Genomic DNA, 56,548 nt, shown 5'->3' on the forward strand with positions numbered 1-56,548 from the left:
CATTGTGCGCGGCCCGCGCGCGCCGCTCACTTCCGGGTGGCGGGAGCGGGTGTTCTCATGGGGTTTGGGAGGCTCCTACGCGCGGTAACCGGCTGCGATGACCCGGACGACGATGGGTGAACTTTCACCGACCGCTGTACCTACTGACCGGTCAGGCACTACGTTCCGCTCGCGGGCCGCACGTGCACCTGCCCCCCACGCGGCCGCATCACGCTAGGGACGGCCTGCCGTGTTCGCTCTCCGAAACCCCCGTCGGCCCCGCCGCAGGACCGCCGAGACCGAGCGGGAGGCCTTCGCCGCCCGGGTCTGCGCCGAGCTGGCCGACGACCTCCCCGACGAGGACCTCGCCCAGGACCTGGACGACTGCCTCGACCGCTACGAGCTCGGCAGCAAGCCGCGCTGCGAGGAGGTCGAGTACCTGGAGCTCGTCCAGGAGGCGATCGACAGGATCGAGCGGGGCTGCTGATCCGCCGCCGTCCGCGGTGACGGTTGTGCCGTTGCCGCCACGAGCGGGGCCGCCCGGGCCGTACCCTGCTCCGCATGTGCGGAATCGTTGGCTATGTGGGAGGGCAGTCCGCCCTCGACGTCGTATTGGCGGGGCTGCGGCGGCTGGAGTACCGCGGCTATGACTCGGCCGGGGTCGCGGTCCTGGCCGACGGCGGCCTCGCCGCCGCGAAGAAGGCGGGCAAGCTCGCCAACCTGGAGAAGGAGCTGGCCGGCCGGCCGCTGCCGTCCGGCCCGACCGGCATCGGCCACACGCGCTGGGCCACGCACGGCGCGCCCAACGACGCCAACGCCCACCCCCACCTCGACAACCCCGGACGCGTCGCCGTCGTCCACAACGGCATCATCGAGAACTTCGCCGCGCTCCGGGCCGAGCTGGCCGAGCGCGGCCACGCGCTGGAGTCGGAGACCGACACCGAGGTCGTCGCCCACCTGCTCTCCGAGTCCTTCTCCTCCTGCGGCGACCTCGCCGAGTCGATGCGCCAGGTCTGCCGCCGCCTGGAGGGCGCGTTCACGCTGGTCGCGGTGCACGCGGACGAGCCCGACGTGGTCGTCGGCGCGCGCCGCAACTCCCCGCTCGTCGTCGGCCTCGGCGACGGCGAGTCCTTCCTCGCCTCCGACGTCGCCGCCTTCATCGCCCACACCCGCGAGGCCGTCGAGCTGGGCCAGGACCAGGTCGTGGAGCTGCGCCGGGACGGCGTGACCGTCACCGGCTTCGACGGGGCGCCCGCGGAGGTCCGCCCGTACCACGTCGGCTGGGACGCCTCCGCCGCCGAGAAGGGCGGCTACGACTACTTCATGCTCAAGGAGATCGCCGAGCAGCCGAAGGCGGTCGCCGACACCCTCCTGGGCCGGATCGACGCCGCGGGGACGCTGTCGCTGGACGAGGTGCGGATCCCGGCGTCCGTGCTGCGCGAGGTCGACAAGGTCGTCATCGTGGCGTGCGGCACGGCGTACCACGCGGGGATGATCGCCAAGTACGCGATCGAGCACTGGACCCGCATCCCGTGCGAGACCGAGCTGGCCAGCGAGTTCCGCTACCGGGACCCGATCCTCGACCAGCGGACGCTGGTGATCGCGATCAGCCAGTCCGGCGAGACCATGGACACGCTGATGGCGCTGCGGCACGCCCGGGAGCAGGGCGCGAAGGTCCTCGCCATCTGCAACACGAACGGCTCGACGATCCCGCGCGAGTCGGACGCGGTGCTCTACACGCACGCCGGCCCGGAGGTCGCGGTCGCCTCGACGAAGGCGTTCCTGACGCAGCTGGTGGCCTGCTACCTCGTGGCGCTGTACCTGGGGCAGGTGCGGGGCACCAAGTGGGGCGACGAGATCGTCTCCGTGATCCGCGAGCTGTCGCAGATCGCGGGCGAGGTGGAGAAGGTCCTGGAGACCATGGAGCCCGTGCGCGAGCTCGCGCGCTCCCTGGCCGGCAAGAACACGGTGCTGTTCCTCGGCCGTCACGTGGGCTATCCGGTGGCCCTGGAGGGCGCGCTGAAGCTCAAGGAGCTCGCGTACATGCACGCGGAGGGCTTCGCGGCGGGCGAGCTCAAGCACGGGCCGATCGCGCTGATCGAGAAGGATCTGCCGGTGGTCGTCGTCGTGCCGTCGCCGCGCGGGCGTTCGGTGCTGCACGACAAGATCGTCTCCAACATCCAGGAGATCCGGGCCAGGGGCGCCCGCACGATCGTCATCGCCGAGCGCGGCGACGAGGCCGTGCGGCCGTACGCGGACCACCTGATCGAGATCCCGCAGACGCCGGTGCTGCTGCAGCCCCTCGTGGCCACGGTGCCCCTGCAGGTCTTCGCCTGCGAGCTGGCGACGGCCCGCGGCAACGAGGTCGACCAGCCGCGCAACCTGGCCAAGTCGGTGACCGTCGAATGATCGTGGGAGTCGGCATCGACGTCGCCGAGATCGACCGCTTCGACGCCGCGCTGCGGCGCACGCCGGCGCTGGCCACGCGGTTGTTCGTGGACCGGGAGCTGTTCCTGCCGAGCGGCGAGCGGCGCGGCATCGCCTCCCTCGCGGCCCGCTTCGCCGCCAAGGAAGCCGTGGCCAAGGCGTTGGGCGCGCCGGGCAATCTGCTGTGGACGGACGCCGAGGTCACGAGCGAGAGCAGCGGGCAGCCGCGGCTGGTGGTCCGCGGGACGGTCGCGGCGCGCGCGGAGGAGCTCGGCGTGACGTCCTGGCACGTCTCGCTGAGCCATGACGCGGGGGTCGCTTCCGCGGTGGTGATCGCGGAGAGGTAGGAGCGGGTCCGCGGCGCGGTGCGGCGCGGACGGTGCGGATGGTGCGAACGGTCCCCGGAGCGGGGGCCGTTCGCCGTTGCGGGGCTCGGCAGGCGGGGCCCGGAGCCGTACGGCCGCGAAGCGCCCCGGACCGCCCGCGGACAGCCTGCTCCTCCCGGAGCGGTCTGTCACGCACGGCGGCCCGATCCGGTACGGGCTGGGGGCAATGAGGGAGACGGTCACGGATGGCGCGCGTGAGTCAGCAATTCGGTACTGCGGCGCTGCGCGGCCGAATTCCGGGTTTTCCCTTGACGGCCGCCGGATGCGGTGCAAAGTTCCCCAGCATGCGCAGTCGGCGCTGCTTCCCGGATGCGGTAGGAGAAAGGAGGCGGAGCACAGGCATCGAAATGTCCGCGGGAGTGGCGGGGCCCGTCAGCCGGGCGTATGGTGTCCGGCTGCGCACCCGGACAAGAGGGGGATGGCGTGTCATCGGACCATGAGCTCGAACTCAAAGAGCGTGTCGAAAACTCTCTGCAGTTCATCGACAATCTGGAAATATCCATTCCGGAACTGCTCTACTCGCAGGGCGGGATGGCTCTGCAGGAGGGGGCCTCGGCCGCGGTCGACGCGGGAAGCGTCGTCGCCTTCACCGACACCCTGAACGGACAGCAGAAATCCGACGTCCTCAACTCGACGCTCCTGGCGCAACTGGCGGCGAACAAGAAGTTCGACCGTGAGCAGAACACGCTCAACTGGTACAAGTTCTACAGCTCGGTCCTGGAGCAGGTCGGCTGGGTCGTGCCGTCCTTCCAGTTCGCCAGGCTGCAGGCGGCAGGATCCCGCTTCACCGTCGACCGTGCGGCCATCACGCTGCTGCAGGCCATCGCGTCGCCGGCGGAGATCTCGGTCGTGCAAGCGGCCATCAACGCGCTCCGGGGCCTGCAGGACAAGGACCACCGTGTGGTGCTCTTCGAGAGCAGCTCGCACACCGAGACCCTGGGGAACTTCCAGATCGCGACGTGCGGCGTCTCCCAGAACGACACGGTCGTGATGAAGATCGGCGCCTTCTTCTTCTCCACCACGGAACGGGTCACCCGGGTGCTGTTCTTCAGCTTCCCGCGGTCCGGGACGACGCTGCAGCAGTCCCGGGAGACGCTGACGCTCAACGAGGACGTCTACCGGCAGGTCCGTGACTCCGTCATCAAGAAACTGGGCGACCGGGCGACCAAGTTCATCGACGACCTCGACATCTGAGGCCGGGGTCGTGCCTCCGCCGGACTCTCTCCCCGGTGGGGGGCGGGTTGAGCCGGGAGGAGCCGTGGTCGACAGTGGCAGCGTCATTTCCTTCACGTCTGCCATTTCGGCACAGCGCAGGGTGGACGTGGTCCACTCCTTCCTCCTGGCTCAGCTGGCGGCCGACCGGAAGTTCGGCCGCCATACGCAGCCCCTCGACTGGTACGCCGTCCACGCGCATTCGCTGGAAATAGTCGGATGGGTGGTCGAAGCGCATCAGGGTTTCGCGCCCTACCGGCCGAATGCCGCCTCTTTCACGGCGGTCCGGCCGGTCCTCGAAACACTCGGCTCCATATGTGACGCACGGGAACAGGAATCGGTGGCAGCGGCATTGGACATCCTGTCCCGGCTCGACGAGCGGGACCGGAGCGCTGCGCTGTTCGAGAAGGAGAGCCATATCGGAACGGCGGGAAACTTCCAGATCGTTGCGGCCGGCGAGGCGGAGGGCGACGCGGTCGCGAAGCTCGGACGGTTTCGCTTCACCACCGGCACCGAAGTGCACCGGCTGCTGCTGACCGAATTTTCCGGCGGCACCGAATTCCTGCGCGGCAGCGGAATCCTCCGGCTCGACAACGATGTGTACGGTCCGCTTCGTCACTCCGTGGCGGTCAAGCTCGGCCGGCGGGTGGAGGACGACATCGTGCCCCTGCCCGAAGCGCCCCCCTTGCCTCCCGGACCGGGAGGCTGACCCGCCCCCTCGCGGCGGTCGCGGAGACCGGAAGCCGGCCGGGGGCGGCGTGCCTCGGGGGCGGCGTGTCTCCGGGGGGCTAGTCGCTGACGCAGACGTTGCCGGCGGTCGAGTTCAGCAGTCCGATGATGTTGATGGGGAAGGAGCAGAGCGTCACGGGCACGCGGAGGGGGACCTGGATCGTGTTGCCCGTGATGACGCCGGCGGACTTGTCCGCGCCGCCTGCCGCGACGCTGTCGGCGGTGGCAGTGGCGGCGGCGCCCGCGGTGGCGAGGAGCGCGGCGGCCGCGGTGGCGGCGGCCTTGGTGGAGGGGGTCATGGGAACTCCCGGGGTGGGATGGGGATGTGCGGACCAAAGTCTGGCGTACACTTCGCCCTTTTTGTCGCATTTGATGCGTGTGCCGTCCCTCGGTCCCGCGCCTAGACTCGCCGCCCATGACGGCAGGAGACTCCCTGGCCACGGGCCAGCGATCGATGGGCGACCCGACCCTCACCCACCCGCTGTGGCCGCCGCTCACCCGCGGCTGCCCCCGCACGAGTACGGCCGAACTCGCCTACCCCGTCGAGGTGGACTACGCCTACGAGCAAGCCGACCCCGCTCTCTTCGCCCCCGTGGAGGGCGCCGCCCGCAGCGCCGGGCTCGACCGGTGGGCGCCGCTGCTGCCGCCCCTCGGCGCGCCCGGCCTCGGCGAGGGGCACACCCCCCTGATCCCGATCGGTGACGGCGTCTACGTCAAGGACGAGTCCCGCAACCCCACCTGGAGTCACAAGGACCGGCTCAACCGCTGCACGGTCTCCGCCGCCGTGGGCGTCGGCGCGCCCGGCGTCGTCGTCGCCTCCTCGGGCAACCACGGCGCGTCCGCCGCGGCCTACGCCGCCCGCGCGGGGCTGCGGTGCGTCGTGCTGGCCTCGGCGGGGATGCCGGCGGCGGTCGCCTCGTTCCTCCAGGCCTACGGAGCGGTCGTCCTGCCCGTGCCGCAGGAGGCGCGGTGGCCGCTGATGCGGCAGATCAGCGACCGGCTGGGACTCCACCCGGTCAGCAACCTCACCGTCACCCACACCGGCCACGCCTTCGGCCCCGAGGGCTACAAGACCATCGCCTACGAGATCTTCACCGACATCGGCGTCCCGGCCGCGGTGTTCGTCCCCACCGGCTACGGCGAGTGCCTCTTCGGCGTCTGGAAGGGCTTCGCCGAACTGCGCCGGCTCGGCCTGACCGGGACCGTACCGAGGATGTTCGCCTGCGAACCGGCGGCCGGCGGGCCGCTGGCCGCCGCCGTGCGGAAGGGGACGCCGGCGGCGCGCGTGAACTGCGGGCCCACCGACGCCTACTCGATCGACTGCGAGGTCGGGGGACACCGCGGGGTCCGGGCGGTCCGGGAGAGCGGCGGCGACGCGCTGCTCGTCACCGACCCGCAGCTGCGGGAAGCCCAGGAGGAGCTGGCCCGCCAGGGGATCTGGGCCGAACTGTCCGCCGCGGCCTCCCTCGCCGGCCTGCGCTCCCTGCCGCCGGACCCGGACGGAAGCGCTCCCGGCGGACCCGTCGTCTGCATCTCCACCTCCAGCGGCTTCAAGGACCGCGCGGTCGGCACCACGGCCCCCGAGATGATCGAACCGACGTGGGACGAGGCGTACCGTCAGCTGCGGGCGGCCGGACTGGGCGGCTAGCCCGCCCTCCGTCTCCGGGCGGGCCGCCGGAACCGGTGTTGACTCTCCAGCGACGGGAGACCTCAAGGTGGCGGACATGGACGACGACACCTCGTACGGCCCGGACTCGCCGGACCTCCCGGACTCGCCGGACCTCCCGGACTCGCCGGACTCCCTGTACTCCATCGGGGAGCTGGCCCGGCTGACCGGGCTGACGGTCAGGACGATCCGGTTCTGGTCCGACACGGGCGTGGTGCCGCCGACCGACCGCACACCCGCGGGCTACCGCCTCTACGGCCCTGCCGCGCTCGCGCGCCTCGGCCTCGTGCGGACGCTGCGCGACCTCGGCGTGGGTCTGGCCGTCATCCGGCAGGTGCTGGAGCGGGAGATCACCGTCGCCGAGGTCGCGGCCGTCCACGCCGAGGCCCTGGACGTGCAGATCCGCACTCTGCGGTTGCGCCAGGCCGTGCTGCGGGCGGTGGCCGGACGCGGGTCGACACCCGAGGAGACGGAACTCATGCACAAGCTCGCGACCCTGTCCGATCAGGAACGACGCCGGCTGATCAACGCGTTCATCGACAGCGCCTTCGAGGGCCTGGACGTCGACCCCGGCTTCCTCGCCTCGATGCGCAACGGCATGCCCGAACTGCCCGAGGATCCCTCGCAGGAGCAGCTCGACGCCTGGGTGGAGCTCGCCGAGCTCGTCCAGGACGAGGGGTTCCGGGCCGGGATCCGCCGGGCGGCCGAGGACCAGACGCGGGCCTGGAAGGAGTCCGGGCGGCCCGACGGGGAGCGGACGAAGCGGGCCGCACGGGTGATCAAGGAGCGTACGGAGGCGGCGCGCGAGGCCGGGATCGCGCCGGACGCACCCGCCGCCCGGCCGTTCCTCGACGAGATGGCCGCGGTCCTCGCGGAGGTGTCGCGCCGCGAGGACGGGCCGGAGTTCCGGGCCTGGCTGCTGGAGCGGCTGGAGGCCGGCAACGACCCCCGCTACGGGAAGTACTGGCGGCTCGTCGCCGTGATCAACGGCTGGGCGCTGCCGGACATGGACCCGGCGACGGAGTGGCTCAAGGCCGCGCTGCGGGCGTAGGCGCACGCGTAGGCCCGGCCGCCCGCACGGTCCCGGACCCGGATCGCAGGACCCCGGGCCCGGGACCGTGCGGGCGCCGCCCGTCAGCGCCTCGCCGCTGCGACTCCCTCGCGTCCGCATGCGCGTATCTGCGAACCACCTGACCGTCCAGCCCCGCTGACGTATCGTCGGTTCGCGTCAGGCGCGGTCGGAGGAGACAGTGGTGCACCCGGCGAAGGAACGCATTGCGGCGGTGTTCGGGCGAAGCCAGGGAAGCGGCTACCTCCTCGCCCCGAACCTGGTGCTGACGGCCGCCCACGTGATCGGGGACTGCACGCACCCCCGGGTGATCGTCCCCGGCGGCACCGGCCAGGTGCGCTGCAAAGTGGTCTGGGCGCGCGACGACAACCGGCGGTGCGACGTCGCCCTCCTCGCCGGGGAGCGCGACATCGTCCCCGAGGAGGCCGCCCTCTCCTTCGAACCGCTCGTGTGGGGCCGCGCGTACGACCTGAGGGTCTGGCCCGGCGCCCAGGCCGTCGGCTTCCCGCACGTCCAGCGGGACGCGGCCGGCGAACTCGACACCGAGCAGGTCGTCGGCTCGCTCAAGCCGGGCAGCAATCTGATCAGCGGACGGCACGTGCTCGACAGCGAGTACGGGGCCCCGCTCCCGCCGGACGACGGCGGCTCGCCGTGGGCCGGGATGTCCGGCGCCGCCGTCTTCGTGGACGGCCTCCTCGCGGGCGTGGTCTGTGCCGACCCGGCCGGCTGGCGGCACGGCCGCCTCACCGTCACCCCCTCCGCCACGCTCTGGCAGGACTTCGCCTTCCTCAGCGCGTGCCTGCTCGCCGGGCACAAGCCCGAGTCCCGCTCCCTCGCCTCCCCGCGCCGGCTGGAGATCGAGGCGTTCGAACGCCGCCTGCGGGACTACGTGGTCGGGAAGTCCGGCGAACTGACGATCATCGGACTGACGCTCTCCGACGGCGAGGGCGAGACCTGGCCGCTGGACGCCGCGTACCTGAGCCTCGAACTGACCGGCGGCGGTACGGGCCCGGCCGGCGCCGGCCAGGGCCGCTACGAGCCGGGCGAGTGGCCCGCCGAGAACTCCACCCCCTCGCCCAAACGCGCCGAGGAGGCCCTCGCCGGCCACCGCCGCGTCCTCCTGCGCGGCGCCGCCGGCTCCGGCAAGACGACGCTGCTGCAGTGGCTCGCCACGATCACCGCCCGCGGCGACCTCCCGCCCGGCCTCGGCCACCTCAGCGGCTGCCTGCCGCTCACCCTCCCCCTCCGCACCCTCATCCGCCGCGGCGAACTCCCGCAGCCCGAGGAGTTCCTGGCCACGGCCGCCGGCCCGCTCGCCGGCCTGCCCGCCGCGCAGGGCTGGGTGACCCGCAGGCTCACCGAGGGCACGGCGCTCCTGCTCATCGACGGCGTCGACGAGGTCCCCGAAGCCGACCGCCGCCGCACCCTCACCTGGGTCAAGGACCTCCTCGCCGCCTACCCCGACGCCCGCTACGTCATCACCACCCGCCCCTCCGCCGTCCGCGAGGGCTGGCTCGCCGACACGGGCTTCACCGAGCTCGAACTGCTCCCCATGAGCCGCGGCGACGTCATCTCCTTCATCGACCGCTGGCACGACGCCGCGGGCGCCCGCCACCACGAGCCCCTGCGCGCCTTCCGCGACGCCCTCACCACCGCCGTCGTCACCAAGCGCGACCTCGGCATGCTCGCCACCAACCCCCTGATGTGCGCCCTGATCTGCGCCCTCAACCGCTCCCGCAAGGGCTACCTCCCGCACGGCCGCATGGAGCTCTACCGCGCCGCCCTGGAGCTCCTGCTCGTACGGCGCGACCGCGAGCGGGGCGTGGTGACCGGCGGCGACGGACCGGAGCTGGAGCACGCCCAGCAGGTCGCCCTGCTCCAGAAGATCGCCTACTGGCTGATCCGCAACGGCCGTTCCGTCATCGAGTGGCACAAGGCCGTCGAGATCCTCGACCGGGCCCTCCCCGCCATGCCGGCCGTGGCCGCCCGCGGCAGCGCCGAGGACATCCTGCGCCACCTCGTGCTCCGCAGCGGCCTGCTGCGCCGCCCCACGACCGAGACCCTCGACTTCATCCACCGCACCTTCCAGGACTACCTGGGCGCCCAGGCCGCCGTGGACGACTGGGACTTCGACGTCCTCGTCAACCACGCCCACGACAGCCAGTGGGAGGACGTCCTGAGGATGGCGGTCGGCCACGCCCCGCCGCGGGCACGGGCGGAGCTGCTGCGGATGCTGCTGGAGCGGGGCGACAAGGAGCCGGGTCACCGTGCCCGCCTCCACCTCCTCGCCGCCGCCTGCCTCGAACACGCCACGGAGGTCGACTGGGAGGTCCGCGCGCAGGTCGAGAAGGCGGCGGGGGAGCTCGTACCGCCGCGCGACCTGGAGGCGGCGAAGGAGCTCGCGGCGGCGGGGCAGGTGGTGCTGGACCTGCTGCCCGGCCCGGAGGGCCTCACGGACGAGGTCGCGCACGCGGTGGTGGTCGCGGCGACGACGGTGGCGGACGAGAAGGCGGTGCCGCTGCTTTCGCGGTACGTGGATCACCCGCACCAGCAGGTGCGGGCGCAGCTCGCGTGGGCCTGGGACCGGTTCGAGACCGGGTCCTACGCGGAGGCGGTGATCGGCCGGCTGGCGTACGAGGGCGTGACGGCGCTGGAGTTCGTCGCGAAGACCGAGGAGCACCTCGCCGTGCTCAAGCGGCTCGGAGGGCGGCCGCGGGTGCAGCTGCGGGACTGGCCGACCGGCGGCGATCTGTCGGACCTGGCCACGCCGGTGCTCCGTCATGTGACGTTCTGGGGGCACGGCGCGGCCGTCGACCTGCGCGTGCTGCGTGGATGCCCGCCGCTGCGGGGCTTGCGCGTGGTCGACTTCGGGCGTCTCTTCCACTTGGACGACCTGGACGCGAGCGCACTGCAGAGCCTTCACGTCTGGCTGGCCGAGGACCTCGACGGCCTCGAACCGCTCCACCGCATGGCGGAGTTGCGCGAACTGACCCTGTCCGGGCGCCGGCCGGTCTTCCCGTACGGCTTCCCGCCACTGGCCCCGGGGCTCCGCTACCTGAACCTCGGACGGGGCGCTTCCCACGGCTTGCACCTCTTCGGGCTGGAAGGGCATCCCGGCCTGGAGGAGCTGGTGTTCCACACCGACGGCGGTTACCTGAAGCGGTTCGCGCTGGAGTCCCTGCCCGCGTTGCGGTCCCTGAGGATCTGGGGACAGGACCTGCGGGACCTGGCGGAAGCCGAACCCGTGCCCCAGGTGGCGGAACTCAACCTCACCGAGGCCGTGGCCCCCTCCGGGCTGGCCCACTTGCAGCGCGCCTACCCCGGGCTCAAGGAGCTCCGCCTCATCGACCCCGTGGTCACGGACGGCGCCCCTCTCGACCTGGCGCCTCTGTCCGCACTGGGGCCGTTGAAGATCCACATCCGCCACCCCGGCCCCGTCATCAACCAGGAAGCCCTCCCCGAAGGCTCCGAACTGACCCTCCTCACCCAGCGGCAGTGAGCACGCCCCTCTCACCCCGCCCGCAAGTCCGCGACCGCTCAGGGGTTGATGTCGAGCACCCGCACCGGTTCTCCCGCCCAGCGTCCGGGCTCCGCCGTGGCGACGAAGGCCCCGTCGGGTCGCTCGGGGCTCGGTCCGGCGGCGTGCCGGGTGTGGGCGTCGGCCCAGTCGCCGCCGCGTGCAACGGCCAGTGCCGCCGGCAGGTCGAGATCGAGAACGGTGACGCCGGGGAGTGCGGCGAGGTGCTCCGCCGTGCCGGGGCGGGTCCGGTCGGCCTCCACCAGCGCGCAGGCCGGTGCGTACAAGTGCCATCCCGCTTCCAGATGCGCGCGGTGGATGAGCCGGGAGGCGACGGCATTGCCACGACCGGCGGCGACCATGACCGTGCGGTCAAGGACGATGTGCAGGTGGTCGCTCACCGCACCGCCTCGGAGAGCCGCCGGTCCAGTTCGGCGTCGAGCCGTGCTTCCTCGTCCCGGCCGGGGTCGTAGCCGTTCCACTCGCGCAGCATGCGACGGGCTCGTTCGGCTTGTTCGGCGCGCTCGGCCGGGGTGAGGAGCTCGTCGGCCAGGCGGGAGAGGTAGGCCCGCAGGGACATGCCTTCCGCCGCGGCGACCTCGGCGAGGCGGTTACGGGCATCGGCGGGAATGCGGATGTTCGCGTCTGCCATGGGTGATCCTCTATTCGGCATGAGGTGAGGGTATGGGTACGTACCCGTACCCATGGTTCAGTCTCCCGGACTTCTCCCGGAAGAGTGGCTGGCCGGTGTCGTGGTTGACGTCACCCTGTCACCCCGTGACCTCCCGCCACACCCCCCGCAGCTCCTCCGCCACCCCCATCGCCGTGAGCGGCGCCTCCCCCAACTGCCGTGCCGCCAGTCCGTGCAGGTACGCCCCCACGGACGCCGCGTCCCGCCCCGGCAGCCCGGCCGCCAGCAGTGACCCGGTCAGGCCGGACAGCACGTCCCCGCTCCCCGCCGTCGCGAGCCAGGACGTCCCCGTCGGGTTCACCCGGACCGTGTGGTGTCCGCGGCTGCCCGGAGGCGCTGCGATCAAGGTCGTGGAGCCCTTCAGCAGGGCCGTGACGCCGAAGCGCTCGGCCAGGGCGCGGACCGCCGCGAGCCGGCCGCCCTCGACGCGTTCGCGCGAGACCCCCAGCAGGGTCGCCGCTTCCCCGGCGTGCGGGGTCAGCACGGTCTCCGCCGGCCGGTCCCGTACGGCGTCGGGGGACATCAGCCGCAGGCCGTCCGCGTCCACGAGCACCGGGACGTCCGAGGCCAGGACGTCCTCCAGGGCCTGCCGGGCGTCCGCGCCGTCGCCGAGGCCGGGGCCGACGACCCAGGCCTGGACGCGGCCCGCCTTCGACGGCGGGCCGGCGGAGACGAGGGTCTCGGGGAAGCGGGCGATCACGGCGTCCGCCGCGGGGCCGGCGTAGCGGACGGCGCCCGCGCCGCCGTGCAGGGCGCCCGCGACGGCGAGGACGGCCGCGCCGGGGTAGCGGGCCGAGCCGGCGACGACGCCGACGACGCCCCGCCGGTACTTGTCGCTCTCCGCCTCCGGCCGCGGCAGCAGCGCCGCCACGTCCGCGTGCTGCAGGGCCTCGGCGTCCGGCCGGGCGGGCAGCTCCGGGGCCAGCCCGATGTCGACGAGCCGCAGCGCCCCCGCGTGCTCGTGCGCGGGGTCGACGAGCAGCCCGGGCTTGTACGCGCCGAAGGTGACCGTCGCGTCGGCGCGCACCGCCGTGCCCCGCACCTCGCCGGTGTCGGCGTCGACGCCGCTCGGCAGGTCGACGGAGACGATCACGGCGCCGCCGTCGGAGGCGGCCCGGACGAGCTGGGCGGCGTCGGGACGCAGGCCGCCCTTGCCGCCGATGCCGACGATCCCGTCGACGACGACGTCCGCGCCGCGCACGGCCCGGTCGGCGGACTCGGCGGAGGCGACGCGCCCGCCCGCGGCGAGCAGTGCGGCGAGCCCCCCGGCGTGCGCCCGCTCCGGGGCGAGCAGCACCGCGGTCACCCCGGCGCCGCGCCGGGCGAGCCGGGCGCCGGCGTAGAGGGCGTCGCCGCCGTTGTCGCCGCTGCCGACCAGCAGGGCGATCCGTGCCCCGTACACCCGCCTGAGCAGGCCGGCGCAGGCGGCGGCGAGCCCGGCGGCGGCGCGCTGCATCAGGGCCCCGTGGGGGAGCTGTGCCATGAGCGCGCGCTCGGCGGCCCGTACGGTCTCGACGCTGTAGGCAGTCCTCATGCCCTCAGTCTCACAACGGCGCGCCGTTCACGCCCCCGAAATGACACCGTGCGCCCCACCCCTCACCGCCTCCCCGGGCGTCCTGAGAGACTGACCTGGATGAACGAGACTCCGCTCCGCGCCCGCGAGACCCCGATGCGCGCCCGTGCCCTGGTCGACCTGGCCGCGCTGCGGGCCAACGTACGCACGCTCAAGGCCCGCGCGCCCCGGGCCCGGCTGATGGCCGTGGTCAAGGCGAACGCCTACGGCCACGGCGCGGTGCAGTGCGCCCGCGCGGCGCGCGAGGCCGGTGCCGAGTGGGTCGGTACGGCCACGCCGGAAGAGGCCCTGGCCCTGCGCGCGGCGGGCGACGAGGGCCCGCTGATGTGCTGGCTGTGGACGCCGGGCGGGCCCTGGCGCGAGGCCGTCGAGGCGGGCATCGACGTGTCGGTGAGCGGCCTGTGGGCGCTCGCGGAGCTCTCGGAGGCCGTCCGGGCCGCGGGCCGTCCCGCCCGCGTCCAGCTGAAGATCGACTCCGGTCTGGGGCGCAGCGGCTGCCAGCCGGACGACTGGCCGGAACTGGTCGCCGCGGCGCGCGAGGCGGAGGACGCGGGCCTGCTGAAGGTGACGGGCGTCTGGTCGCACTTCGCGTGCGCCGACGAGCCGGGCCACCCGTCCATCCGGGCCCAGCTGCGGGTCTTCCGGGACGCCGTGGCGTACGCGGAGCGGCAGGGCGTCGAGCCCGAGGTGCGGCACATAGCCAACTCCCCGGCGACCCTGACGCTCCCGGAAGCGCACTTCGACCTCGTCCGGACGGGCATCGCGATGTACGGGGTGTCGCCGAGCCCCGAGGTCGGCACGCCGCAGGAGCTCGGCCTGAAGCCGGTGATGACGCTCTCGGCGTACCTGGCGTCGGTGAAGCGCGTGCCGGGCGGCCACGGGGTCTCCTACGGGCACCACTACATCACCCCCGGCCCCACGACCCTCGCCCTCGTCCCCGTGGGCTACGCGGACGGCATCCCGCGCGCGGGGTCCGGTACGGGCCCGGTGCTGGTGGGCGGCAAGTGGCGGACGGTGGCGGGCCGGGTGGCCATGGACCAGTTCGTGGTCGACCTGAGCGGCGACGCGGCGCAGGTGGGCGACGAAGCGGTGCTGTTCGGGCCGGGCGACCGGGGCGAGCCGACCGCCGAGGACTGGGCACGTGCCACGGGCACGATCGCTTACGAGGTTGTCACGCGCATCTCTAATCGGGTGCCGCGCGTCTACGTCGGTGAGACCGTGGACGGATACACCGAATAGGGTCCGGCGGGCGCCGGGCGGGCAAGCGCACAGCACGACGGGTACGCGGACGTGGACATGCCGAGAAACGGGGACACGGGGGCGCGGGATGAACAGTGACAGCGGGAGCGTCGGCGCAGCGGCCGCCGGGGCCGTCGGGGCCGTCGCCGGGAGCGGTGCCGCGCCGGGCGCGGCCGGCGCCTGGCGGCGCGGTGCGGGCGTCGCGGGCGCGGCGCTGGGCGTGCTGGCCGCGGGAGCCGCGGTCGGCGTGGCGGTCGAGCGGCTGACGGTCGGGCGCGGCGTGCGCCGCAAGGCCCGGCTGGCCCTGGACTCCTCGGGCCCGTACGGGACGCTGCGGGGGACGCCGGGCACGGCGGTCGCCGAGGACGGCACGCGGCTGTACTACGAGGTGGACGAGCCGGGCGAGCCGGGCGCGGGGGCGGAGGCCCCCGCCTCCCGGCGGCTGTTCGGCGGCCGCCGCGCCGCGCCGCCCCTGACGGTCGTCTTCAGCCACGGCTACTGCCTCTCCCAGGACTCCTGGCACTTCCAGCGGGCCGCCCTGCGCGGCGCCGTCCGCATGGTCTTCTGGGACCAGCGCAGCCACGGCCGCTCCGAGCGCAGCCGTACGGACGCCCCCTCCATCGACCTCCTCGGGCGCGATCTGAAGGCCGTCATCGACGCCGCCGCGCCGGAGGGCCCGCTCGTGCTCGTGGGGCACTCGATGGGCGGGATGACGATGATGGCGTTCGCCGCCCAGTACCCGGACCTCGTCGGGGAGCGGGTGGCCGGCGTCGTCTTCGCCGGGACGTCCGCGGGCCGGCTGGCCGAGAACACATACGGGCTGCCGGCCGCCGGGATGAGCGTCGTGCGGCGCGTCGTCCTGCCGGGCGCCTTCAAGCTGATGGCCGCCCAGCCCGAGCTGATCGAGAAGGGGCGGCGGGCCACGGCCGACCTCTTCGCGGGCCTGGTCAAGCGCTATTCGTTCGGGTCGAAGGACGTGGACCCGGCGGTCGCGCGGTTCGCGGAACGGCTGCTCGAAGCGACGCCGGTCGACGTCGTCGCCGCCTTCTACCCGGCCTTCGCCGAGCACGACAAGCTCGAAGCGCTCTGCGCCTTCGCCCACTGCCCCGTGGTCGTCGTGGCCGGCGACAAGGACCTCCTCACGCCCAGCGAGCACAGCGAGGCCATCGCGGAGGCCCTGCCGCACTCCCGGCTCCTCCTCCTGGAGGACACCGGGCACCTGGTGATGCTGGAGCGGTCCGAGGTGGTCACCGCCCAGCTGACCGAGCTGGTCGCCGCGGTGGCGGACGGCAGGGCGCGGGGGCGCGGGCAGCGCTCGGCGGCGGGGGCGCGCGGCCGCGCCTGAAACGCGCCCGTGAAACGCGCCGGGGGCTTCCGGCCCCGTACCATCGGCGGGTATGAGCGCCCAGCCTGACACCACCGCCCCGGAGACCCCCGCACGGACCGCCGCAGGAGCCGTCGCCGAGACCACCGCCGAGCTCACGGTCACGACCGCCGACGCCATGCGCGACCTGGGCCGCCGGCTGGCCGGCCTGCTGCGCCCCGGCGACCTGGTGCTGCTCACGGGCGAGCTCGGCGCGGGCAAGACGACCCTGACCCGCGGCCTGGGCGAGGGCCTGGGCGTCCGCGGCGCGGTCACGTCCCCCACGTTCGTCATCGCCCGCGTCCACCCCCACCTCGGCGGCGGCCCCGCCCTCGTCCACGTCGACGCGTACCGGCTCTCCGGCGGCCTGGACGAGATGGAGGACCTGGACCTCGACGTCTCCCTCCCCGAGTCCGTCGTGGTCGTGGAGTGGGGCGACGGCAAGGTCGAGGAGCTGTCGGACGACCGGCTGCACGTGGTCATCCACCGGGCGGTCGGCGCGAGCGCGGAGGACGCGGCGGACGTCGCGCACGCCGCGGAGGACGCGGACGACGTGCGGAGCGTCCGGGTGACCGGCGTGGGCGCGCGCTGGGCGGGCGTGGACCTCTCGCCGCTCGGCTGACGACGCCCGCCGCCCGGCCGGCACCCCCGCGCGCCGCGCGACCGGGCACCACGCGCCGCCGCCCGCCGCTGTACGTTCCGACAAGCCGTCGGCAAGATGTTGCATCGGCGGCTGCGGGCGTGGTCACATGGTAGGCAGAGACACGGTTAGGTCTACCTAACCTTGCCCAGTTGCCCCCCAGGAGGCGCCATGCCGGCACCAGAGCAGCCGCAGCCCGGGAACCGCTCGGAGGAGCGAACCCCGTCGACGTCGATGCGCGACCTGCTGGCTTCCTGTGCGGCGGCGGACGCGGTGTCGAAACCGCCGAGCGCCCCCGGCGCACCGGAGGGGCAGACGCAGGGGGAGCAGGCCGGGCCCCCGCATCCGGAGACGCAGAACGCGGCGTGACGCGCGCTACGCGACGACGACGACCTTCGTGCCGTTGACGGCGAAGTCCCACATCGCCCGGCCGTCCGCCGGGCTCTCCCGGACCGCGCCCGTCTTCTTGCCCGACGCCGGATCCGGCAGCGAGCCGTCCACCGCCGCGCTGAAGCCGAAGACGACCCCCGCCGCGTTCTGGTGGAACCGCACCACGTGCTCGATGGCCTTGCCGTCGGAGCCCGTGCCCGTCGCCGAGCGCGACGTCACCGCGTAGGAGCCCGGCTGCGGGTTCACCGTGCTGGGCGCGACCTCGAAGCTGTGCGCGGCCTTGCCGTCCGCGCCGACCAGCCACACCCGCTTCTGCCCGAGCGCGTAGACGACCCGCTGCCCCGTACCGGAGCCCGCGGGCACCGGGGGAGCGGCCTGTTCCTGCCCGCCGCTGCCGCCGTCCTTGCCCGCGCCGTCGCCGCTGCCCGTACCCGCCGCGCCGTCCTTGCCCTTGGCCTCGGCGGAGGCGCCCGCGCCCGCCGCGTGCGAGGAGTGCGGCTTGTCGGGAGCGGCCTCGGCCTGGAAGGCGAGGAAACCGACCCCCGCGAGGGCCGCCGCGGTGAGCGCGGCCACGATGACCCCCGAGCTGCTGCGTGCCACGGCTGCGCACCCTTCTCTTCCTACGTACATACGCATACGGCGTTGCGGTGACCGTAGCACCCGCGGCCACCCGCCCCGCGCCGCTGCCCGCACGGGCACGCCGCACCGCCGCCCCACGGCGAGCCGTAGTCTGTCAGTGTGCTGCTGCTCGCTCTTGATACCGCCACGCCCGCCGTCACCGTAGCCCTCCACGACGGCGACGAAGTCGTCGCCGAATCGCGTCAGATCGACGCGCGCAGGCACGGTGAGCTGCTGCTTCCCTCCGTCGACCGGGTGCTCGCCGACGCCGGGTGCAAGCTCGACGCCGTCACGGACATCGTGGTGGGCGTCGGCCCCGGCCCCTACACCGGCCTGCGGGTCGGCATCGTCACCGCCGCCACGTTCGGCGCGGCGCTCGGCGTGCCCGTCCGCGGCCTGTGCTCGCTCGACGGCATCGCGTACGCGGCCGGCCAGGCCGGCCTGGAGGGCGAATTCGTCGTGGCGACGGACGCCCGCCGCAAGGAGGTCTACTGGGCGCGCTACGCCGACGCCCGTACGCGCCTCACCGACCCCGCCGTGGACCGCCCGGCGGACCTCACCGAGAAGCTCGCCGGCCTGACCGCCGTCGGCGCAGGTGCGGTGCTCTACCCCGACGCCTTCACCGACGTCCGGGCCGACATGCCCGAGCACCAGTCGGCGGGCGCCCTCGCGTCGCTCGCCGCGGAGCGCCTGCGCACCGGCGGCGAGTTCCTGCCGGACCAGCCGCTGTACCTGCGCCGCCCGGACGCCCAGGTGCCCGCCAACTACAAGGTGGTCACCCCCAAGTGACCGCGACGGTGCGTATCCGCGAGATGCGCTGGTGGGACATCGGGCCGGTGCTGGAGCTGGAGCGCGCGCTGTTCCCCGACGACGCGTGGTCCAAGGGCCTGTTCTGGTCCGAGCTGGCGCACGCGCGCGGCCCGGGCGCGACGCGCCGCTACGTGGTGGGGGAGGGCGAGGACGGCCGCGTCGTCGGCTACGCCGGCCTCGCGGCGATCGACGGCACCGGCGACGTCCAGACCATCGCCGTCGCCCGGGAGCAGTGGAGCACCGGCCTCGGCTCCCGCCTCCTCCGCGAGCTCCTGACCGCCGCCACCGACTTCGAGTGCCGCGAGGTGCTCCTCGAAGTGCGGGTCGACAACACCCGCGCCCAGCGCCTCTACGAACGTTTCGGCTTCGAGGGGGTGGGCGTGCGCCGCGGCTACTACCAGCCCGGCAACGTCGACGCCCTCGTGATGCGCCTCTCCGATCCCCTCTCCGCAGTGCAAGGAATGACCCATGGCTCGCAAGGCTGACGAACCCCTCGTCCTCGGCATCGAGACCTCGTGCGACGAGACCGGCGTCGGCATCGTCCGGGGGCACACGCTGCTCGCCGACGCGGTCGCCTCCAGCGTGGACGAGCACGCGCGCTTCGGCGGCGTCGTCCCCGAGGTGGCCAGCCGCGCCCACCTGGAGGCGATGGTCCCGACCATCCAGCGGGCGCTGAAGGAAGCGGGCGTCTCCGCCAAGGACCTCGACGGCATCGCGGTCACGGCCGGCCCGGGCCTGGCGGGCGCCCTGCTCGTCGGCGTCTCCGCGGCGAAGGCCTACGCGTACGCGCTGGGCAAGCCGCTCTACGGCGTGAACCACCTGGCCTCCCACATCTGCGTCGACCAGCTGGAGCACGGCCCCCTGCCCGAGCCGACCATGGCGCTCCTGGTCAGCGGCGGCCACTCCTCCCTGCTCCTGGCCCCCGACATCACCTCCGACGTCCGCCCCCTCGGCTCGACCATCGACGACGCGGCGGGCGAGGCCTTCGACAAGGTCGCCCGCGTCCTGAACCTCGGCTTCCCCGGCGGCCCGGTCATCGACCGCTACGCCCGCGAGGGCAACCCCGACGCGATCCGCTTCCCCCGCGGCCTCACCGGCTCCCGCGACCCCCTCTACGACTTCTCCTTCTCCGGTCTGAAGACGGCCGTGGCCCGCTGGATAGAGGCCAAGCGGGCGGCGGGCGAGGAGGTGCCGGTCGCGGACGTGGCCGCGTCGTTCCAGGAGGCTGTCGTGGACGTCCTCACCCGCAAGGCCGTGCGCGCCTGCAAGGACGAGGGCGTCGACCACCTGATGATCGGCGGCGGCGTGGCCGCCAACACCCGCCTGCGGGCCATGGCCGAGCGCCGCTGCGAGGACGCGGGCATCACGCTGCGCGTGCCGCGGCCGAAGCTGTGCACGGACAACGGCGCGATGGTGGCGGCCCTGGGCGCGGAGATGGTGGCGCGGGGCAGGGCGGCGTCCTCGTGGGAGCTGTCGGCGGACAGCTCGCTGCCGGTGACCGAGCCGCACGTGCCGGCCGCACCGGCGGAGGAAGCGGAGCACGGGCACGGCCACGGTCACGGCGGTGGCCACGGCCACGGCCACACCCATGACCACGACCACGTCCACGAGCTGAGCAAGAAGAACCTCTACGAATCGTGAAGCTGCCTCCACCCCCGCCGCCGGTCCACCTGAGCACGTGGCCGGACCGGGGAAGCATGCTGGCGGACCGGGCCATGGCCCTGGACGTCCTGGTGCGCAAGACGCTGTCCCCGGGCCGCCTGCTGCTCGCCTGGCTGCTGACGGGCGTGTTCATGCTGGGCTGGACGTTCACCGTCCTCGGCCTGCAGTCCCTGGCCGAGGGCGGGATCTCCTACGTCTACGCGGCGGCGTTCCTGATCCTGGCGGCGGGCGCCGTGATCCCGTCGCTCCTGGGCATCCGCTCCGGCCTCCGGACGGCCCGGGAGGCGAGGCTGCGGCTGCGCCTGTGGGCGGCCCTGGACCGCGGCGCCCCCGCAGACCCCGCCCTCCGAGCGGCCCTCCGGGCGAACGGCGCCGTGTGGTTCTGGCTGCTGATGTCCCTGGTGCCGTGCGCGGCAGCGCTGGCGATCGGCGGCACCACCGTCGCCGGGCTGCTGACGGCGACGCACGCCCCGAAGGACGGCTCGGGCCTGGCCTACGCGTGGGGCCTGACGGCCCCTCTGGCGGCAGTGGGCGCCTACGGAATGGCCACCCCGCTCGCCCACCGGCGCCGGCTCCTATCCTGGAGTTCCGGGCGGGCGTGACGGGGAGGCCGGACATGGACTGGTTCTGGTGGGTGCTGATCTTCTTCGGCGTCGGCGGCTTCACCAAGGTCGCCGACACGGCCCGCACGGCCCTGCGCACCCGCCACGAGCGCAAGCTGGAGCTCCTGGAGACGGAGCGCGCGGAACGCGCGGCGCTGGAGGCGGCGGCGAAGCCGCCCCAGCCGATATGCGGCTGCTCGCACCACCTGGCCAAGCACGACAAGCAGGGCAAGTGCCATGAGTCGGCGGAGACCCCGGTCGCCTGGGACGCGGAGAAGAAGCCCACGGCGTACGAGCTGAGGCAGTGCAACTGCCAGCAGTACGTGGGCCCCCAGCCCCTGACCACCTTCTACGCGGAGGACCTGACGGACCTGGCGTGAGCCCCTCGTCTCTGCTTGTCTCCGGGCCTCACCCCACGACCTCGCTCCCCTGGAGCGCCGTCGGCCCCCGGAAGCCGTCGCCCGCCCCCTGAGCGCCGGCTGCCGTCGGCGCCGGCGCCCCGCACTCCTCGACCAGGGCCTGCAACTCCTCCGCCACCGGGTCCCGCTCCTCCTCCGGGAGCGCTTCCAGCAGCGACTCGAAACGGTTCTGCCAGGCACCCTCCTGGCGGTCCCGTATCCGTGCGGCGTCGCAGGAACCGGAATCCGCCGCGGCGGCCAGCACGCCCGCCGTGCGGTCGAGCCGCTCCAGCTCCCTCAGCTCGCGCGCCTCGTCGCCCCGTCCCGCCCACCGCGCGACCCGCTCGCGCAGCCCGGTCCACGCGTCCGTGCCCGCGGCCTGCACGACCGCGGCGCCCCCCGCGGCGGCCACCGCCACCAGCGACTCGCTCAACATCCGCCCACCCCTCGTCGCCCCGTGCCCGATCCCCCGCACCGTAGCGTCGCACCGGCGACCGCATCCCCGATTTGCCGGTAAATACGACCGGTTGCCGGTGTCAGCCGGATTCGCGCCCCGGCCGGCCGGATGCGTCAGTCGGCGTCGCGCGCCAGCGCCAGGGCCAGCGTCTGCAGGATCTCCTCCGTCGGCGCATCCGGCGTCGTCTCGTCGTAGGCGTCCGCGACCGCCTCGAAGGCCAGCATCAGGCCGCTGATCAGCGCGCTCATCGGCTCGGACAGCTGGTTCAGCACCGCGAGCCCGACCTCCCTCGCCTCCGCGCCGACCGGCACCGTGAACTCGCCGGGGATCACCTCGCCGAGCAGGGACGACACGTAGTCCGTCCCCACGCCGCCGCGCAGGGCCGTGAGCGCGGCGATGGCCTTGAGCTTGATCTCGTTCTCGGTCATGGGGCGAGCGTAGGAGCAACAGGCCGCTCCGGCGCTCATGCCGGGCTACGCGCGGGCCGCGTGCCCCAGCAGCATCACCGGCGCCCCGGCCGCCCGGGTCAGCACGATCACGCAGGAGTTCGGCCCGGCGAGCTTCAGCTTCTTGCGGAGGTCCTCCGGCTCCACCGCGGAGCCCCGCTTCTTGATGACGGCGACGCCGATGCCGCGCTCGCGCACCACGGCCTTGAGCTTCTTCAGGTTGAACGGCAGGACGTCCGTGATCTCGTACGCCGACGCGTAGTCCGTCGCCCGCAGCTCGTCGCTCGTCACGTACGCGATCGTCTCGTCGATCAGCCCGCCGTCGCCGAGCGCGGCCGCCACGTCCGCCACCAGGTGCGCGCGGATCACCGCGCCGTCCGGCTCGTACAGATACCGCCCCACCGGCCGTACCGCCGGATCCGGCAGCCCCGCGCCCACCAGCGAGTGCCCGCCCGGCAGCAGCGTCGCCCGGCGCGCGCCCGGCGCCGTGCCGAACCAGAGCACGGCCTCCTTCACATCGCCCCCGTCCGAGATCCACTCGGCCTCCGCGTCGTCCGGGACCGCCTCGTGAGGCACCCCGGGGGCGATCTTGAGCGCCGCGAGAGGGGCCTTGCGGGCCGCCTCGATCGCCCACGACAAGGGCGGCGAGTAGGCCTCGGGGTCGAAGATGCGGCCGCGGCCGCCCCGCCGCGCCGGGTCGGCGAACACCGCGTCGCAGCCCGAGGTGTCCACCTCCGCCACGTCCGCGCAGCGCACCTCGATCAGCTCCGCCAGGCCCAGGGCCTCCGCGTTGGCCCGCGCGACCTCGCAGGTCAGCGGGTCGCGGTCGACCGCCAGGACGCGGATGCCCAGGCGCGCCAGCGCGATCGCGTCGCCACCGATGCCGCAGCACAGGTCGGCCACGGAGCGGACGCCGAGCGCGGCGAAGCGGGCGGCCCGGTACTCCGCCACCGAGCGCCGGGTGGACTGCTCGACGCCGTTCGGCGTGAAGAACATCCGGTACGCGTCCTCCGCCCCGAACTTCGCCACCGCACGCTGCCGCAGCCGGGCCATGCCGAGCGCGGCCGAGACGAGCTCGGCGGGGTGGTCACGGCGCAGCCGGGTCGCCGTGGCGAGCTCCCGGGCGGGGTCGTGGTCGCGCAGCTCGGCGAGCAGGGTCCGGCCCTCCTCCGTGAGGAGGGCGGTGAAGGCGGTGACGGAGGCGTTCGGTGCGGGCACCCGGTCATTCTCGCCCAGCCCTCCGGCCCGCTGCCCCTTCTGCCGTGGCACTGCGGCCCGCCGCCCCTTCTGCCGTGATCGAACGCATGCACAACAATCGGAGGTGTGAGCTCCCCTATATCCGGTCCCGCATCCGGCCCCGCATCCGGTCCGATATCCCTCCGTGCGGCCGCCGCCACCGCGCTCCTGCTGGCGCTGCTCCTCAGCGGCTGCTCCGGCTCCTCCGGCGGCGGCAAGGGGCCCGCGCCCGCGTCCTCCGCTCCGCGTACGGGCACGGCGGCTTCGCCCTCGGCCTCCGCCGCCCCGGACGCCGCCGCCTACCGCCGCTGGGGCCTCGGCAAGCCCCTGGCCGCACCTCCAGCCCCGCCGGCCGCCAAGCTGACCGACGGAGTGAAGCCCGGCGCCCCGCCCAAGATCGTCCGGCACGTGCCCACCAGCGACAAGGTCGTCTTCCTGACCTTCGACGACGGTGCGGAGAAGGATCCGGAGTTCGTGAAGATGGCCGGCGACCTGAAGCTGCCCTTCACGATGTTCCTCACGGACGACATCGCCCGCGCGGGCCGCGGCTACGGCTACTTCGAGCAGCTGCGGGGCGAGGGCAACCGCAACGGCATCCAGAACCACACCCTCTCCCACCCCAACCTCCGCACGCTCTCCGCCGACGCCCAGCGCCGCGAGATCTGCGGGCAGCAGGACGTTCTGGAGAAGCGGTACGGCAGCAAGCCGCCGCTGTTCCGCCCGCCCTACGGCAACTACAACGACGCCACCCTCGCCGCGGCCGGCGGCTGCGGGGTCAAGGCGGTCGTGCTGTGGGAGGCGACGATGCAGATCAACGACATGCGCTACGCCGAGGGCGACAAGCTGCGCCCCGGCGACATCGTCCTCGCCCACTTCCGCGGCCCCCAGGAGCTCAAGGGCACGACCATGACGCAGATGGTCGTCAACATGCTGCGCAGCATCGAGCGGCAGGGGTTCACGGTGGCGCGCCTGGAGGACTACGTCTGAACGAGAGCCAGGTCCGGGAAAGGGGCACGTCTGAGCACGCCCGGCGCGGGGTAGTGATGGCTCGCCGCACCGCGAATTGGCACTCCGCTTGACCGAGTGCTAACCGCGTCATAGTCTCGGCTCCGTTGGCACTCTCCACCAGGGAGTGCCAAACACAGCGACGGGCAGAATCCGGCACCCGCGACGACGGATCCTCCTGGTCGCCACCTCAGACAGATAACCCCGTGAATCTCCGAAGGGGGAGGTCGGATCGTGACGACCGCCAGCTCCAAGGTTGCCATCAAGCCGCTCGAGGACCGCATCGTGGTCCAGCCGCTCGACGCCGAGCAGACCACGGCCTCCGGCCTGGTCATTCCGGACACCGCCAAGGAGAAGCCCCAGGAGGGCGTCGTCCTGGCCGTGGGTCCGGGCCGCTTCGAGGACGGCAACCGCCTTCCGCTCGACGTCCAGGTCGGCGATGTCGTGCTGTACAGCAAGTACGGCGGCACCGAGGTGAAGTACAACGGTGACGAGTACCTCGTCCTCTCGGCTCGCGACGTGCTCGCGATCATCGAGAAGTAATTCACCCCGTTTGATGTGATCTGCGCCCCTGGTCCCCGTTTCCGAGACAACCGTCCGGACAACCGGGCGCCGGGGCGCAGTTCGTTTGAGAGGACTTGAAGCACCCATGGCGAAGATCCTGAAGTTCGACGAGGACGCCCGTCGCGCCCTTGAGCGCGGTGTCAACAAGCTGGCCGACACGGTCAAGGTGACGATCGGCCCCAAGGGCCGCAACGTCGTCATCGACAAGAAGTTCGGTGCCCCGACCATCACCAACGACGGCGTCACCATCGCCCGTGAGGTCGAGATCGAGGACCCGTACGAGAACCTGGGCGCCCAGCTCGTCAAGGAGGTGGCGACCAAGACCAACGACATCGCGGGTGACGGCACCACCACCGCGACCGTCCTGGCCCAGGCGCTGGTCCGCGAGGGTCTGCGCAACGTCGCCGCGGGTGCTTCCCCGGCCGCCCTGAAGAAGGGCATCGACGCCGCGGTCAAGGCCGTCTCCGACGAGCTGCTCGCGACCGCCCGCCCGATCGACGACAAGGCCGACATCGCCGCCGTCGCCGCCCTGTCCGCCCAGGACAAGCAGGTCGGCGAGCTCATCGCCGAGGCGATGGACAAGGTCGGCAAGGACGGTGTCATCACCGTCGAGGAGTCCAACACCTTCGGCCTGGAGCTGGACTTCACCGAGGGCATGGCCTTCGACAAGGGTTACCTGTCGCCCTACATGGTCACCGACCAGGAGCGCATGGAGGCCGTCCTCGAGGACCCGTACATCCTCATCCACCAGGGCAAGATCTCCTCGATCCAGGACCTGCTGCCCCTGCTGGAGAAGATCATCCAGGGCGGCTCCTCCAAGCCGCTGCTGATCATCGCCGAGGACGTCGAGGGCGAGGCCCTCTCCACGCTCGTCGTCAACAAGATCCGCGGCACGTTCAACGCCGTGGCCGTCAAGGCCCCGGGCTTCGGCGACCGCCGCAAGGCGATGCTGGGCGACATGGCCACCCTGACCGGCGGCACCGTCGTCGCCGAGGAGGTCGGCCTCAAGCTCGACCAGGTCGGCCTGGACGTGCTGGGCTCCGCCCGCCGCGTGACCATCACCAAGGACGACACCACCATCGTCGACGGCGGTGGCAACTCCGCCGACGTCGAGGGCCGCGTCGCCCAGATCAAGGCCGAGATCGAGTCCACGGACTCGGACTGGGACCGCGAGAAGCTCCAGGAGCGCCTCGCCAAGCTCGCCGGTGGCGTCTGCGTCATCCGCGTGGGTGCGGCCACCGAGGTCGAGCTCAAGGAGAAGAAGCACCGTCTGGAGGACGCCATCTCCGCGACCCGCGCCGCGGTCGAGGAGGGCATCGTCTCCGGTGGTGGCTCCGCGCTCGTCCACGCCGTCAAGGTGCTCGAGGGCAACCTGGGCAAGGAGGGCGACGAGGCCACCGGTGTCGCCGTCGTCCGCCGCGCCGCCGTCGAGCCGCTGCGCTGGATCGCCGAGAACGCCGGCCTCGAGGGCTACGTCATCACCTCCAAGGTGTCCGAGCTCGACAAGGGCCAGGGCTTCAACGCCGCCACCGGCGAGTACGGCGACCTGGTGAAGGCCGGCGTCATCGACCCGGTCAAGGTCACCCGCTCCGCCCTGGAGAACGCCGCCTCCATCGCCTCCCTGCTGCTCACGACCGAGACCCTGGTCGTCGAGAAGCCGGCCGAGGAGGAGGCCGAGGCCGGTCACGGCCACGGTCACTCGCACTGACCCCACGCCGCACCGCGGCACGCTCCGGAGCCCGGCACCCCTGGTGGGTGCCGGGCTCCGGCCGTTCGCACCTGCGCTCAGTGCTTGAGGGCGCCTACACCGGCCCCGACTCCAGCTGCCGCCGCAGCCCCAGCATGTCGTAGATCCACCAGCCCTCGGCGATCTTCCCGTCGCGGAAGCGGAACGTCGTGGTGCCCTCCATGGTCACGTCCTGCCCGGTGGGCTGGTGCCCCATGAAGTCACCCTGATGGGTGCCCCGCCAGGTCCAGCGGGTGGCGATCTCGTCGCCCTCGGCGAGCTGGGAGTGGAGGGTGAAGGCGAGGTCGAAGGCGTCCCGCCAGCTCTCGACGTCGGAGCGCATGGCATCCAGGCCGACGATGGTGGGCTCTTCCTTGCCGATGTCGTGGTGGCGGTAGTCGGCGGTGAAGAGCTCGTCCATCAGTCCGAGGTCGCCGTCCCGCGCCACGTCCTCGAAGAAGCGGCGGGCCGCGGTCTTGTTGAGCTGATCGTCGCGGACCACGTCGAGGTCGGTGAAGGACGGCATCCCGTCGCAGAGCGCGACCATCTCGGAGAAGATCCGGTCGGTCTCGGGGAGCTTCGAGTTGCGCATCGCCTCTTCGTAGGAGGGGAACTCCACGATCTGCACGTAGTGATCGCCCTGGGTGCGGTCGCGGGCCGTCACCGCGTGCGTGGCGGTCCGCTTCCCCTCGGTCGCGGCGACCCAGTCGTCCATCAGCCGGTCCATGTCCTCGTGCCGGCTCGTCCTGCAGTCGATGATCTGTACGAACGTCATGGTGCCTCCCGGGTGATACATCCAGGTTAGTCCTGAATGGATCACCCGGGAGGGTGGAACCCCACGCCCTACTTCGGCCCGTACTTACGGCCGGTCGTCGACGACGCCCGCGACACCACCCTGCGCGGCGCCAGCTTCATCAGCCCGGTCATGGCCTTGTACCGGGGATCGGGCACGGACAGCGCCTTGCCCTGCGAGAGGTCCCGCAGCGCCGCCGTCACCACCTTGTCGGCGTCCAGCCACAGCCAGCCCGGGACGTTGTCCGTGCCCATCCCGGCCCGCTCGTGGAACTCCGTCCGTACGAAGCCGGGGCACAGCGCCATCAGCCGCACCCCGCTCCCGGCGAGGTCGCGCGCGGCGCCCTGGGTGAACTGCACGACCCAGGACTTGCTCGCCCCGTACGTGCCGCGCGGGACGAACGCGGCCACCGACGCCACGTTGATCACCGCGCCGCGCCGGCGCTCGCGCATCCCCTCGGCCGCCGCGGACGTCAGCCGCAGCACCGCCTCGCAGTGCACCTTGAGCATCTTGAGCTCGTCGGCGAGAGACACCTCCAGGTAGCTGCCCTTGTTGCCGAACCCGGCGTTGTTGACCAGCAGGTGCACCGGGCGCTCGCCGTCGCGCAGCCGCGCCTCGACCGCCTCGATGCCCTTGTCCTCGGAGAGGTCCGCGGGGAGGACCTCCACCTCCACGCCGTGCCGGTCGTGGAGCTCGGTCGCCGAACGGCCGAGCCGCTCCTCGTCGCGGGCCACGAGGACGAGGTCGTGTCCGTCGCCCGCCAGGCGGCGCGCGAACGCGGCACCGATCCCGGCCGTCGCCCCTGTGATCAATACAGTCGTCATACCGGCACGGTAGAGCCCGGAGGCCCCGTGTGCCGATGGCCTACGGTGTTTTGACGGCCGGTCGGGCGCTGATTGACGGTCAGGTTGACGCCGCCCGGCGGGGGCGGTGGACGACGGTGACCGCTTTCCTCGCGCGTATCTCGCCGGGCCCTGTCACCCGAAGGTAGGCGCCGGGAGACGCCTGCTGGGTGAACCGCGTGCCCGTAGCCGGGACGCGACTCAAAGGCGCCACCGATTATTTCGCGACACCCCCAAGATGGCCTTATGCTCGGCGTATGATCGAGGCTCGACATCTGAGGGTGCTGCGCGCAGTGGCCCTGACCGGTTCCTTCTCGGCCGCGGCCCGGGAGCTGGGCTGCACCCAGCCCGCCGTCAGCCAGCAGATGAAGGCGCTGGAGCAGTCCACGGGCACGCCGCTGCTCGTGCGCACGGGCCGCGAGATGCGCCTCACCCAGGCCGGCACGGCCCTCGTCCGGCACGCCTCCGGGATCCTGGCCGGGCTCACCGCCGCCGAGGAGGAGATCGCGGCCATCGCCGGACTGCGGGCGGGCCGGGTGCGCCTCGTGTCCTTCCCCAGCGGCAGCTCGACGCTCGTGCCGGGCGCGCTCGCTCAGATGCGGGCCGCGCACCCCGGCACCGAGATCTCCCTTGTCGAGGCCGAGCCGCCGCGCTCGGTGGAGATGCTGCGCGACGGCGAGTGCGAGATCGCGCTGGCCTTCCGCTATCCGGACGTCCGCGGCGCGGACCCGGCCGCGGGCGCGGAGTGGGAGGACCTCGTCGTCCGCCCGCTGCTGACCGACCGCCTCATCGGCGTCGTCCCGGAGGGGCACCGGCTGGCGGGGGCGGAGCGGATCGGCATCACCGACCTGGCCGAGGAGCCCTGGATCGCGGGCTGCCCGCGCTGCCGGCGGCACCTGGTGGAGGTCTGCGAGAGCGCCGGCTTCACCCCGCGCATCGACTTCGCGACCGACGATTACCCGGCGGTCTTCGGCCTGGTCGGTGCGGGGCTGGGCGTCGCGGTGATGCCGGAGCTGGCCCTGGAGACCGTACGTCCCAAGGGCGCGCGGACGGTTCCCGTGGAGCCCGCCGTGCACCGCGAGATCGTCGCCCTGACCCTGCCGGACCTGGCGCGGGTGCCGGCGGTGGACGCGATGCTGGACAAGCTGGCGGGTACGGCGGGGCGCTGAGGGGCTGCCGGGCCTCCGGTGACGTCTCCGGGGCGCGGTCACTCCTCGGGGCGGGCGCGCCTATGAGCCTGCCGCGGCGATGGCTCTGTGTCGCGCGCGGCCCATCAGCTCCTCGCGCTCGTCCTCGGTGAGGCCGCCCCACACGCCGTAGGGCTCCCGTACGGCCAGCGCGTGCGCCGCACATTCGGCGCGCACCGGGCAGCGCATGCACACCTCTTTCGCCGAGGTCTCGCGCGCGCTGCGGGCCGCGCCGCGCTCGCCCTCCGGGTGGAAGAACAGCGAGCTGTCGACCCCGCGGCAGGCTGCCAGGAGCTGCCAGTCCCACAGGTCGGCGTTGGGACCGGGAAGCCGGGAGAAATCTGCCATTGCTATCCCCTCGAAGCGAGCTGTCGGAAGCGTTGTCAGAGCTGTCTGTCCGTGCTGTCAGTGCCGTCCGTCGGGGCGGTCTGCCGGGCGGATGTAAATATGACTGATTGCGAATCTAGTCATAGACGGCAGCAAATGGGAAGAAAAACTGCGCCGCATGGGCAAATGGGGCATAGCGCAGTGGTGACGGGGTTGCGGCCGCGGTGCCGCGGGGGTGGCGCGGCGGGCGCCCCCAATGCGCCCTGCTCCGTATCCGCGCCCTCACGTAGAGTGCCGAACGTGCTCGACCGACCCCGTAACTCTTTCGGGTGACCGTCGTTGAGAGGGCGGAGGCGGTTGACGGATGAAGCAGTCGGGCAGGTGTCCGACCGGGCGTCAGAGCCGTCGATCGCACAGGTGACGATCAGTACCAGCCTGGAGGCTCAAGGTGACGCGCATCAGCTGCGGAGGACGGTCATGACATCCGTCCTCGTCTGCGACGATTCCCCGCTTGCCCGTGAGGCGCTCCGCCGCGCGGTGGCGACCGTGCCCGGTGTCGAGCGTGTGACGACGGCAGCCAACGGCGAGGAAGTCCTCCGCCGCTGGGGAGCCGATCGTTCGGATCTGATTCTGATGGACGTACGCATGCCCGGACTCGGCGGTGTCGAGACCGTCCGCCGGCTGCTGTCGGCGGACCCCGGGGCCCGCATCATCATGCTCACCGTCGCCGAGGACCTCGACGGTGTCGCGCTCGCGGTCGCCGCCGGAGCGCGCGGGTATCTGCACAAGGACGCCTCGCGCGCCGAGCTGCGGGCCACCGTGACGCAGGCCCTCGCCGACCCGACCTGGCGGCTCGCCCCGCGCCGGCTGCGCTCGGCCGAGATGGGCGCCGCACCCACGCTCACCGCGCGCGAGATCCAGGTGCTGGAGGGCATGAGCCACGGCCGCTCGAACGCGGAGATCGGGCGGGAGCTCTTCCTCTCGGAGGACACCGTCAAGACCCACGCGAGGCGCCTCTTCAAGAAGCTGGGCGCGTCGGACCGGGCGCACGCCGTGGCGCTCGGCTTCCGCTGGGGCCTGGTCCGCTAGGGCGCGGCGTGGCGCGCAGCGTCGTGAGGTCGCGGTGCGCGCCACCCGGGTGGGCGATGCGCACCCCGGCCTCACCGCTCGGCGTCCGACGCCGAAACTCCGAGGGATGCCGCATCCTTGGAGTGTGACTCCTCCCCGGCAGGAGCCGAGGCTTCGCGCTCGGCCCCAAGAGACCTCATGACGGACAAGCCTTGCCCCGTGCCGTGCGGCACGGGCACAAGCTATCGGTGGAGTCGTGAGTGCTGGGGCGGGCATACCCGAAAGGGGAGGCGCTAGACGTGAGTGCGAGGACACCGACGCGTAACGGTTCTACGGGCAACCACGAGGGTGGTGCCGCGGAAGCCGACATGCCGAGGCACCATGGACCGATGCGCGAAGACGACACCAAGGGGTCCCCGGCGGCGGCCGCCCCGGGAGAGATCGGCGCCCTCGTCGCCCGCGCTGTCGAGGGTGACCGGCGGGCCACCCACGATCTGCTCGCCCTGGTGCACCCGCTCGCACTGCGCTACTGCCGCACCCGGCTGTCGCGCCTGCCGGGTGACGCCCGCCACTTCGTGGACGACCTCGCGCAGGAGGTCTGCCTCGCCGTGCTCTGCGCCCTGCCGCGCTACCGCGACACCGGGCGCCCCTTCGAGGCCTTCGTCGTGGCCATCGCCGCGCACAAGGTCGCCGACCTCCAGCGGGCCGCCATGCGCCACCCCGGCAGCACGGCCGTGCCCTCCGACGAGATGCCCGAGCAGCCGGACGATTCGCTCGGGCCGGAGGAGCGGGCCCTGCTCAGCAGCGATGCCGAGTGGGCCAAGAAGCTCCTCGCCAGCCTTCCGGAGAACCAGCGCGAGCTGGTCCTGCTGCGCGTCGCCATCGGCATGACCGCCGAGGAGACGGGGCAGATGCTCGGGATGTCGCCGGGGGCGGTGCGGGTCGCGCAGCACCGGGCGCTCAGCAGGCTGCGCGCGCTGGCCGAGCAGTAGGAGCTGCGGACCACCCGCTCTTCGTACGAATCTCCAAGTGACGCGATCCTCAGCCGTCGTGGAATGGGACACGTGTGACGGCCGTTAGCATGGGAGTCCGCGCTGGGGCAAGACCATTGGGGAAGGTGTCATGACTGACAACATCGACGGAATGCCCGGGAAATTCGCGATGCTCGGTCTGACTTACGACGACGTCCTGCTGCTGCCGGGCGCTTCGGAGGTCCTGCCGAACGCCGTCGACACCTCCTCCCGGGTCTCGCGCAACGTCCGGGTGAACATCCCGCTGATGTCGGCGGCGATGGACAAGGTCACCGAGGCGCGCATGGCCATCGCCATGGCCCGCCAGGGCGGCGTGGGCGTCCTGCACCGCAATCTCTCCATCGAGGACCAGGCCAACCAGGTCGACCTGGTCAAGCGCTCCGAGTCGGGCATGGTCACCGACCCGATCACGGTCCGCCCGGACGCCACCCTCGCCGACGCGGACGCCCTGTGCGCCCGCTTCCGCATCAGCGGCGTGCCGGTCACCGACGCGGCCGGCAAGCTGCTCGGCATCGTCACCAACCGCGACATGGCCTTCGAGCTGGACCGCAGCCGTCAGGTGCGCGAGGTCATGACGCCGATGCCGCTGGTCACGGGCAAGGTCGGGATCTCCGGCGAGGACGCCATCGAGCTGCTCCGCCGCCACAAGATCGAGAAGCTGCCGCTGGTCGACGACGCCGGTGTGCTCAAGGGCCTCATCACGGTCAAGGACTTCGTCAAGGCCGAGCAGTACCCGAACGCCGCCAAGGACGCCGAGGGCCGCCTGATCGTCGGTGCCGCCGTGGGCGTGGGCGACGAGGCCTACGAGCGCGCTCAGGCGCTCGTCGAGGCCGGCGCCGACTTCCTGGTCGTCGACAGCGCCCACGGCCACAGCCGCGGCATCCTCGACATGATCGCCAAGGTCAAGTCCAACATCAGCGTCGACGTCGTCGGCGGCAACGTCGCCACCCGCGACGGCGCCCAGGCGCTCATCGACGCCGGTGTCGACGGCGTGAAGGTCGGCGTCGGCCCGGGCTCGATCTGCACCACCCGCGTCGTCGCCGGCATCGGCGTCCCGCAGGTCACCGCGATCTACGAGGCCGCGCAGGCGTGCCACGCCGCGGGCGTGCCGCTGATCGGCGACGGTGGTCTGCAGTACTCGGGCGACATCGCCAAGGCGATCGCCGCCGGTGCCGACGCGGTAATGCTCGGCTCGCTGCTCGCGGGCTGCGAGGAGTCGCCGGGCGAGATGGTCTTCATCAACGGCAAGCAGTTCAAGTCCTACCGGGGCATGGGCTCGCTGGGTGCCATGCAGTCGCGCGGCCAGGCCCGCTCCTTCTCCAAGGACCGCTACTTCCAGGACAACGTCCTCTCCGAGGACAAGCTCGTGCCCGAGGGCATCGAGGGCCAGGTGCCCTACCGCGGCCCGCTGGGCTCGGTGGCCCACCAGCTCATCGGCGGCCTGCGCGCCTCCATGGGCTACGTCGGCTCGGCCAGCATCCAGGAGCTCAAGGACAAGGGCACCTTCGTCCGCATCACGTCCGCGGGCCTCAAGGAGAGCCACCCGCACGACATCCAGATGACGGTGGAGGCGCCGAACTACTCGCGCCGGTGACCCGCTACGAGTCCCGGTAGTAGTACGCGTTTCAAGCGCTTTGCAGGAGCCCGCGACCGCTCAGGCCGCGGGCTCCGCCGCGTCGGGGATACTGGATGCGGCAGGACGTAGAAGGAAAGGCCACACACGTGACTGAGATCGAGATCGGGCGCGGCAAGCGCGGCCGCCGGGCGTACGCATTCGACGACATCGCCGTCGTCCCGAGTCGCCGTACCCGCGACCCGAAGGAGGTCTCGATCGCCTGGCAGATCGACGCCTACCGCTTCGAGCTGCCGTTCCTGGCCGCCCCGATGGACTCGGTCGTCTCGCCCGAGACCGCCATCCGGATCGGCGAGCTGGGCGGCCTGGGCGTCCTCAACCTCGAGGGCCTGTGGACCCGCTACGAGGACCCGGAGCCGCTGCTCGCCGAGATCGCCGAGCTGGACGAGCGCACCGCGACCAAGCGGCTGCAGGAGATCTACGCCGCCCCGATCAAGGAAGAGCTGATCGGGCAGCGCATCAAGGAGGTCCGCGACTCCGGTGTCGTGACCGCCGCCGCGCTCTCCCCGCAGCGCACCGCGCAGTTCTCCAAGGCCGTCGTCGACGCCGGCGTGGACATCTTCGTGATCCGCGGCACCACCGTCTCCGCCGAGCACGTCTCCGGCGCCGCCGAGCCGCTGAACCTCAAGCAGTTCATCTACGAGCTCGACGTGCCGGTCATCGTCGGCGGCTGCGCCACGTACACCGCCGCGCTGCACCTGATGCGCACGGGCGCGGCCGGCGTCCTCGTCGGCTTCGGCGGCGGCGCCGCGCACACCACGCGCAACGTCCTGGGCATCCAGGTCCCGATGGCGACCGCAGTGGCCGACGTGGCCGCCGCCCGCCGGGACTACATGGACGAGTCCGGCGGCCGCTACGTGCACGTCATCGCCGACGGCGGCGTGGGCTGGTCCGGCGACCTGCCCAAGGCCATCGCCTGCGGTGCGGACGCCGTGATGATGGGCTCCCCGCTCGCCCGCGCCACCGACGCGCCGGGCCGCGGCCACCACTGGGGCATGGAGGCCGTCCACGAGGACGTGCCGCGCGGCAAGCGCATGAACCTGGGCGTGGTCGGCACCACCGAGGAGATCCTGCTCGGCCCCTCGCACACCCCGGACGGCTCCATGAACATGTTCGGCGCGCTGCGCCGTGCCATGGCCACCACCGGCTACAGCGACCTCAAGGAGTTCCAGCGGGTCGAGGTGACGGTCGCGCCGTCGCAGCACGACAAGCGCTGACCCACCGGCAGCTGACCGAAGGGCCCGGACCGCAGCGGCGGTCCGGGCCCTTCGGCGTATGCCGGGCGGGGCGGCGGCAGGGGAGCCGGCGGGGCGGCTGCCGTCAGGCGGCGAGCTTGCGGGCCGTCTGGAAGGCGCCCACGCCGCCGAGTATGAAGAAGACCGCGTCGATCGGCTCCAGGTACTCCTGCCACGCCTTGGACAGCGAGTCGAAGTGCTCGGTGAACACCTCGGTGACCGGGATGTGCGCGAGGTCGCTCAGCTCCAGGGCGATGCCGAAGATCTGCCCCAGGTAGACGCCGAGCAGGCCGAGGAGCGCACCGGCCACCGGCAGCGCCGCGTTGCGGCCGCCGGTCTTGCCGAGGACGGCACCGATCAGGGCGCCCGTACCGACGGCGAGGTAGCCGATCTGGCCGCCGTCGGAGGCCTTGAGGATGCCGCCGTAGATGCCGGCGCCGACGAGCATGGCCACGATGCCCAGGACCACGGCGAGTGCGGGGTTGCCCCGGCGGACCGGCGGGGGCGGCGGCGGGAAGCCGCCGGGGGCGCCGTACGGTGGCGGGGGCTGCTGCCCGTAGCCGTAGGGCGGCTGCTGCGGAGGCTGGGGCTGGTGCTGCGGGTACGGCTGGGGCGGGTACGGCTGCTGCGGCTGCCCGTACGGGTTCTGCTGCGGTGGCTGCTGCGGCTGCTGCCAGGGCTGGCTCATCTGCGATGTCCCCCGAATGTCTTAGGTGTTGAGTAAGGGCCAAAAGGTATCAGCGTGCTACGACGCGTAGCCGTCACTCACCGCGAGCGCACCGCTGTGAACTCCGTATAAAAGTTCGACCGTAAGGAATAATGGCAACTTATGGCGCAAAGCAAGTCGTTCAGCGGCAGGGACATGGGGATCGACCTCGGCACGGCGAACACGCTCGTGTACGTGCGGGGGAAGGGAGTGGTGCTCAACGAACCGTCAGTCGTCGCCGTGAACGCCGATGACGGCAGCGTGCTCTCGGTCGGCTCCGAGGCCAAGGAGACCATCGGCCGCACCCCCTCGAACATCGTTGCGGTCCGCCCGCTGCGCGACGGCGTCATAGCCGACTTCGAGATAGCCGAGCGGATGATGCGGCACTTCATCAAGAAGGTCATGGGCAACCGCTTCTTCGCCCGCCCCCGCGTCGTGGTCTGCGTGCCCTCCGGCATCACCGGCGTCGAGCGGCGCGCCGTCATCGAGGCCGCCTCGCGCGCGGGCGCCCGCCAGGTGCACCTCGTCGAGGAGCCCATGGCCGCGGCGATCGGCGCCGGCCTGCCCGTCAGCGAGCCGACCGGCTGCATGGTCGTCGACATCGGCGGCGGCACCACCGAGGTGGCCGTGATCTCCCTGGGCGGCATCGTCACCGCCCGCTCCGTCCGCACGGCCGGCGACGCGATGGACGCGGCGATCATCTCGTACGTGAAGAAGGAGTACTCCCTCGCGATCGGCGAACGCACCGCGGAGGAGATCAAGATGAACATCGGCTCCGCCGCCCCGACCGGCTACTGGTCCGCGGCCGGGCTGGCCGCCCTCGCCAAGCAGCTGGAGAAGGACACCGGCCTGGAGGAGGTCGGCGGGGACCCGGAGGAGACCCAGGGCCTCAAGCCGCCGGAGCGCTGCACCATCCGCGGCCGCGACCAGGTCAGCGGCCTGCCCAAGACGCGCGAGCTGACGGCCGACGAGATCCGCCACGCGCTGTCGGAGCCCGTCGACGCCATCGTCATGGCGGTCCGCCAGACCCTGGACGAGACCCCGCCGGAGCTGTCCGGCGACATCATGGACCGCGGCATCGTGCTCACGGGCGGCGGCGCGCTCCTGCGCGGCCTGGACGTCCGGCTGAGCAAGGAGCTCGACATCCCGGTCATCATCGCCGACGACCCGCTGGACTGCGTGGCGGTCGGCACGGGCCGCTGCGTCGAGGACTTCGCGGCCCTGCGCACGGTCCTGGACGCCCCGAACAGGGCACTGGGGCTGGGGAGGCTGTAGGAGTCCCTGCGGGAACAGGCCGTCAGGCGCCGGTCCGGCCGAAAACCCTCAAGTGCCGGTCCAGCAGAAGATCAGCCCGTCCGGCGATCGAGGACAGCGCCGTCAGGCGCTTCACCTGACGCACGCGCGGGGTTGCCGCTCCTACAACCGGTGCCCCGCGCCCGCGGGAATCGCCCCGCGCGTGTCCAGCAGCAGCTGCGCCTTCACCGCGAGCCCCTGCAGGTCATACGTCCGGTGGTGCTGCAGCAGCACCGTGAGGTCGGCCGCGGCCGCAGCCTCGTACACGCTGTCGGCCCGCGGCACCGGCCGCCCCATCACCCGCCACTGCGCCACGTGCGGGTCGTGGTAGCTGAGCTGCGCCCCCAGCTCCATCAGCCGTGAGGCGATCTCGCGCGCGGGCGCGCCCTGCTGGTCGGAGACGTCGGCCTTGTAGCTGACCCCGAGGAGCAGCACGCGCGCGCCGCGCGCCGACTTGCCGTGCTCGTTGAGGAGCGTCGCGCACCGCTGGGTGACGTACCGCGGCATGCGCCCGTTGGCCTCCTGGGCGACCTCCACCATGCGCAGCGGATAGCCGAGGCTGCGCCCCTTGTACGAGAGGTAGTTGGGGTCGATGGGGATGCCGGGGCCGCCCACGCCGGGGCCCGGGCGGAAGGCCTGGAAGCCGAAGGGCTTGGTCTCGGCGCACCGCACGACGTCCCACAGGTCGACGCCGATGTCGTGGCAGAAGACGGCCATCTCGTTGACGAGCGCGATGTTGACGTAGCGGTAGTTGGCCTCCAGGACGCGGACGGCTTCGGCCTCGCGCAGGCCGCGCGCGCGGACGACCTTCTCGCAGACCCGCCCGTAGAAGGCGGCGGCGGCCTCGGTGCAGGCGGGGGTGAGGCCGCCGATGACCTTGGGGGTCGTGGCGTAGCCGTGGCGTTTGCTGCCCGGGTCCACCCGGGTGGGGGAGTAGGCCAGGTGGAAGTCACGTCCGGCGCGCAGCCCGGAGCCGGATTCGAGCAGGGGGCGCAGGAATTCCTCCGTGGCGCCCGGGTAGACGGGGGACTCCAGGAGAACAGTGGTGTGCGGGCGGAGCCGTGCCGCCAGGGCGCGGGCGGCGGCTTCGATGGCGCCGAGGTCGAGGGCCCGGTTCTCGCCCAGCCGGGTGGGTGCGCAGATCACGGCGGTCCGCACCTTGCCGAGCTCGGCGTCGGCGGTCGTGGGGCGGAAGCCGGCGGCGACCATGCGGCGGACTTCGGCGGCGGTGAGGGAGCCGTCGGCGCACTCCGGGGGCAGGCGGCCGGCGCGCAGCTCGGCGACGGTGTGCGGGTCGGGGTCGTAGCCGATGGTCTCGATGCCGGCGGCGGTCGCGGCCTGGGCGAGGGGGAGTCCGAGGTGGCCGAGTCCGATGACGGCGAGATCTGCGGGCATGGCGGGGCGGTCCTTCCCGGGGAGCCGGGGCCTTGGCACGCGGACGATTCGGGGCGCGAGCGATACGGCACGCGCACGAGAGGCGAGCGAGTTACATCAGGTTAAGCGGATATATGACTGTTATTGGGGATCAACGCGGCGCGGCTCGCTCCCATGCGTCACCGGCGCGGCCAAAGTGGCCGATCTGGGGCAGCATCGAAGGAGGAGCAAAGAAGCGCGGGGACCAGCGGAGCAACCGGCGGCCGAAAACGGAGGCAGCGGTGAGGACAGCGACACTCGGGCCGGACGAGCGCAGTGCGGCACTCGCCCGGATGGCGGAGCGGGAACTGGACGTCCTGGTCGTCGGAGGCGGCGTCGTCGGCGCGGGCACGGCGCTCGACGCGGCCACGCGCGGTCTGACGACCGGCCTGGTCGAGGCGCGCGACTGGGCGGCGGGCACCTCCAGCCGCTCCAGCAAGCTCATCCACGGCGGCCTGCGCTATCTGGAGATGCTCGACTTCGCCCTCGTGAGAGAGGCACTCAAGGAGCGGGGGCTGCTGCTGGAGCGGCTCGCCCCGCACCTGGTGAAACCCGTCACCTTCCTCTACCCGCTGCAGCACCGCGGCTGGGAGCGCTTCTACGCCGGCTCGGGCGTGGCGCTCTACGACGCGATGTCGGTCTCCTCGGGCCACGGCCGCGGCCTGCCCACGCACCGTCACCTCACCCGCAAGCGGGCCCTGCGCGTCGCCCCCTGCCTGAAGAAGGACGCCCTGGTCGGTGCGCTCCAGTACTACGACGCCCAGATGGACGACGCGCGCTACGTCACCACCATCGTGCGCACGGCGGCCGCCTACGGTGCCGACGTCGCCAACCGGGCCCGCGTGACGGGTTTCCTCCGCGAGGGCGAGCGGGTGGTCGGCGCCCGGGTGCGCGACCTGGAGCAGGGCGGGGAGTTCGAGATCCGGGCCCGGCAGATCGTCAACGCCACGGGCGTGTGGACGGACGACACCCAGAAGCTCATCGCCGAGCGCGGGCAGTTCCACGTACGGGCCTCGAAGGGCATCCACCTCGTGGTGCCCAAGGACCGCATCCACTCCACCACGGGGCTGATCCTGCGCACGGAGAAGAGCGTGCTCTTCGTGATCCCGTGGGGCAGGCACTGGATCGTCGGCACGACGGACACCGACTGGGACCTGGACAAGGCCCACCCCGCCGCCTCCAGCGCGGACATCGACTACCTGCTGGAGCACGTGAACTCCGTCCTGGCCGTGCCGCTGACCCGGGACGACGTCCAGGGCGTCTACGCGGGCCTGCGTCCCCTGCTGGCCGGCGAGTCGGACGCCACGAGCAAGCTCTCGCGGGAGCACACCGTGGCGCACCCCGTGCCGGGGCTGGTGGTTGTGGCGGGCGGGAAGTACACCACGTACCGCGTGATGGCCAAGGACGCCGTGGACGAGGCGGTGCACGCCCTGGACCGGCGCGTGGCCGAGTGCGTCACGGAGGACGTGCCGCTGGTCGGCGCGGAGGGCTACAAGGCGCTGTGGAACGGGCGGGCGCGGATCGCCCAGCGCACCGGTCTGCACGTCGCCCGCGTCGAGCACCTGCTCAACCGGTACGGCTCGATGGTCGACGAGGTGCTGGAGCTGATCGCCGCCGACCCGTCCCTGGGCGACCCGCTCACCGGCGCCGAGGACTACCTCCGGGCCGAGGTCGTCTACGCCGCCTCGCACGAGGGCGCGCGCCACCTCGACGACGTCCTCACCCGCCGCACCCGGATCTCGATCGAGACCTTCGACCGCGGCACGCGCAGCGCCCGGGAGGCCGCCGAACTGATGGCGCCGGTGCTGGGCTGGGACCACTCCCAGGTCGAGAAGGAGGTCGAGCGCTACGAGAAGCGGGTGGAGGCGGAGCGCGAATCCCAGCTGCAGCCGGACGACCTGACGGCGGATGCGGCACGGCTGGGCGCGCCGGACGTGCAGCCCATCTGAATTCCCGCCACCTGATGTCCTGCCACCTGACGTTCGGCCATCTGCCGTCCGGCTGTCCGGCTGTCCGGTCGTCCGGCTGTCTGCGGTCCGGTGGCTGTTTTCGGCAGGTACGTAACCTCTGGGGCAACAGCGCCGGATGAGCATCATGTGACGGCTCCGACGCGCCGGGAACCGCCCTGTCCGAAACCGGGTCCTGTTAAGGCAACGGACGCGTGTGACACCGGGTGCGGATGCCGTGCCGGGCGCCGCCCGGTCGCCGCGGCGCAGGTCGGCCAGGTCAGTGCGGTGGCGGTGCGGCAACGGCCGCCCCGTGTCGCGCGGAGGACGCCGGGCGGCGGCTTGCCCGTATTGTCCGCAAGCCCGTGGACCCTGGCCTTCCGCCGGTCTCCGGATGAGAGACAATGGTGGCTCTGCCAGGGTCGGTTGGTCGCAGAGCTGATTGCCAGAGGGGACGCATGTCGGAGGCGGAGCAGACGCAGGGCACGGCAGGGCGCCTCCTCGCCGGGCGGTACCGCCTCGGGGACGTCCTCGGCCGCGGCGGCATGGGCACGGTCTGGCGGGCGAGTGACGAAACCCTCGGCCGCACGGTTGCCGTGAAGGAACTGCGGTTCCCGGCCAACATCGACGAGGACGAGAAGCGACGCCTCATCACGCGCACGCTGCGCGAGGCGAAGGCCATCGCCCGGATCCGCAGCGCGGGCGCGGTCACCGTCTACGACGTGGTGCACGAGGACGACCGCCCGTGGATCGTCATGGAGCTCATCGAGGGCCGCTCGCTCGCCGACGTCATCCGCGAGGACGGGCCGCTGAAGTGGCGCCGTGCCGCCGAGGTCGGCCTCGCCGTCCTCGACGTGCTGGGCGCGGCGCACCGCCAGGGCATCCTGCACCGCGACGTGAAGCCCTCCAACGTGCTCATCGCGGAGGACGGCCGCGTCGTCCTCACCGACTTCGGCATCGCGCAGGTCGAGGGCGACCCGTCCGTCACCTCCACCGGCATGCTCGTCGGCGCCCCCTCGTACATCTCGCCCGAGCGCGCCCGCGGTCACAAGCCCGGCCCGCCGGCGGACCTGTGGTCCCTGGGCGGCCTGCTGTACGCGGCGGTCGAGGGCGTCCCCCCGTATGACAAGGGGTCGGCCATAGCGACCCTCACCGCCGTGATGACCGAGCCGCTCGGCCCGCCCAAGAACGCGGGCCCGCTGGCCGAGGTCATGTACGGGCTGCTCGCCAAGGACCCCGAGAAGCGGCTCGACGAGGCCGGCGCCCGCGCGCTACTCACGGACGCGGTCAACGCTCCCGACGAGCGCCTGCCCCCCAAGCGGCAGCCCGCGGCGCGGGACCTGGACGCGACGCAGGCCATCGCCGTCCCGCCGATACCGGAGGCGGCCTCGCCCGCAGCCTCCGCCCGGCCCGGGGCCAAGTCCTCCGCCTCCCGGGTTCCACCGGCTTCTTCGGCTCCGTCGGTTCCTCCGGTTTCTTCGGTTTCTTCGGCGAAGCGCCCGGGGGCGTCCTCCGGCGCGGTGCCGGGCGGGCCGCGTACTGCGGACGGCACGAAGCCCACCACCCGGGAGCTCTCCGGGAGCGTGGCCGGCGGGCCCGGGAACCCGGGCGGCAGCGTGTACGGCACCCGGCAGGGCAGCAGCGTGCGGGTGCCGATCCTGGAGGCCGTGCCGCGCCGGACGCTGGTCGTCGCGGCGGTCGTCGTGGTGCTGGCCGTCCTCGGCACGGTCCTCGCCTTCGCACTGAGCGGCGGTGACGACAGCAGCGGCAAGCAGGGCAAGTCCGTCACGGGCCACACGGCTTCGTCCGGGGCATCCGGCAAGGCGGCAGGCAAGGCATCGGCCAAGTCGCCCGGCAAGGCGTCCGGGAATGCCGCTGATCAGAAGGCGGGCGATCAGGACAAGGGGCTCTCGCCCAAGTCCGCCGGCGCCGTCACCGGCGGCCGGGGCACGGACATCCCCGGCTACCAGCGCATCGAGAACGACGAGTACCACTTCGAGATCGCCCTGCCGGAGGGCTGGACGCAGACCGGCACCGCCGGTGAGCACTCGGGCGCCATCTACAGCGCCTCCGGCGGCTTCCCGCGCGTCCAGGTCGACTTCGGCGCCGAGCCCACGTCGGACGCGGCCAAGGCCTGGCGCGACGCCGAGGCCGGCGCCAAGAGCAGCATGCCGGGCTACAAGGGCCTGTCGATCCAGGAGATCAGCGGCTGGGCGGGGCACGACTACCCGACCGTGGCGGACTGGTCGTTCGAGCGCGACCAGAACGGCAAGCGCGTCCAGGTCCTCAACCGCGGCTTCAAGGTGGACGACGAGCACGGCTACGCCGTCATGATCACGTGCGAGAAGGGCAAGTGGGGCGACGCCGACTGCCGGGCGCTGCGTGACGCGGCCTTCAAGACCTTCTCCCCCGAGGACTGATTTCCTCCCCGGTCCTCTCCCCGGTCTCCTTCCCGGCTGTCCCCTCCCGGGCGTCGTTTCCCGGCGCCCGCTCTCCTGAGTGCCGGCGACGTACTGAGCCGTACGCGCCCGAAGGGATGGGTTCGGCACGTATCGTGAGGTGTCGTGGACGGTGCGCAGCCGCAATAAGCGGCAATTTGACCGCTGTTGGCGGTTGTCCGGGCATTCGGGCGAGGTGTGGATCGCGCGCTTGGGGAGGCGTCGTGGACGACTACGCGGGTCGGATCCTGGCCCACCGGTATCGCCTTCCGTTACCGCCGTCCGATGTGTTCGAGCTCGTCGAGACCCGCGCCTTCGACACCCTGAGCGGGCAGGAAGTCCTGGTCCGGCAGATCCCGTTGCCGGAGGTCGTGGATGCGGAGGTCGTAGGGGCAGAGGCCGTGGGGCCCGGGGGAGCCCGTACTGCCGGTGGTGGCCCCGGTGGCTCCTGGGGCTTCGGCGGTCCTGCGGAGCGAGCGGCCGGCGGCGATCCGGCGGTGAGCCGCGCGCTGGCCGCGGCCACGGCCGCCGCGCAGGTGCCCGACCACCCCCGGCTCGACCAGGTCTTCCACGTCTTCGCCGAGGGCGGCAGCCTGTGGGTCGTCAGCGAGCTCGTCCCGGCCCGGCCGCTCGCCGCGCTCCTCGCCGAGCGGCCGCTCTCGCCCCATCGCGCCGCCGAGGTGGCCGCCGACGTCCTCACCGCCCTGCGCGCCCTGCACGCCCACGGCTGGACCCACCGCAACATCACCACCCGCACGGTCCTCATCTGTGACGACGGCCGAGCCATACTGACCGGCCTGGCCGTGGGCGCGGCCGAAGAGGCCCTGTGCGGCTACGACCCCGTCCCGGACGGCGTGGTCCCGCCGGCGGCCGCGAACGGCGAGGGCGGGATGCCGTCGCCCCGGACCGGCCTCGGCGGGGCGCCGCCGCCGGGACAGCGGGGCGGTCCGGTGCCCGGCGGCGGAACGATGCCGGGTGCGCCCGGGGCCGGGCTTGCGGAAGGGCACCCCGGCATGGCCGGAGCGGCCGGTGCCTTCGTCCAAGGCGGCGCCGACCCGACCGGAGCGCCCGGCGGGACGGTGTCCCCGCAGGCACGGCCCGGAGCGCCCGACGACGAGCAGGGGAGACGTCCGTCGCCGTCGTCCCCGTACCGGGACCAAGGGGCAGCCGGGGGAGTCCTGCCCCCGGGCGGCCCCCGGTCTACGGGCGAACCCTGGCCCCCGGCAGCCCCCCGGGCTTCGGGCGACCCCTGGCCACCGGCAGCCACCCGGCCACCGGCAGGCTCTCGACCACCGGCGGGACCTCAATCGCCGGCCGGCTCTCAGTCACCCTTCGGCGCCCAGCCGCCCTTCGGCCCCCCGCCACCGTCCGGCTCCCGCCCTCCGGCCGGTGGGCAGGGCGCGGGGCAGCCGGGCAGGGGACAGTCAGGCAGGGGACAGCCCGGAACGGGGCAGCCGGGCTCGGGTCAGCGGGCCGCGGGGCAGCCGGGTGGGCAGGGTGGCGGGCAGCCGGGCGCGCAGTCCGGGCCCCGGCAGGTGCGCTCCTCGGCGATCGCCGCCTACCGCGCGGGAGCCGCCCGGGCCGCTGCCGCCCGCGCAGTGGGGGACAAAGCCCCGCCCGCCACCCCCACCGGCTCATCGACGTGGGGCGGTGGCAGCGCCGCCAGCGGAGCGGCCCCGGCGCCCGCGCCACGGCCCGCCCCCGCCGGCCCGCTCCAGGGCCCGCCCCCCGGCCGGAACCGGCCGCCGATGCCGCCCGGAGCACGCCGCGGCCCCGCCGGAGCAGGGAACGCCGCCCGGCCGGACGTCCCCGACGTGAAGCTCCCCGGACCGGCCGCCTCCTGGCCCGGCCTCAACGGCCTCCCCGGCCTGAGCGCCCCTCCTTTCCCGGCCGCCTCGCCCGCTGCCTCCAGGGCGGCATCCGTCCCGGCGCCGGATATCCGTGCACCCAGGGGCCCGCGCCCCGATGCGGGCCACGGAGCCGGCGCAGGCAACGGAGGCGGCGCGGGCAACGGAGCCGGTGCGGGGAACCGGGTCGCGCCCCCGGGTGCCGTACAGAGCCCCGGAAGCGGCGCCCACCGCGGTACTCCTCCGAGCCCGCCCGCCGAGGCCGGTCCTCCGGGTTCTCCTGCCGCCGACAAGCCCCCTGTCTCGTGGGGAGCGGTCGGCCGGCAGCTCGCCGGTGCGCCGGTTGTCGAGCGCGCCCGGCAGGCGCGGATGGTCGTCGTCGGCGCCGTCACCGAGCGGTGGGCCCCGGAGCAGGCCTGGCCCGTACAGGAAAGCTGGCGGCTGGCGCCCCCCGTCGGCCCCGCGGCCGACCTCTGGGCCCTCGGGGCCCTGCTCTTCCGCGTCGTGCAGGGGCACGCGCCGTATCCGGAGGACAGTGCGGCCGAGCTGGTCAGGCTCGTGTGCGCGGAACCGCCCGCGTTCGCCGAGGAGTGCGGTGCGCTGCGGCCCGTCGTCGAGTCGCTGATGCGCAAGGACCCGGCCGAGCGCCCGGAGTTCGAGGAACTCCGCGGCTGGCTGCGCTCCCTGATCCGCTCGGCGCCGGAACCGGAGCCCGGCGGCCGCACCCTCACCGTCCCCGACGCCGCTCCGGACGCCCCCGCCGACCAGCACCGGCTGCCGATCGTCCGCCGCAAGGGCGAAGTGGTGCGGCGCAGGCGCGGCCGCCCCATCACGGCAGTGGACACCGCACAGGCCACGCACGGCCGCCACAAGAAGACGGCCAAGGACAACGCCCCGGCCACTCGCCCCGGCACCTCCCGCACCGGGCATCTGCAGGAGCAGCGCGGCCGCCCCGCCCGCTCCGCGTCCGGCCTCGGCAGGCTGCTGCTCGGCCTGGTCCTGCTCCTCCTCGTCGGAGCGGTGCTGTACGCGACGCTGTTCATGCCCCGCACCGAGAAGAGCGCCGGCCGCACCCCCGTGGACCGTACCGGCGCGGCCGGCGCGCGCAGTGCCACGCCGCAGGCCCCGGCGGCCACGGGCAAACCGGGCGGGACCACCATGCCGGCCACCCCGGAAGGGCCGGCCACCCCGGAAGAACGGATCGCCGCGTCCGCGGGCGCCGCCGACGGGTTCACGCTGCGCAAGGACCCCAAGGGGTTCACGGTGGCCGTCGCCAAGGACTGGGAGCGCCGGGGGGAGAACGACCGCGGGCAGGTCGTCTACGCGGGCGGCGCGTACCGGCTCATCGTGGTCCCCGGCCGCGACAAGGTCGCGGAGTTCGGCAGCGATCCGATGGCGTACCAGCAGGACAAGGAGCCCGAGCTGGCGGTCTACCGCTCCTCCTCGTGGTCCGGTGCCACGGGGCTGCGCCGTATCGAGGTCGGCGGAACGGCATCGGCGGAGGGCGCGTTCAACTGGAACGACAGCGACGGCCGGCAGGTCTATGCGCGCAACTCCGCCGCGATCGTGGGCGGCCGCTACCACCTCCTGCAGGTGATCGGGCCGAAGAGCGAGCAGCGCGAGGTGGACCGCTTCTTCGAGCAGGCGACGGCCACCTACCGGGCGGGCGGCTGAGAGGGCCGGGCGTAGCGTTCGCGCAGCTCGCCCTTCAGCACCTTGCGCAGGGTTTTGTCGCGGGGGAGCATCCCGACGAGCTCCAGCTGTTCGGGGATCTTGTGCACGGACAGCCCGGCGTCCGTCAGGTGGGAGGCGATGTCCCCGAGAGTGAGCGGCTGCGCTCCGGGCGGCTGCTGGACGACGGCGCAGACCCGTTCTCCGCGTACGGGGTCGGGCAGTCCGATCACGGCGGCGTCCTCGATGCGCGGGTGGCTCCGCAGGAGCTGTTCGACTTCCTGCGCGGAGACGTTCTCGCCTTTGCGGATGATGACGTCCTTGGCGCGCCCGGTGATGACGAGGTGGCCGTCGGCGGTCAGCCGCCCCAGGTCGCCGGTGATGAGGAAGCCATCCGCGTCGAACGCCTCGGCCGTCAGGGCGGGGTCGAGATAGCCCTGGCAGACGGCTTCGCCGCGCAATCGGATCGCGCCCTCGGCGCCGGGCGGCAGGGGCGCCCCGTCCGGGCCGGTCACGCGGACCTCCATGCCCGGGGCCGGCCGGCCCTCCGTGGCGGCCAGGCGCTCCGCCGTGTCCGCCGGGTCCCCCATCGTGATCATCGGGGCTTCGGTCATGCCGTAGCCGTGCACCAGCGGGCACCCCAGCTCGCGGGCGACCTCGTGGTGCAGCTCCGGCGGCCGGGGCGCGCCGCCGCCCGCCATGAGCCGGAGGGTGGGGACGATCCGGCGCCCGGGCTGCCGGCGCTGTTGGGCGAGGAACATCGAGTAGAAGGCGGTCGAGCCGCCCGCGACGGTGACGCCGTTGCGGCGGTAGGCGCCGAGCGAGCCGGGGAGGGCGAAGTGCTCCACGAGGAGGGCGGGGAAGCCTCGCAGGAGCAGCATGACCGTGTAGTCGGGCCCCGCGACGTGCGCGTAGGGGAAGGCCATCGAGCCGACGTCCTCCGGGGTGAGGCGCAGGGCAGCGGCCAGGCAGGCGCCTGCGGCGATGAGCCCGCGGTCGGTGTGCAGGGCGCCTTTCGGGGCGGAGGTGGTGCCGGAGGTCCAGTAGATCCAGCGGATGTCCGTTCCGTCGGCGGGCGGGGGCGGCAGGTCCCCGGGGTCCCCCTCGGGCAGGGAGTCGTAGGCGGTGAGGACGAGGGGCGGGGCGGGAAGCGTGAGCGCGAGCCGGTGCGCCATGAGGGCGTGGTCGAAGCCTCGCCACGTGCCGGGGACGACGAAGAACCCGGCCTCGGTGGCGCGCAGCGCATGGCCGGCCTCGCGGTCGCGGTAGGACGGGATGAGCGGTGTCTGGACGGCGCCGAGGCGGGCGAGGGCGAAGGACAGGACGACGGTTTCGATACGGGTGGGCAGCTGCCAGGCCACCCGGCTGCCGGGGCGCACCCCGAGCCCGTACAGTCCGGCGGCGGTGCGCTCGGCGCGCGCCCGCAGCTCGCCGAAGGTCACCGTGCGGTCGGGGAGCGCGGGTCCGGTGCCGCCGGGCTCGCGCACCTGCGGCCCCTCCTGCCCTGTCGTCCGCACTCCGCCCGGTTGCGGCTCGTCGGCCTGGATGAGCGCCGGTGTTTCGGGGGTCAGCTCCGCGCGGCGGTCGAGCAGCTCCCACAGGGTGCGGGAGGCGGACAGGTCGTCGGCGGTACCGGTCATGGCAGGCCCTCCGCAAACTGACGGTACGTCAGGGAAGTGCGGCGAAGCGTAGGCCGTCACGCCTTGTCGGTCCAGGGGGCGCGGGCTAGCCTCAACTGACAGACCGTCAGATTGGCTGCCGGACACGGAAGGCCACCGATGGAACTGCCCCGCATCGTCAGCGTCGACGACCACGTCATCGAGCCCGCCCACCTCTTCGAGCGCTGGCTCCCCGCCCGCTACCGCGACCGCGGGCCCCGCCACCTGACCACCGGCATCGGCCGGCTGGAGTACACGGGAGGCAAGTACGTCATCGCCATGGACCCCGACGGGCCGCCCGCGGACTGGTGGATCTACGAGGACCTCGCCTCCCCCTACAAGCGCAACATCGCCGCCGTCGGCTTCGACCGCGACGAGATGACCCTGGAAGGCATCACCCGCGCCGAGATGCGCCCCGGCTGCTGGGACCCCGCGGAGCGCCTCAAGGACATGGACCTCAACCACGTCGAGGCGTCGCTGTGCTTCCCGACCTTCCCCCGCTTCTGCGGGCAGACCTTCGCCGAGGCGCACGACAAGGAAGTGGCCCTCGCCTGCGTACGCGCCTACAACGACTGGATGGTCGAGGAATGGTGCGGTGACAGCGGCGGACGCCTCATTCCCCTGTGCCTCATCCCCCTCTGGGACGTGGACCTCGCCGTCGCGGAGATCCACCGCAACGCCGCCCGCGGCGTACGGGCCGTGACCTTCAGCGAGCTCCCCACCTGCCTCGGCCTACCCAGCATCCACACCGGCTACTGGGACCCCTTCTTCGCGGCCTGCCAGGAGACCGGCACCGTCGTCAACATGCACATCGGCTCCTCCTCGCAGATGCCCGCCGCATCCCCGGACGCCCCGCCCGCCGTCCAGGCGACCCTGTCCTTCAACAACGCCATGGCGTCGATGGCCGACTTCCTCTTCAGCGGCGTCCTCGTGCGCTACCCCCGCCTCAAACTCGCCTACAGCGAAGGCCAGATGGGCTGGATCCCCTACGCCCTGGAGCGCGCCGACGACGTCTGGCGGGAACACCGCGCCTGGGGCGGCGTACGCGACCTCATCCCCGAACCGCCGTCCACCTACTACTACCGCCAGATCTACTGCTGCTTCTTCCGCGACAAACACGGCATCGAAGCCCTCGACGCCGTCGGCCGCGACAACGCCACCTTCGAAACCGACTACCCCCACGTGGATTCGACCTTCCCCCACACCCGGCAGGTCGCCCTCGAGCACGTGCGCGGCCTGGACGACGAGACCGTCCGCAAACTGATGCGCGGCAACGCCATCCGCATGCTCGGCCTGGACCTCGACCCCATGGGCGGGTGAGCCGCCGTGGACCTCACCCTCACCGGGGAAGAGGAGGACTTCCGCGACCGGCTCCGCGCCTGGCTGCACGACACCCTGCCCCGGCTGCCCCCCGAGCCGCCCGCCGACGACTGGCCCGCGCGACGCGCCTACGACTGCGCCTGGCAGCGCGCCCTCCACGACGCCGGGTACGCCGGACTCGACTGGCCCGCCCGCGCCGGCGGCCGAGGCGCCACCCCCACCCAGCACTTGATCTTCATCGAGGAGACCGAACGCGCCGGAGCCCCGTACGTCGGCGCCAACTTCGTCGGACTGCTCCACGCCGGCCCCACCATCGCCGCCGAAGGCACCGCCGCCCAGCGCGCCCGCTGGCTGCCGCCGATCCTGCGCGGCGACGAGATCTGGTGCCAGGGCTTCTCCGAGCCCGAAGCAGGCTCCGACCTGGCCTCGCTCCGCACCCGGGCCGTCCGCGACGGCGACTCCTACATCGTCACCGGCAGCAAGATCTGGACCTCCCACGCCGAGGTCGCCGACTGGTGCGAACTCCTCGTCCGCACCGACCCCGCCGCCCCCCGCCACCACGGCATCACCTGGCTCGCCCTGCCGATGAACGCCCCCGGCGTCACCGTACGGCCACTGCGCACCCTCACCGGCACCACCGAGTTCGCCGAGGTGTTCCTCGACGAGGTGCGGGTGCCCGTCACCCACCGCGTCGGCCCCGAGAACGACGGCTGGCGCGTCACCATGGTCACCCTCTCCTACGAGCGCGGCACCGCCTTCGCCGGCGAGGTCGTCGCCTGCCGCCGCACCCTCGTCCGCCTCGCGCGCACCGCCCGCGCCAACGGCCGCTGGGACGACCCCGTCCTGCGCCGCCGCCTCGGCCGCCTCCACGCCGAGTTCACAGCGCTGTGGCGGCTCGTCCAGTGGAACGTCTGCGAGGCCGCCCATGCCGCCCGCACCGGCGGCGACGGAGTCCCGGGCACCGCCGGCTCCGTCTTCAAGCTCCGCTACTCCCAGGCCCGCCAGGAGCTCTACGAGGCGGCCGCCGAGGTGCTCGGCCCGGAATCCCTCGACACCCGCCACGAGTGGACGGTGCAGCGCCTCTCCTCGCTCTCGTACACGATCGCCGCGGGCACTTCCCAGATCCAGCGGAACATCATCGCCGAGCGCATCCTCGGCCTCCCCAGGGGGCGATGACCATGGACTTCCGCCTCACCGACGACCAGCGCGCCTTGCGTGCCGGCATGCGGAGCCTCCTCACTGCCCGCTTCCCGCGCGAACGCCTGCGCGCCCTGGCCGACTCCGCGAGCGCACCGGCGGCGCCCGACCCCGGCCTGTGGCGGGCCCTGGCGGAGGCGGGATTCTTCGCCCTGCGCCTCCCGGAGCAGGACGGCGGGACGGGCCTGGGACTGCCCGAGGCGGTGCTCCTCTTCGAGGAGGCCGGGCGGGCCCTGCTGCCCGGACCGCTGCTCGCCACCCACCTCGCCGCCGGGCTCGTGCCGGGCGCGGCCGAGGGAACGCATGCCGTCACCGCCCTGGACCGGCCCGGGGCGGCCGAGCACCTCTCCTCCGCGGAAGCCGTCCTGCTCCTCGACGGCCCGGCCGTCCGGATCCTGCACGCCCGCCCCGGTGGCGCTCCACGGGCCCTGCGGGCGCGCCCCCTCCGCTCGGTGGACCCCACCACGCCCCTGCATCTCGTCCGGCAGCTGCCTCGGCCGCCGGAGGCGAGCGTCACGGACGCGCCCGCGGACGCGGCACGAATGCGCCGGGAAGCTGCCCTGCTGAGCGCCGCCCAGCAACTCGGGAGCGCGTTCCGGACCGTCGAACTGGCGGTCTCCCACGCCCGGAGCCGTTCCCAGTTCGGCCGTCCGGTCGGCGCGTTCCAGGCCGTGCAGCACCTGTGTGCGGACATGCTCGTCCGCGCCGAACTCGCGCGCGCCGCGGTCTATGCGGCATCACTCGCGGCCGACTCGGCCGAGTCTGCCAAGTCGGCGGAAGCGGCTGAAGCTGCCGAAATCGCCACCGCCAAGCTGCTCGCTGACAGTGCAGCCGTACGCAATGCCCGTGACTGTCTGCAAGTACATGGTGGCCTGGGGTTCACCTGGGAATCGGACGTTCATCTGCACCTGAAAAGAGCGTGGCTGAGGGCGGGTCAATGGCAGTCGGCGGAAGAATCCGAGGAATTGCTTGCGAATACCCTGCTGCGGGACGCTTCACACCTGCCGGAGCGCCCTCGCGCGAGTGATGCAACGGATGTTCTGGACGCAAAGAATGTCAGGGCGTAATCGTCATGGGTGAAATGCCGGTCATGTCATCCCGAACCGCTCACAGCATGTCGATATCAGGCTGTGTCCCGGACGTTACTCGTCACGGACCGGAGTCGGGGCCGGGCTCGGGTACTCTCCCTTGGATGCGAGAGGTTCAGAAGCGCGGCGAGGCGTATGTTGCCCATGTGGCGGCGCCGGACGCGCATATGTCTGATGCTCGTCCCGGAACGCCCTGCGCGGGCCGCCCGTGTTCGAGTCTCCTCAGTGCGCGTCGCACAGTATGCAGCAGCCCTACTCCTTTGCGCCGGAATATGCCCGAAGCGCTTGTTGAGGTGACTGTGCGTCAACCATGCTGTCTCGGAAGGGGATCACGTTCCGTGATTCCTCGGAGACGCGAGGCGTTGTGTCCGCCGGTACGGATGGTGTGAGCGGTGCAGGTGCTTCAGATGCAGATGGAGGTCCGGGCCGACCCCGCGGAAGTGGGGCGGGCCCGCAGGTGGGCGCGGTCGCGGCTGGCCTGCTCGGGGATAGGCGTCGATGAGCCGCTGGCCGAGACGCTGATCCTGCTGATCTCCGAGCTGGTCACCAACGCCGTCGTGCACACCGGATGCCCTGCCGTGCTGCGCATGCTCTTCCCGGGCGGCGCCGGGATGCCCGGCGCGTGCGGGGGTACCGTCCGCGTCGAGGTCGCCGACATCAGCGCCCGTCCGCCCCGCCGCCGGTGCGCGGGCGGCGAGGACACCGGCGGTCGTGGCCTGGAGCTGGTCGACGGGCTCGCCGACCGCTGGGGCTGGCAGGCGGAGGGCAGCGGCAAGCGCATCTGGTGCGAGGTCGACCGCGGGAGCTCCTCATGGGCGGGCGCCTTTGACGCGCCGCGCGCCGTCATAAATCGCGCTTAATCGACAAAGTCCAGACCAGGTGTTGACGTGAAGTGTCCACGTGATCACTCTTGGACGCAGCGATTCGTTGCGAGGGGACGTCGAGAGGCTCGCAGTCACGGGGCTGCTCGGCGAGTACGGGTCGCGGTCCGGCGCGATATCAGGGCTCCAGCGCCGGAGCCGGCGGCGACGCGCGGTGCCGTGCTCGGGGTGCGCATCTCACGTCGCCGCCTGCCCATGTCCGCACGGGCTCAGAGCACGGCGACGGGTGCCACGGGTGCACCCACGGCCCCCTCGAAGGGCTCGGGAGTGGCCGTCAGCAGGAAGGCGTAGCGCCGCTCCTGCGCGCAGGCCGCGGAGAGCTCCTCCAGGTTCCAGTTCTGGCCCTGCATCATTCCCATCTCCACCAGGTGGAGCGCGTGCACCGGCAGCCAGAGGCCCTCGATCTCCGGCGGGAAGACCTCGAAGCAGAGCGTGTCACTGGCGACCGCCGCCACGTCGCGCGCGTGGAACCACTCGGGTGTCCGGATCGACAGGCCGGGCGACGCATTGCCGTACGCACTCCGGTCGCCCGCCAGATAGCACCGCATATGGCCGGTGCGGACGAGCGCGATGTCCCCCGGCCCCACGGAGACCGCACCCATGTCCTCCGCCGCTTCCAGATCCTCCGGCGTGACGGCGTACCCGGGGTCCAGGCCGTCGACGCCCCGAGCGCGGGCGACGTCGAGCAGGACGCCGCGCGAGACGACGTGCCGTGCCTTGTCGATGCCGCTGAAGGCGGCGCGCGCGTGCGCGGTGATCGAGTCCGCCGGCCGGCCGTTGTAGATCCTGCCGCCGTGGGAGACGTGCGGCAGTGCGTCCCAGTGGGTTCCTGCCTGGAGGCCCATGGTCACGATGTCGTCGCTCGTGGCCACTGACCCCGGGCCGAAGTCCTCCCGGTTGACCGAGGTCATGGTGTGTACGGGGTTCACCCTGCCCGGGATCAGCCCGGTCTGCACCCCGCGCCGTCGCAGGGAAACGGCCAGGGCCACCCTGCGGCCGGTGAGTACGGTCGCCGCCGCCTCGTGCACCACGGCGTCCGTAATCAGATTCAGGGTCCCGATTTCGTCACCCTCGCCCCAACGGCCCCAGTTGTTAACCCGCTTGGCGATCTCGTCGAACTCCGGTGGCAGCGGCATGGACGTCCTCCCCGGATCGGTCCCTGTGCGGGGCTTGTGCCTTCGCCTGCCCTGCCCAAAAATCTAACGGTCCGTCAGATGGAGCGGGAAGGGGCGTGCGCCGTGGGGAGCTTCTTGGCCGGAAAGGTGGTCGCCGTCACCGGGGCCGGGCGCGGCATCGGCCGTGCGGTCGCCCTCGCCTGCGCGGCCGAGGGCGCAAAGGTCGTGGTCAACGACTACGGCGTCGCCGTCGACGGCGGCGAGCCCACGAGCGCGATCGCCGCCGGCGTCGCCAAGGAGATCGAAGCGGCGGGCGGCGAGGCCGTCGCCGTCGCGGACGACGTGTCCGCCATGGCCGGCGGGCAGCGGATCGTCGACACGGCCCTCACCCACTACGGGCGGCTCGACGGCGCCGTGTGCGCCGCCGGGATCCTGCGCGAGCGGATGCTCTTCAACATGACGGAAGAGGAGTGGGACCCCGTCATCGCCACCCACCTCAAGGGCACCTTCACCGTCTTCCGCGCCGCCTCCGCGGTCATGCGCCGCCAGGGCTGCGGCACCCTCATCGGTTTCACCAGCGGCAACCACCAGGGCAGCGTCGCCCAGGCCAACTACTCCGCCGCCAAGGGCGGCATCATCTCCCTCGTCCGCAGCGCCGCGCTGGGCCTGCACAAATACGGGATCACGGCCAACTGCGTCGCCCCCGTGGCCCGCACCCGCATGTCCGCCAACGTGCCGGTGGAGCTCAAGGAGATCGGCGACCCCGAGGACGTGGCCGCGCTGGTCGTCTACCTGCTCGGCGAACAGGCCCGCGACGAAGGCATCACCGGCCAGGTCTACACCGTGGCCGGGCCGAGGATCGCGGTATGGGCACAGCCCCGCGAACTGCGCTCCGTCTGCACCGAAGACGCCTGGACCCCCGGGAAGATCGCCGACCTGCTGCCCCGTACCGTCGGTACCGATCCCATGCCGATGCTCGCCCACCTGGAGGCGATGGCCGAGGCGGCCGCCGCCAAGACCCGGCCCAACGCCTGACGGGGAGCCTTTCATGGACTTCTCCTTCGGGCCGGACGACGAGGCACTCCGGGAAGAAGCGCGCGCCTGGCTCACCGGCCACCTCGCCATGGAGCCGGCGCCCACCGCAGGCCGCGCCTGGGAACGCGAGCTGGGCGCCGGCGGCTGGATCGGCCTCGGCTGGGACTGCGCGCCCGGCGCCTACGGCAACCGCACCGCGCCCCTGACCGGGCAGGTCGTCTGGGCCGAGGAATACTCCCGCGCCCGGGCCCCCGCCCGCCTCGGCCACATGGGCGAGCACCTCCTCGCCCCCACCCTCCTCGCCCACGGCGATCCCGCACAGCACGCCCGCTTCCTCCCCGCCATCGCCCGCGGCGAGGAGATCTGGTGCCAGGGCTACAGCGAGCCCGGGGCGGGATCCGACCTCGCCGCCGTACGCACCGCCGCCGTCAGGGATCCGGGCAGCCGCACCTACCGCATCACCGGCCAGAAACTGTGGACCTCCTTCGCTCACGAGGCCGACTGGTGCTTCCTCCTCGCCCGCACCACTCAGGGCTCCCACCGGCACCACGGCCTCTCCCTCCTGCTCGTGCCGATGGACCAGCCCGGCCGGATCGAGGTCCGCCCGATCCGGCAGCTCACCGGCGAGGCCGACTTCAACGAGGTGTTCTTCGACGGCGCCGAAGCCCGCGCCGCCCACGTCCTCGGCGGCGAGGGCAACGGCTGGCGGGTCGCCATGGACCTCCTCGGCCGGGAGCGCGGGGTGGCCACCCTCGCCCAGCAGATCGGCTTCGCCGACGAGCTCGCCCGCATCGTCCGCCTCGCCCGGGAGACCGGAGCCGCAGAGGAGCCGGCGGTGCGCGACCGGCTCGTACGGCAGTGGGCCGGGCTGCGGACCATGCGCTGGACCGCCCTGCGGGCCCTGGGCGGCACGGACGTCCCCGGCGCGCCCAGCGTCGCCAAGCTGCTCTGGAGCAGCTGGCACCAGCGCCTCGGCGAACTGGCCCTGGAGGTGCAGGGCCCGGCCGCCGTCCTCGGGCCGCACGACTGGGATGCCGAACGGCCCTACGAACTCGACGCCCTGCAGCGCCTGTTCCTCTTCTCGCGGGCCGACACGATCTACGGCGGATCGGCCGAAGTGCAGCGCACCATCATCGCCGAGCGCGTACTCGGCCTGCCGAAGGAGCCTCGTCCGTGAACGAGCACGGAAGCAAGGCGTACGGGAACTGGATCGGCGGGTCATGGCGTACGCCGGAAAAAGGGCACTATCCAGTTGTCAATCCGGCGACCGAACAGGTCGTCGGGGCGGCGCCGGAGGCGACCCCCGCCGAGGTCGCCGCCGCCGTGACCGCCGCACAGGCCGCGCAGGACGGCTGGTCCCGTACGGATCCGCGCGAGCGCGCGGCCGTACTGGACCGGACAGCGGAACTGATCACCGAATACGGAGCGGAGCTGCTGCCCCTGCTCCAGGCCGAGACCGGCGCGACGGCGCGCGTCACTTCGGCCCTGCAGCTGCCCGCGGCGGTGGACCGCTTCCGCCGCTATGCCCGGGGGGCGGTCGAGCCGGCGGTCCTCCCGCTCGCTCCGCACCCCGTCCAGGGCAGCCCGCTGGCACCCGGCGGCCTCATGGGAGCCGCCGCGGTCCGACGCCCCGTGGGCGTCGTCGCCTGCATCACCTCCTACAACTTCCCTCTCGCGAACCTCGCGGGCAAGGTCGCGCCCGCCCTGGCCATGGGGAACGCCGTCGTCGCCAAACCGGCGCCGCAGGATCCCCTGTGCTGCCTGTCGCTGGGCCCGATCCTCCAGGAGGCCGGCCTCCCGGACGGCGTCTTCAACGCCGTCACGGGCTCGGGCCCGGGCGCGGGGCAGGAACTGGTCTCCCACCCCGGCATCGACATGATCAGCTTCACCGGATCCACCGCCGTCGGAAAACAGATCGCCGAGGCCGCGGGGAGGTCGATGAAGCGCACCCTTCTCGAGCTCGGCGGCAAGGGCGCGGCCATCGTCCTGGGGGATGCCGACCAGCACGTGCTCAAGTCGGCTATCGGGGCGGTCGGTTCGGTCTGGTCATTCCACAGCGGACAGATCTGCACGGCTCCGACCCGGGTGCTCGTGCAGCGGGCGCTGTACGAGAAGGTCGTCGCCGGTCTCCGACGCTACGCCGAGGCAGTGATCGTCGGGGACCCTGTGGATAACTCGACGGTCGTCGGACCGCTGATCTCCGCGGCCCAGCGCGACCGGGTCGAGGCCTCTATCGCCCGGGCCCGTGCGGAAGGCGCACGGATCGTGGCCGGCGGCACCCGCCCCGCCATCAAGCCCGGCTTCTACGTCGCCCCCACCCTGATTGCCGACGTCGACCCCGGAAGTGCCGTGGCCCGCGAGGAGTTGTTCGGCCCTGTCGTCGTGGCCCTTTCCTTCGAGGACGACGACGAAGCCGTCC

51 protein-coding genes and 1 pseudogene (1 of these 52 cut by a window edge) are annotated in these 56,548 nt (G+C 72.8%); 36 read left to right on the forward strand and 16 right to left on the reverse strand.

Annotated elements, in window-relative coordinates; genetic code table 11:
• Positions 1-229 precede the first annotated feature (229 nt).
• From ACFZCD_RS28515 to ACFZCD_RS28535, 5 genes are all read left to right on the forward strand, one after another.
• On the forward strand, positions 230-466 hold the full coding sequence (locus ACFZCD_RS28515; protein WP_391835734.1) for a hypothetical protein: 237 nt from the start codon (positions 230-232) through the stop codon (positions 464-466).
• A gap of 74 nt (positions 467-540) precedes the next feature.
• Entirely contained in the window at positions 541-2,388 is a 1,848-nt protein-coding gene (glmS, locus tag ACFZCD_RS28520) for a glutamine--fructose-6-phosphate transaminase (isomerizing) (RefSeq protein WP_391835736.1), read from the forward strand.
• The gene (locus ACFZCD_RS28525) at positions 2,385-2,753 is read left to right on the forward strand and encodes a holo-ACP synthase (RefSeq protein ID WP_391835738.1); all 369 of its coding nucleotides are present in this window, start codon (positions 2,385-2,387) and stop codon (positions 2,751-2,753) included. The genes glmS and ACFZCD_RS28525 overlap by 4 nt, the downstream gene beginning before the upstream one ends.
• A 462-nt stretch (positions 2,754-3,215) precedes the next feature.
• Positions 3,216-3,986, forward strand: coding sequence for a hypothetical protein (locus ACFZCD_RS28530; protein WP_391835740.1), 771 nt, complete (start codon positions 3,216-3,218; stop codon positions 3,984-3,986).
• A gap of 64 nt (positions 3,987-4,050) precedes the next feature.
• Entirely contained in the window at positions 4,051-4,713 is a 663-nt protein-coding gene (locus tag ACFZCD_RS28535; protein WP_391835742.1) for a hypothetical protein, read from the forward strand.
• 79 nt (positions 4,714-4,792) lie between these two features.
• Here ACFZCD_RS28535 and ACFZCD_RS28540 read toward each other — a convergent pair whose 3' ends face one another.
• A complete protein-coding gene (locus tag ACFZCD_RS28540; protein WP_391835744.1) occupies positions 4,793-5,032 on the reverse strand; it encodes a chaplin in 240 nt (79 codons plus the stop codon).
• A gap of 116 nt (positions 5,033-5,148) precedes the next feature.
• Between ACFZCD_RS28540 and ACFZCD_RS28545 the strand changes: the two genes are divergently transcribed.
• The 3 genes from ACFZCD_RS28545 to ACFZCD_RS28555 all read left to right on the forward strand — a co-directional run bounded on the left by ACFZCD_RS28545 (position 5,149) and on the right by ACFZCD_RS28555 (position 10,967).
• Positions 5,149-6,381, forward strand: coding sequence for a pyridoxal-phosphate dependent enzyme (locus ACFZCD_RS28545; RefSeq protein ID WP_391835746.1), 1,233 nt, complete (start codon positions 5,149-5,151; stop codon positions 6,379-6,381).
• 76 nt (positions 6,382-6,457) lie between these two features.
• Entirely contained in the window at positions 6,458-7,450 is a 993-nt protein-coding gene (locus ACFZCD_RS28550; protein ID WP_391835748.1) for a MerR family transcriptional regulator, read from the forward strand.
• Between the two features lie 202 nt (positions 7,451-7,652).
• On the forward strand, positions 7,653-10,967 hold the full coding sequence (locus ACFZCD_RS28555; protein ID WP_391835750.1) for an NACHT domain-containing protein: 3,315 nt from the start codon (positions 7,653-7,655) through the stop codon (positions 10,965-10,967).
• Between the two features lie 38 nt (positions 10,968-11,005).
• Here the strand turns inward: ACFZCD_RS28555 and ACFZCD_RS28560 are convergent, their stop codons facing one another.
• From ACFZCD_RS28560 to ACFZCD_RS28570, 3 genes are all read right to left on the reverse strand, one after another.
• Positions 11,006-11,386 (reverse strand): hypothetical protein, encoded by a 381-nt coding sequence (locus tag ACFZCD_RS28560; protein WP_391835752.1) that lies wholly within the window; start codon positions 11,384-11,386, stop codon positions 11,006-11,008.
• Complete coding sequence (locus ACFZCD_RS28565) at positions 11,383-11,637, reverse strand: hypothetical protein (protein ID WP_391835754.1); 255 nt, start codon at positions 11,635-11,637, stop codon at positions 11,383-11,385. The genes ACFZCD_RS28560 and ACFZCD_RS28565 overlap by 4 nt, the downstream gene beginning before the upstream one ends.
• A gap of 118 nt (positions 11,638-11,755) precedes the next feature.
• Positions 11,756-13,210 (reverse strand): NAD(P)H-hydrate dehydratase, encoded by a 1,455-nt coding sequence (locus ACFZCD_RS28570; RefSeq protein WP_391835756.1) that lies wholly within the window; start codon positions 13,208-13,210, stop codon positions 11,756-11,758.
• 99 nt (positions 13,211-13,309) lie between these two features.
• Here ACFZCD_RS28570 and alr point away from each other — a divergent pair, with 99 nt between their 5' ends.
• From alr to ACFZCD_RS28590, 4 genes are all read left to right on the forward strand, one after another.
• Complete coding sequence (alr, locus tag ACFZCD_RS28575; RefSeq protein ID WP_391835758.1) at positions 13,310-14,488, forward strand: alanine racemase; 1,179 nt, start codon at positions 13,310-13,312, stop codon at positions 14,486-14,488.
• Positions 14,489-14,576: 88 nt separating this feature from the next.
• The gene (locus ACFZCD_RS28580) at positions 14,577-15,833 is read left to right on the forward strand and encodes an alpha/beta fold hydrolase (protein WP_391835760.1); all 1,257 of its coding nucleotides are present in this window, start codon (positions 14,577-14,579) and stop codon (positions 15,831-15,833) included.
• Between the two features lie 52 nt (positions 15,834-15,885).
• Positions 15,886-16,473, forward strand: a complete 588-nt coding sequence (tsaE, locus tag ACFZCD_RS28585) for a tRNA (adenosine(37)-N6)-threonylcarbamoyltransferase complex ATPase subunit type 1 TsaE (protein WP_391835762.1) — start codon at positions 15,886-15,888, stop codon at positions 16,471-16,473.
• 189 nt (positions 16,474-16,662) lie between these two features.
• Positions 16,663-16,860: a hypothetical protein gene (locus ACFZCD_RS28590; protein ID WP_391835764.1), complete on the forward strand. Its 198-nt coding sequence runs from the start codon at positions 16,663-16,665 to the stop codon at positions 16,858-16,860.
• Positions 16,861-16,866: 6 nt separating this feature from the next.
• Here ACFZCD_RS28590 and ACFZCD_RS28595 read toward each other — a convergent pair whose 3' ends face one another.
• Positions 16,867-17,481: a hypothetical protein gene (locus ACFZCD_RS28595; RefSeq protein WP_391835766.1), complete on the reverse strand. Its 615-nt coding sequence runs from the start codon at positions 17,479-17,481 to the stop codon at positions 16,867-16,869.
• Between the two features lie 138 nt (positions 17,482-17,619).
• Between ACFZCD_RS28595 and tsaB the strand changes: the two genes are divergently transcribed.
• The 5 genes from tsaB to ACFZCD_RS28620 are packed head-to-tail and all read left to right on the forward strand — an operon-like array spanning position 17,620 to position 20,953.
• A complete protein-coding gene (gene tsaB / locus ACFZCD_RS28600; protein ID WP_391835768.1) occupies positions 17,620-18,288 on the forward strand; it encodes a tRNA (adenosine(37)-N6)-threonylcarbamoyltransferase complex dimerization subunit type 1 TsaB in 669 nt (222 codons plus the stop codon).
• Positions 18,289-18,311: 23 nt separating this feature from the next.
• Entirely contained in the window at positions 18,312-18,794 is a 483-nt protein-coding gene (gene rimI, locus ACFZCD_RS28605) for a ribosomal protein S18-alanine N-acetyltransferase (RefSeq protein WP_391836193.1), read from the forward strand.
• Positions 18,778-19,950 (forward strand): tRNA (adenosine(37)-N6)-threonylcarbamoyltransferase complex transferase subunit TsaD, encoded by a 1,173-nt coding sequence (tsaD, locus tag ACFZCD_RS28610; RefSeq protein WP_391835770.1) that lies wholly within the window; start codon positions 18,778-18,780, stop codon positions 19,948-19,950. Before rimI ends, tsaD begins: the two co-directional genes overlap by 17 nt.
• Entirely contained in the window at positions 19,947-20,573 is a 627-nt protein-coding gene (locus ACFZCD_RS28615) for a hypothetical protein (protein WP_391835772.1), read from the forward strand. The genes tsaD and ACFZCD_RS28615 overlap by 4 nt, the downstream gene beginning before the upstream one ends.
• A 14-nt stretch (positions 20,574-20,587) precedes the next feature.
• Positions 20,588-20,953: a hypothetical protein gene (locus ACFZCD_RS28620; protein WP_391835774.1), complete on the forward strand. Its 366-nt coding sequence runs from the start codon at positions 20,588-20,590 to the stop codon at positions 20,951-20,953.
• A gap of 28 nt (positions 20,954-20,981) precedes the next feature.
• Here ACFZCD_RS28620 and ACFZCD_RS28625 read toward each other — a convergent pair whose 3' ends face one another.
• The 3 genes from ACFZCD_RS28625 to ACFZCD_RS28635 form a co-directional block, all read right to left on the reverse strand.
• Positions 20,982-21,407, reverse strand: coding sequence for a hypothetical protein (locus ACFZCD_RS28625; protein WP_391835776.1), 426 nt, complete (start codon positions 21,405-21,407; stop codon positions 20,982-20,984).
• Between the two features lie 134 nt (positions 21,408-21,541).
• The gene (locus ACFZCD_RS28630) at positions 21,542-21,856 is read right to left on the reverse strand and encodes a hypothetical protein (protein WP_391835778.1); all 315 of its coding nucleotides are present in this window, start codon (positions 21,854-21,856) and stop codon (positions 21,542-21,544) included.
• 45 nt (positions 21,857-21,901) lie between these two features.
• Positions 21,902-23,092, reverse strand: a complete 1,191-nt coding sequence (locus ACFZCD_RS28635) for a methyltransferase domain-containing protein (RefSeq protein WP_391835780.1) — start codon at positions 23,090-23,092, stop codon at positions 21,902-21,904.
• A 105-nt stretch (positions 23,093-23,197) separates the two neighbouring features.
• On the opposite strand from ACFZCD_RS28635, the gene ACFZCD_RS28640 reads away from it, so the two are divergent.
• From ACFZCD_RS28640 to groL, 3 genes are all read left to right on the forward strand, one after another.
• Positions 23,198-24,097 (forward strand): polysaccharide deacetylase family protein, encoded by a 900-nt coding sequence (locus ACFZCD_RS28640; protein ID WP_391835782.1) that lies wholly within the window; start codon positions 23,198-23,200, stop codon positions 24,095-24,097.
• Between the two features lie 252 nt (positions 24,098-24,349).
• Positions 24,350-24,658 carry a co-chaperone GroES gene (gene groES / locus ACFZCD_RS28645; RefSeq protein WP_179081347.1) on the forward strand — a complete coding sequence of 103 codons (309 nt, stop codon included), beginning with the start codon at positions 24,350-24,352 and terminating at the stop codon, positions 24,656-24,658.
• A gap of 106 nt (positions 24,659-24,764) precedes the next feature.
• Positions 24,765-26,387, forward strand: coding sequence for a chaperonin GroEL (gene groL, locus ACFZCD_RS28650; RefSeq protein ID WP_391835784.1), 1,623 nt, complete (start codon positions 24,765-24,767; stop codon positions 26,385-26,387).
• 94 nt (positions 26,388-26,481) lie between these two features.
• Here groL and ACFZCD_RS28655 read toward each other — a convergent pair whose 3' ends face one another.
• The 3 genes and pseudogenes from ACFZCD_RS28655 to ACFZCD_RS28665 all read right to left on the reverse strand — a co-directional run.
• Complete coding sequence (locus tag ACFZCD_RS28655; protein WP_391835786.1) at positions 26,482-27,180, reverse strand: ester cyclase; 699 nt, start codon at positions 27,178-27,180, stop codon at positions 26,482-26,484.
• A gap of 68 nt (positions 27,181-27,248) precedes the next feature.
• On the reverse strand, positions 27,249-28,022 hold the full coding sequence (locus ACFZCD_RS28660) for an SDR family NAD(P)-dependent oxidoreductase (protein WP_391835788.1): 774 nt from the start codon (positions 28,020-28,022) through the stop codon (positions 27,249-27,251).
• 100 nt (positions 28,023-28,122) lie between these two features.
• Positions 28,123-28,218, reverse strand: a pseudogene (locus ACFZCD_RS28665) (MOSC domain-containing protein); the annotation flags it as partial.
• Between the two features lie 79 nt (positions 28,219-28,297).
• On the opposite strand from ACFZCD_RS28665, the gene ACFZCD_RS28670 reads away from it, so the two are divergent.
• Positions 28,298-29,209, forward strand: coding sequence for a LysR family transcriptional regulator (locus ACFZCD_RS28670; RefSeq protein WP_391835790.1), 912 nt, complete (start codon positions 28,298-28,300; stop codon positions 29,207-29,209).
• Between the two features lie 60 nt (positions 29,210-29,269).
• On the opposite strand, the gene ACFZCD_RS28675 is transcribed toward ACFZCD_RS28670, so the two are convergent.
• A complete protein-coding gene (locus ACFZCD_RS28675) occupies positions 29,270-29,575 on the reverse strand; it encodes a WhiB family transcriptional regulator (RefSeq protein WP_030368345.1) in 306 nt (101 codons plus the stop codon).
• A gap of 456 nt (positions 29,576-30,031) precedes the next feature.
• Here ACFZCD_RS28675 and ACFZCD_RS28680 point away from each other — a divergent pair, with 456 nt between their 5' ends.
• From ACFZCD_RS28680 to ACFZCD_RS28695, 4 genes are all read left to right on the forward strand, one after another.
• Complete coding sequence (locus tag ACFZCD_RS28680) at positions 30,032-30,643, forward strand: response regulator transcription factor (protein WP_003948568.1); 612 nt, start codon at positions 30,032-30,034, stop codon at positions 30,641-30,643.
• Positions 30,644-31,011: 368 nt separating this feature from the next.
• A complete protein-coding gene (locus tag ACFZCD_RS28685; protein WP_058046781.1) occupies positions 31,012-31,614 on the forward strand; it encodes a sigma-70 family RNA polymerase sigma factor in 603 nt (200 codons plus the stop codon).
• A gap of 130 nt (positions 31,615-31,744) precedes the next feature.
• Positions 31,745-33,247, forward strand: coding sequence for an IMP dehydrogenase (gene guaB / locus ACFZCD_RS28690; RefSeq protein ID WP_391835793.1), 1,503 nt, complete (start codon positions 31,745-31,747; stop codon positions 33,245-33,247).
• A 128-nt stretch (positions 33,248-33,375) separates the two neighbouring features.
• Positions 33,376-34,503, forward strand: a complete 1,128-nt coding sequence (locus ACFZCD_RS28695; protein ID WP_391835795.1) for a GuaB3 family IMP dehydrogenase-related protein — start codon at positions 33,376-33,378, stop codon at positions 34,501-34,503.
• Between the two features lie 103 nt (positions 34,504-34,606).
• Here ACFZCD_RS28695 and ACFZCD_RS28700 read toward each other — a convergent pair whose 3' ends face one another.
• A complete protein-coding gene (locus tag ACFZCD_RS28700; protein ID WP_391835797.1) occupies positions 34,607-35,209 on the reverse strand; it encodes a hypothetical protein in 603 nt (200 codons plus the stop codon).
• 141 nt (positions 35,210-35,350) lie between these two features.
• Between ACFZCD_RS28700 and ACFZCD_RS28705 the strand changes: the two genes are divergently transcribed.
• A complete protein-coding gene (locus tag ACFZCD_RS28705; protein ID WP_391835799.1) occupies positions 35,351-36,502 on the forward strand; it encodes a rod shape-determining protein in 1,152 nt (383 codons plus the stop codon).
• Between the two features lie 141 nt (positions 36,503-36,643).
• Here the strand turns inward: ACFZCD_RS28705 and ACFZCD_RS28710 are convergent, their stop codons facing one another.
• Positions 36,644-37,915: a nucleotide sugar dehydrogenase gene (locus ACFZCD_RS28710; RefSeq protein WP_391835801.1), complete on the reverse strand. Its 1,272-nt coding sequence runs from the start codon at positions 37,913-37,915 to the stop codon at positions 36,644-36,646.
• Positions 37,916-38,175: 260 nt separating this feature from the next.
• On the opposite strand from ACFZCD_RS28710, the gene ACFZCD_RS28715 reads away from it, so the two are divergent.
• The 3 genes from ACFZCD_RS28715 to ACFZCD_RS28725 all read left to right on the forward strand — a co-directional run bounded on the left by ACFZCD_RS28715 (position 38,176) and on the right by ACFZCD_RS28725 (position 45,838).
• Positions 38,176-39,882, forward strand: coding sequence for a glycerol-3-phosphate dehydrogenase/oxidase (locus tag ACFZCD_RS28715; protein WP_391835803.1), 1,707 nt, complete (start codon positions 38,176-38,178; stop codon positions 39,880-39,882).
• A gap of 455 nt (positions 39,883-40,337) precedes the next feature.
• Positions 40,338-42,299, forward strand: a complete 1,962-nt coding sequence (locus ACFZCD_RS28720; protein WP_391835805.1) for a protein kinase — start codon at positions 40,338-40,340, stop codon at positions 42,297-42,299.
• Between the two features lie 242 nt (positions 42,300-42,541).
• On the forward strand, positions 42,542-45,838 hold the full coding sequence (locus ACFZCD_RS28725) for a protein kinase (RefSeq protein ID WP_391835807.1): 3,297 nt from the start codon (positions 42,542-42,544) through the stop codon (positions 45,836-45,838).
• Here the strand turns inward: ACFZCD_RS28725 and ACFZCD_RS28730 are convergent.
• Positions 45,820-47,475 carry a class I adenylate-forming enzyme family protein gene (locus tag ACFZCD_RS28730; RefSeq protein WP_391835809.1) on the reverse strand — a complete coding sequence of 552 codons (1,656 nt, stop codon included), beginning with the start codon at positions 47,473-47,475 and terminating at the stop codon, positions 45,820-45,822. The two genes, ACFZCD_RS28725 and ACFZCD_RS28730, sit on opposite strands and share 19 nt — an antisense overlap.
• Positions 47,476-47,613: 138 nt before the next feature.
• Between ACFZCD_RS28730 and ACFZCD_RS28735 the strand changes: the two genes are divergently transcribed.
• From ACFZCD_RS28735 to ACFZCD_RS28750, 4 genes are all read left to right on the forward strand, one after another.
• Positions 47,614-48,813 (forward strand): amidohydrolase family protein, encoded by a 1,200-nt coding sequence (locus tag ACFZCD_RS28735; RefSeq protein ID WP_391835811.1) that lies wholly within the window; start codon positions 47,614-47,616, stop codon positions 48,811-48,813.
• Positions 48,814-48,819: 6 nt separating this feature from the next.
• The gene (locus ACFZCD_RS28740; RefSeq protein ID WP_391835813.1) at positions 48,820-49,989 is read left to right on the forward strand and encodes an acyl-CoA dehydrogenase; all 1,170 of its coding nucleotides are present in this window, start codon (positions 48,820-48,822) and stop codon (positions 49,987-49,989) included.
• A 2-nt stretch (positions 49,990-49,991) separates the two neighbouring features.
• The gene (locus ACFZCD_RS28745; RefSeq protein WP_391836194.1) at positions 49,992-51,077 is read left to right on the forward strand and encodes an acyl-CoA dehydrogenase family protein; all 1,086 of its coding nucleotides are present in this window, start codon (positions 49,992-49,994) and stop codon (positions 51,075-51,077) included.
• Between the two features lie 413 nt (positions 51,078-51,490).
• On the forward strand, positions 51,491-51,958 hold the full coding sequence (locus ACFZCD_RS28750; RefSeq protein WP_391835815.1) for an ATP-binding protein: 468 nt from the start codon (positions 51,491-51,493) through the stop codon (positions 51,956-51,958).
• Between the two features lie 230 nt (positions 51,959-52,188).
• Here ACFZCD_RS28750 and ACFZCD_RS28755 read toward each other — a convergent pair whose 3' ends face one another.
• Positions 52,189-53,115 (reverse strand): cyclase family protein, encoded by a 927-nt coding sequence (locus tag ACFZCD_RS28755; protein WP_391835817.1) that lies wholly within the window; start codon positions 53,113-53,115, stop codon positions 52,189-52,191.
• Between the two features lie 102 nt (positions 53,116-53,217).
• Between ACFZCD_RS28755 and ACFZCD_RS28760 the strand changes: the two genes are divergently transcribed.
• The 3 genes in view from ACFZCD_RS28760 to ACFZCD_RS28770 are tightly spaced (at most 13 nt apart) and all read left to right on the forward strand, a layout consistent with a single transcriptional unit that may run on beyond the window.
• Positions 53,218-54,129, forward strand: coding sequence for an SDR family oxidoreductase (locus ACFZCD_RS28760; RefSeq protein WP_391835819.1), 912 nt, complete (start codon positions 53,218-53,220; stop codon positions 54,127-54,129).
• A 13-nt stretch (positions 54,130-54,142) separates the two neighbouring features.
• The gene (locus ACFZCD_RS28765; protein WP_391835821.1) at positions 54,143-55,306 is read left to right on the forward strand and encodes an acyl-CoA dehydrogenase family protein; all 1,164 of its coding nucleotides are present in this window, start codon (positions 54,143-54,145) and stop codon (positions 55,304-55,306) included.
• On the forward strand, positions 55,303-56,548 hold the 5' portion of the coding sequence (locus ACFZCD_RS28770; RefSeq protein WP_391835823.1) for an aldehyde dehydrogenase family protein. It continues 233 nt past the right edge of the window; only the first 1,246 of its 1,479 coding nucleotides appear in the window; its start codon is at positions 55,303-55,305; its stop codon lies beyond the right edge, outside the window. The genes ACFZCD_RS28765 and ACFZCD_RS28770 overlap by 4 nt, the downstream gene beginning before the upstream one ends.

It is taken from the genome of Streptomyces sp. NPDC008001 (assembly GCF_042958085.1).
GTDB lineage: Bacteria > Actinomycetota > Actinomycetes > Streptomycetales > Streptomycetaceae > Streptomyces.

Coding starts and splice junctions, on each gene's coding strand:
- glmS (WP_391835736.1), top strand. CDS start 541: ATGTGCGGAATCGTTGGCTATGTGGGAGGGCAGTCCGCCCTCGACGTC.
- ACFZCD_RS28525 (WP_391835738.1), top strand. CDS start 2,385: ATGATCGTGGGAGTCGGCATCGACGTCGCCGAGATCGACCGCTTCGAC.
- ACFZCD_RS28540 (WP_391835744.1), bottom strand. CDS start 5,032: ATGACCCCCTCCACCAAGGCCGCCGCCACCGCGGCCGCCGCGCTCCTC.
- ACFZCD_RS28545 (WP_391835746.1), top strand. CDS start 5,149: ATGACGGCAGGAGACTCCCTGGCCACGGGCCAGCGATCGATGGGCGAC.
- ACFZCD_RS28550 (WP_391835748.1), top strand. CDS start 6,458: ATGGACGACGACACCTCGTACGGCCCGGACTCGCCGGACCTCCCGGAC.
- ACFZCD_RS28565 (WP_391835754.1), bottom strand. CDS start 11,637: ATGGCAGACGCGAACATCCGCATTCCCGCCGATGCCCGTAACCGCCTC.
- ACFZCD_RS28570 (WP_391835756.1), bottom strand. CDS start 13,210: ATGAGGACTGCCTACAGCGTCGAGACCGTACGGGCCGCCGAGCGCGCG.
- alr (WP_391835758.1), top strand. CDS start 13,310: ATGAACGAGACTCCGCTCCGCGCCCGCGAGACCCCGATGCGCGCCCGT.
- ACFZCD_RS28580 (WP_391835760.1), top strand. CDS start 14,577: ATGAACAGTGACAGCGGGAGCGTCGGCGCAGCGGCCGCCGGGGCCGTC.
- tsaE (WP_391835762.1), top strand. CDS start 15,886: ATGAGCGCCCAGCCTGACACCACCGCCCCGGAGACCCCCGCACGGACC.
- ACFZCD_RS28590 (WP_391835764.1), top strand. CDS start 16,663: ATGCCGGCACCAGAGCAGCCGCAGCCCGGGAACCGCTCGGAGGAGCGA.
- rimI (WP_391836193.1), top strand. CDS start 18,312: ATGCGCTGGTGGGACATCGGGCCGGTGCTGGAGCTGGAGCGCGCGCTG.
- tsaD (WP_391835770.1), top strand. CDS start 18,778: ATGGCTCGCAAGGCTGACGAACCCCTCGTCCTCGGCATCGAGACCTCG.
- ACFZCD_RS28620 (WP_391835774.1), top strand. CDS start 20,588: ATGGACTGGTTCTGGTGGGTGCTGATCTTCTTCGGCGTCGGCGGCTTC.
- ACFZCD_RS28625 (WP_391835776.1), bottom strand. CDS start 21,407: ATGTTGAGCGAGTCGCTGGTGGCGGTGGCCGCCGCGGGGGGCGCCGCG.
- ACFZCD_RS28630 (WP_391835778.1), bottom strand. CDS start 21,856: ATGACCGAGAACGAGATCAAGCTCAAGGCCATCGCCGCGCTCACGGCC.
- groL (WP_391835784.1), top strand. CDS start 24,765: ATGGCGAAGATCCTGAAGTTCGACGAGGACGCCCGTCGCGCCCTTGAG.
- ACFZCD_RS28655 (WP_391835786.1), bottom strand. CDS start 27,180: ATGACGTTCGTACAGATCATCGACTGCAGGACGAGCCGGCACGAGGAC.
- ACFZCD_RS28660 (WP_391835788.1), bottom strand. CDS start 28,022: ATGACGACTGTATTGATCACAGGGGCGACGGCCGGGATCGGTGCCGCG.
- ACFZCD_RS28670 (WP_391835790.1), top strand. CDS start 28,298: ATGATCGAGGCTCGACATCTGAGGGTGCTGCGCGCAGTGGCCCTGACC.
- ACFZCD_RS28675 (WP_030368345.1), bottom strand. CDS start 29,575: ATGGCAGATTTCTCCCGGCTTCCCGGTCCCAACGCCGACCTGTGGGAC.
- ACFZCD_RS28680 (WP_003948568.1), top strand. CDS start 30,032: ATGACATCCGTCCTCGTCTGCGACGATTCCCCGCTTGCCCGTGAGGCG.
- ACFZCD_RS28685 (WP_058046781.1), top strand. CDS start 31,012: ATGCGCGAAGACGACACCAAGGGGTCCCCGGCGGCGGCCGCCCCGGGA.
- guaB (WP_391835793.1), top strand. CDS start 31,745: ATGACTGACAACATCGACGGAATGCCCGGGAAATTCGCGATGCTCGGT.
- ACFZCD_RS28700 (WP_391835797.1), bottom strand. CDS start 35,209: ATGAGCCAGCCCTGGCAGCAGCCGCAGCAGCCACCGCAGCAGAACCCG.
- ACFZCD_RS28705 (WP_391835799.1), top strand. CDS start 35,351: ATGGCGCAAAGCAAGTCGTTCAGCGGCAGGGACATGGGGATCGACCTC.
- ACFZCD_RS28710 (WP_391835801.1), bottom strand. CDS start 37,915: ATGCCCGCAGATCTCGCCGTCATCGGACTCGGCCACCTCGGACTCCCC.
- ACFZCD_RS28720 (WP_391835805.1), top strand. CDS start 40,338: ATGTCGGAGGCGGAGCAGACGCAGGGCACGGCAGGGCGCCTCCTCGCC.
- ACFZCD_RS28730 (WP_391835809.1), bottom strand. CDS start 47,475: ATGACCGGTACCGCCGACGACCTGTCCGCCTCCCGCACCCTGTGGGAG.
- ACFZCD_RS28735 (WP_391835811.1), top strand. CDS start 47,614: ATGGAACTGCCCCGCATCGTCAGCGTCGACGACCACGTCATCGAGCCC.
- ACFZCD_RS28745 (WP_391836194.1), top strand. CDS start 49,992: ATGGACTTCCGCCTCACCGACGACCAGCGCGCCTTGCGTGCCGGCATG.
- ACFZCD_RS28755 (WP_391835817.1), bottom strand. CDS start 53,115: ATGCCGCTGCCACCGGAGTTCGACGAGATCGCCAAGCGGGTTAACAAC.
- ACFZCD_RS28765 (WP_391835821.1), top strand. CDS start 54,143: ATGGACTTCTCCTTCGGGCCGGACGACGAGGCACTCCGGGAAGAAGCG.